Below are 57,671 nucleotides of genomic sequence, written 5' to 3'. Positions count from 1 at the left end.
TGAAAGTACAATAATAAGCATCGGCGCTATCAAGATAAGTGAGTTTTCTATCTAAATTAGAGAGAAAATCATTCACTTTATCGTTATGACTTTCGGCTTTTAAGTACAAATATTCGGCTTCATAAGCCGTTTGACAAATAACAGCGCCACAAAGGAGCTTTTGAATACTTTGTTTAAACATTAACTTAACTCCCCTACTGTCTCTTTTTCAGGATCTTGTCCTGGCTCTTGCGGAGCAATGTTTGCGGCTTTATTACGCTGCGCTAATAATTCATCTAAACGAGATTGCGGAATGTCTGCGTGGTAAATTTTATTATCTTTCAATTTATAATGACGGTTATATAAGGATAAAATGTGACGATCAGTCGATGGTGAAGCAGATAACATACTGATATGGTTGTCATTAAACATTTTTAATAAAAGGTCTATATTTTCAGCTGCCAGTTCACCTAATTCATCTACCGGTAGAATTATTTGGCTAGCGTATTTACTGTCACCACGTAACATGGCTAACAAACCAGCAAATAAAGACAACATAGCTAAATAGGATAAGCCAGTTGAGCTTACCTTTTTAAGTTGTTTGGCATTACGCGCATGTTTTACTTGGCCTTTCTCGACAATAGTAAATTCTAAATCAAATAAATTATTGTGCGCTAAAACAAAACCTTCATTGGGTAAATAACTCGCCAACTTTTGCATAGCGAACACTAAATCATCGGGCACTTCGCCAAGGCCATCACGTAATTGATCTTTATACAGCTCAAAAACTTCGGCGAACTTTTGCAGTGGACCCCAATAATCTAGCTCTTCTTGCTTCATTACCGTAGTGACATTGATATCAGCTAAGGCCTCAAAATGAGCCAATGCTGTAACTTTAGTTGATAACAATTTACCAATGCGTTTTATATTACGACCAAAGTTTTCAATATGCTGATAAAACTCGTTGATCATGGTGGCATTGACCGTTACCAATTGATAAGTACTTTGCTGTTTTTGGTCAGCGCTATTTAATAACTCGCTAATTGGCTCTCGATATTTAAACAGTGCTGTTGCACCTGAGTAGTTATCGTTGTCATGTAATAGTTTTTGCCAGTTTTCGAAAAGCTCACTACCCGAGTGATCTTTTCTAAAGCGTTCACTAAAAGTATTTAGCTGACTCGCCAGTCGTTTTTCAATCGTTTTAAACTGCTGATAATAATCATGGAAAAAACTAACGGTTAAATCTGCTTGGTTTGCTGGCTCTTCTTCACAAAGTTCACTGTTAATCGCTGACATTTCAGATAAGCGTTTATTATCATTGAGTTGTACTAACAAATCATCAGTCGCTTGTTTTTCTTGATTATTCTTTCTAATTAACTGTTTTAGATCGTTAATTTTAGTCGTTAACTCAATACGACTATCTTCATAATTTGTTTCTATATTACGTTTGATAATTTTTCTGTTTTGATTTTCTTCAGCTAAGGCATCACGATGACAATAACGCTCATTCATAAAGCTGTTATAGTCGCGAGCCTTTTGGGCAAACACTGAACATTGCTGTAAGTCTTTCTCTAAGATCACGCGCTTGGCAATACGTTTATCTACTTCACCTTCAGGATCAAGTTTTTCAATATCAATGGCTTGTTGTTTCTTAAGATCCGTTAAACGTTGTTTGGTATTACTTATTAATGTTGATAGTTGCTCAGACAATAGTGTTAACTGATTGTCTCGGTCACTTTCAACCACCATACTTTTTTCTAACTTATCGTTAGTGAGTTCATGCAGTTGCTCAGTTTTATTTTCTTCAAAGCTGAGTTGCTTTTTCTCAAGCGCTTTTAATTGTTGAGTAAATGTTTGTAATTGCGTTTCTATCGTTTGGCGATGTGCTTTTATAGCAAGCTGTTTTTTTACCACTAAGCTTTCTTGCTGGGTTTTCAATTGCCCTAACGTTAGCTGTTGTTGATTCAAGCTTTGCGCTTGCTCTGATACGGTAACTTTTAGCTGACTAATTTCTTTGGCAATAAATTTTAACTGCTCATCAAGCTGAGAAATTTTATCTGTTTGTGTTTGTAATTTCGTTTCAATGACTTGGCGCTTTTCTCGCAATTGAGCTTCGTCTAAAAATAAAGAATCGTCACAAGGCAATTGTTGTAAATCTATCGACAAACCATAAAGACTAACCGGTACGTTGGTGTTGCTATTGTCTAACCACTGCGGATTTAAATCAGAGCGAGATAATTGTTCAGTGGTAAGCAAACGACCAATAGTGTCTTGCCAATTAGCCGCTTGAGGTTCATTAATAAGATAATGATGTAAAGAGTCAGCTTGAGGTAACAGCTGTAATTCAACCTGGTGGTAATCTTGTTTCAACTGTTCAAGATAACGGTTAACTTCACTACGCTGTGTAAGTTGTTGGTTTTGCTGTTTTTCTAATTGATATTGCTGTTTTTGTAATTCTGAGGCTTGTTGTACCAGCTGATTAGTATTTTGCTGAGCATGCGTTAACGCATGAACATTCGCTTCTATATCCGCTGTTAATTCTTGCGGTATTATTGGCTGAGCAAGTTGTTGGTTAGCCGACTCTAATTGATGTTGTATTTTTTGCTGATCTTTTTGCAGTTTAAGCTCTTCTTTATGCAATTGGGCATTAAGCGCGTGCTCTTGCTGATGAAATACTTCATTAATATGTGCTAATTGTTCATTAGATTGAGTAGCAATCAACGCTGATTTTTCTTTATTACTGTTGATACCTTTTAGCTTTTCTACTTCCATTTGCTGAATAAGCTTATCGAATTTTTGCCCAATTTTACTTATATTGCCTTCAAAGGCGTCAATAACAGCTATCACTTCATTAAGTTCAGCTTGAATTTGGGGAGCTTGCTCGGCTTTTATTTGATAACTACTGGCATCATCGTCATCAAAGTTAAACTTATCTTCGTCAAGTAAATCGATTTTACTTAAATCAGCTTCAATTTTAGCAATGAGATCGAATAAGGCTTTTTGATATTGCTCTGTAGTTTTTGCTAATTCACTCTCAAGTTTGCTACGTGTTTCAATGCTGCTTTTTTTAAGTTCATCTCTTTCTTGCTGTTTGATTTCAAGACGAGCTTGATGTCCTATCACTTCCGCGTGTAGATGTTGTAACTTATTGACTAAACTAGCAAAGGCGCTAAAATCGTTTTGCCAAACAGAAATTTTATCTGCTACTTTTTTAATAGCGCGACTGGCCTGAATATCTGCAAGCCAGTTAGTAATATCTGCTTTATTTAAACTGAGTTGTTCTTTTTCATCGTTAGTATCACGGGCAAGATGATCGCTGGCAATAGCAACTAACATACGTTTAACCGCTTCAAAATCTAGATTTTTTTCTATAGTACCGTTAATCACTTTATCTATATGTGGGCATGCTTGCTCACTAAACGAGAAACGATTTTGTAGTAATCTTATTTCTTTATGTTTACGACCACTGCGTAAATTTTGAATCACTTGACGGTATTTATCTATACCTAAAAACTTTGAGCTTTCTTTACCAATGTTACGATAATTTTTTTCTATTTCATTAATGGTAAAAGGTTTAGCTTTGCTACCTGCAGTACTGGCAATGAAATATTGACTGTCGTAAGCGGCATCAATGAATTTAAAGTGCACACCTCTACCATCACTGGTGGCTAATACTTGGCATTTTTGTCCGAAGGGTCTTGCGTATTCATACACTAAAATACTGGATTCGCGCGGTAAATAAAAGTCGGCAAAGTTTTTTGCTTGATCCACCTTGCTAACAATGTCGCTAGGTCTCATGCCATAAAAAAGTGGTAACAAACGCATTAACGAGGTTTTACCTGCGCCGTTTGTCCCTTCAAGTTGAGTGTGGCCCGTTAGGTCAAGTTCGTTTACTTGTCCTTGCCAAAAACTGTCGATAATAATAATGCGTAGCAGCGAATAGCCATGTTCTGCCATAGTGTGACCTTAGGAGAGTTTAGTGATGTTAATGAAGAGGATTTATTTTTAGTACAAGCGCAGGATCGATTTTTACATTGAACCAGTTAATACGCCAGTCTAAATGTGGTCCGGTCGCCCTGCCGCTTTTACCAACTGCTGCAACTACCTGTCCTTGTTTAACCTCATCACCTTGTTTTACATACGAATTGCTTAGATGTAAAAAGGTAGAGCTTACGCCTTGCCCATGGTCAATAATCATGGTTCCGCCTGAGTAAAACATATCGGGTACCCAAAGTAATACCGTTCCCGATGCAGGAGCTTTTACCGGATCGCCAGTTTTACCTGCGTAATCTAAACCAAAGTGTGGACGTTTTGGAACACCGTTATAAACACGCTGACTGCCATAAACACCTGTGATTGTACCTTCAATAGGTGCAACAAAACCGTGAGCAAAATAGTTAAGTGGACTCGAAACTTTACGTGCTGTTTTTATCTTTTTATTGTCTGCTTGTGATCTAGCTACCGCTTTAGGGTTGGGCTGCATTATGCTTTTTTTAATACCTTCAATACGCTGGATATTATAACTGCGTTTTTGAGGCGTTAATGTTTTCTCTACCCGATCACCATTAACTGACGTGACAGCTAATTGATAACTTTGTATGTCATCACGAGAAAAACCAAAGGTGAAATTACCGCTGTTAGAAACAGTAATTTCTTTACCATTTAAGGTGACGGTATTTTGTGGCAGAGTTTTACCTACCATTAATCCGCCTTGCTTAACTTCACCACTTAGCGCTATTTTTTCTTGTGCTGCTAAGACTTGAGCACTGGCAGCAAAACTTGTTACCAGCGCTAAAGCGATTAAGGTTTTACGTAAAGTATGAGACAACGTATTACGCATGAACAATTGCCCCTTTCGCGACACCTTCATAAGCAACAACTTTAACTACGTTATCGGTTAGTTCTGGATGTTCTGCTTTTACTTGTCTTAAAATAAAGTCAGCTAATAATTCTACCGTTGAATCACAATCAACAACATCAAGTACTTTACTGTCAACAGCAATATCAAAGCGACCTTGCGGTGCATGGTAACTAAAATACTGGTGATCGGGTGTTAAATTGTTTATTGCTTGAGCAGAAAGCTGAATGTCGTCGGCAGGAATTCTATCTGCTTCACTAGCAATGTAAATATCCTGCCAGCGCTTACACCAAGCAGCTTCTAATTTAGCGTCTCTTTTATCATCAACTAAAATTTGAATTTTAGATCTATGTCCATGGGCGATACGTTGGCAATTGCCATCATGTAACTTTAAGCCATGGGTATAATGATAAAAATCGGTTGGGATATTTTCAGGGCGCAACACTAGGGTCAAACCTTCTACATTATCAGGCAAATGCGACAAAATAATAGCCGTTAGGTGCTTAGTCACTGCAGGCACCGTGATTGTTAAACAATCGATTGAAGCAAAAGCACATGCGGGAGATTGTAAATAGTAACTGGCAATATCACTGATAAAATCGAGCGTTTGATGACCGTCATTATGCGGTGAGTTAGCCAGGCTTACCGCTTGCTCTTGAATCGGCAATAACAGTTTATGGTCAACGGCATCATCTATAATGGCTTTGATCTGCTTTTTTACCACGGCAAAATCAAGCACCATGCTCATTTCATTCAACGAACCGTCGAGTAATACGTCAACAATCCAGCTCTCACCGACAATACCGCGCTGTTTACACAGGTATGAGAAATCAATAACGGTAAGATCATCTACAAATAATTGCATTTTTTTACTTTTTCCTTAATTTAAACTTAGCTTTACGTTTGTCTTTGTTCTTTACAAATAAAGGTATAATTTATTTACTAACCAAGCTTTAGGTTTATTTTGAGTAAAATTAACGCTAAAGCTCAGAGACAGTAATAATTAACCTTCGACTTGCCACAAAATTTCTTCATTGGCACGAACAGGTACAACAACATCATCACCAAAGGTCATTGTTGCTGGTACTTGCCATGCTTTCTTAACTAACGTAATTTTATCAGTATTTACGGGTAATTGATAAAAGTTTGCTCCATTAAGGCTGGCAAAGGCTTCTAATTTATCAAGAGCGTTTTCTTGTTCAAACACTTCAGCATATAACTCAACAGCTGCATGCGCAGAATAAACACCAGCACAACCGCAAGCTGACTCTTTTGCTTGTTGGGCATGTGGTGCTGAATCAGTACCTAAGAAGAATTTTTTATCGCCACTGGTTGCTGCTTCTATTAACGCCTGTTGATGTGTATTGCGTTTTAAAATAGGTAAGCAGAAGTAATGCGGACGAATACCGCCAACTAACATGTCGTTACGGTTATACAATAAATGATGGACAGTAATTGTAGCGCCAACATTGTCACCCGCTGCTTTAACAAAATCTACTGCATTTTTAGTGGTGATATGTTCTAAAACAATTTTAAGATTCGGGTAGCTAGCAACTAACGGCTGTAAAATTGTATCGATGAATACTTGCTCTCTATCGAAAATATCAATATCAGCAGCAGTAACTTCACCGTGAATTAATAGTGGCATACCCACTGATTGCATTGCTGCAAATACGTCAGTTAAGTTGGCAACATCCGTTACACCCGATGATGAATTTGTTGTTGCACCGGCTGGATATAATTTTGCCGCATAAACTAAACCAGAATCTTTCGCTTCAATAATATCTTCTGCGCTAGTTTTATCTGTTAAATATAACACCATTAATGGCTTAAAATGCACACTTGGTGCTACTGCCATAATTCGCTCATAGTAACTTTTTGCTAAGGCAGCATTCGTTACTGGAGGTACTAAATTTGGCATAACAATGGCTCTACCAAAATAACGACTAATATCAGCTACCGTGTTTTTTAATACCGCGCCATCACGTAAATGTACGTGCCAATCATCAGGTCGAGCGATAGTAATTGTGTCATTTGAGATATTGCTTTCATTTGTCATGTTCGTCTTTCCAATTTTGTATGATTACAGCTAACTGACTATTTACTTAGTCTACGTCACTGTTTTAATTAACTTTAATCTTAGTTTTTTGAGTAATCAAAAAAGGTAACGCGATACTTTAAAGTAACGTGTTACCTAAATTATTGCTGGTATTATTACTCTTCAGGGCTTTTTTCATTATCAACGTTCTGACTATCGAGAAGCGCCATTAATTGTTCTTTCAAATTTGGTGGCACTTTATAGATAACTAACGAGTCATTATGAGGATTATAAACGACGTCTTCACCAAAATGGCTACGTTCGAAACTTAAGCTTATGCCATTACCATACCCTGAATATTTTGTGATTTTGTTAACCACTGCTTGCTCATGGGGAAATGATTCTTCAATAGGGTAAGATTGAGTTTGGCAAAACTGATAGAAGTCTTGTTCTGCCCCTGCACTTTCAATAACGTTACCCACTTCTTGCAGTGACACATCTTGAGAACTCGCTTTCTGCTCTTTGCAGTAGCTGAGTAAATCTTTACGTGTTTTTTGTTTTTCTGCAGGGTCTAGTTGATTAACTGAAACATAATCTTCAACCGCTTGTACTAACGTTTGTGTTTGCTCTTTCGAGTTTAAACCTTCTTCACAACCTAAAAAGTCTAAAAAGAAGTCTGACACTTTACGACCAGCTCTACCTTTTACAAAAGAGATATAACGATTGCCATGAGAGTTTTCTTTATAATCGAATAAATCAATACGTGCAGCAAGTTGCATTTTAGATGTATCTAAATGCTGAGCTGCTGAAATATTTAATTCTCCGTCAACACTGTAATGCTCTGATACCGGGATAACTGCGACGAATAAGTAGCGACCGCCCATGTATTCATAATGACATATAACAAAATAGCCTGTCTCTTCAATGTCATACTTTTCGATTTCATTTTTTAATACATTGCCCGCTTGCGTACTAAAATCATAAAAATTTTGTTGTTCTGTTAAATAGCTTTCCATTAAATCAACAAAGCGAGCTGAATCACCTTCACCTGGCATAGCTGAAAAACTGCCGTAGGCTTTATTACCCTTGGTATTATAAATGGCATGTAAACCATCAACAAAGTTAGTTGTTTTCGCATTTTCTTGTGCGAAGTCAGCATTTTCCGGTCCAAGGCGTAAAACAACTTCGCCGGTATCTTCTTTTTTAGACAAAAAATGTAGTGCAATGTTTTTAATTATTAAGCTCATATGACTCTTATGTTTTGTTGCTGATGTTAATTATGTAGCGCTACTTATATACTTTTTATATCAGGTATATATTAAAGTGTGCAGGCATTTGATAAACTAGAGAAATTAAATTTATCATTAACGAAAACTATTATTATGCCTATTGTATCTAAATATTCGAACGAACGTGTAGAAAAAATTATCCAAGACTTGTTAGATGTTCTTGTAAAAGAAGAAGTAACACCGGATTTAGCCTTAATGTGTTTAGGTAATGCTGTTACTAACATTATTGCGCAAGTACCTGAAAGTAAACGTGTTGCTGTTACAGAAAACTTCACTAAAGCATTAAAAAAATCGGTTTAAACTCTTAATTTAATTTTATCCGCAAAAAGAAGAATTATTATCAATGGTTTCATTTGATACAAAAAGTTACAGCAAAAAACTATTACATTTGATCAGTTGGAGCCATTGGTTCACATTTTTCAATATTTTAGCAGCAATTGCGCTCTCCTCTTACTATTTATTTAGCGAAGCGGCGCCAACAACACTCTTTGGCCAGGTTTACTTAGTCACTACCTGGGTGAGTCATATTGCTTTTCTAACCTTTATGAGTTTTGTTTTGGTGTTATTTCCATTAACACTGATCCTACCGCACACAAAGTTTATTAGAACGAGTGGCTCTATCATTTTTACCATTGGTTTATTACTACTGGTTTTAGACGGTTTTATCTATAGTCGTTTGGGTTATCACTTAAACGCTTCTTCTAGTGGACAAATTATAAGTTTGCTACAAGATATAGCTAAAGATAACAGTCTATTTTACACAATCAGTGGCTCACTGATTATTGTCATTTTAGGTTTTGAGTTCATTGTAAGTAATTATGCCTGGAAACACTTAAAGCAATTACAAAAAACAGTCTTTGCTCGTTTTGTTATTTTTGCTTTAGTTTTATCCTTCTTCTTTAGCCATGTAAGTCATATCTGGGCTGATGCTAACCTTGATTATGATATTTTGCGTCAAGACACCGCTTTACCTTTGTCTTATCCCGCAACAGCAAAAACACTTTTAACCAAATATGGTCTATTTAATATTGAAGATTATATAGAGCGTAAAAATAGCCCTCTTTCATTTAGTCATGCTATTCCTAATTACCCGACAATAGATTCAGGCATTTGCCCTGATGAATCAGCCGTTACCGCGCCGACAAACTCGACCTTTTTGATTCTAACCGAGCAACAAATATCAACGACTCAGCTTAATCAATTCATGCGTCGCGCTAGTGCAACTAGCTTACATTTAACCAACAATATTGATACTGGGCTTAATGATGATGCATGGTTTAACTTGCTTTATTCTTTACCGAGTATTTATCAACAAGATATTTTAAAGCAAGGTATTAAGCCGCTATTGTTTCAACGTGTAGACCAGCAGGCCCTTGCAACAAGCTTAACGGTTATCTCTGATGAGTTTTCAGTGACATCCCTACAAGATGATACGAGTGAAAATAATGTGGCTGTTGTTGAACCTCGCTGGTTCGAAGCGTTATTCAGTGAAAAAACTGAATTAGAGAATGTTTCAAGTTTATTATTTGCTAAGACCCTAAATAATAAAGCACCGGGTCTGCATATTATCTACTTTAAAAATAGCCATGCTATTGATGCAAATAAAGCAGTACAGAATAATAACCAATATCAATTTGAGTTATTTGTTGATGCTTTACTATTGGCTCAGAAACAAAAATCGGAAAAAGATATTATTTGGATTAGCTCTATTGGTAATCAAAGTAATGATACGCGATTAAATACTAAACCCGCGTTATTCATCTATCCTGAGCAAGCTAAGGCTACCCATAAGGATGTAACGTTTAATACCAGTAATATGGACTTGCAGCCAACGTTAATGCGTCAATGGCTAACATGTAACGTTACTACCTACAGTAATGGCAATGACTTACCAAGTTTGAATAAAGATAGGGTTATTGCCAATACCACAGATAAAGGCATTATTATCTTTGATAAAGATAAATCTGTTTTTGTCGATCAAAATGGTAATTTTCAAAGTTACTCGCGTCAATTTTCTTCGCCAATAACGGTTAATGCTGATTTCCCACTGATGATTGATGGTGTGCATTTCATTAAGCAGTTCACTCAACAAGAGAACAAGTGAACTCCGTTATTGATGTATTTGGGGTCATATCGAGTAATAGTTAGCCGTTTAATTCATCTAGGCTAACTATTCATCTGATTATCATTGCATTACCTCGATAAATCATTAAGATACAAGCGGTAAACTTATTTAGTTTACATTGTCGGGGTATAGCGCAGCTTGGTAGCGCGCGCGCCTGGGGGGCGTGAGGTCGACAGTTCGAATCTGTCTACTCCGACCATATTAAGTAAAACAAATCAGCCGCTTAGTGATAGTTCAACGAACTGTTTTAAGTGGCTTTTTTGTGTCTGTCTAACTCATAGCTAACCGGAATTATTTTACTTATCTTTTAGCCTGAGTTGTTAGCGAAAGATGGCATTCACCTATCAAAGCTTGCATATACTGTTTGGGTAAAACAAGCGGCTAAAGAAAGAATTAAGCTAAGTAAGCCATAAGATTTAGTTAATTGGATTAAGCATTGGTTTTTGACCAAACAACTTACCGTTTCTTGCCTCTGTTTCAACCGAATATGCTTCAGCGCTGCTGTCGACTAAAACATATTGATACTCTAAATGCTCATGAATGTATCGCTTGGTCAGTGTATCTAACTTTAATTGACCATTGGCAAATAAAGGTAAGTCGCCTTGCGTAAGCGTTGGTATAACCAGTCTATTGGCGACATAGACACAAAACTGATCACCACTTAAACGGCCTATAGCATGACTGTTCAGTGTTGTAACGAGTCCGTACTGTTTCTTGTGCTGGTTTTTCTCGATTTCACTCCCAGACATTCCGCAATAAAAAAGCTCATCATCATTCCAAATAGCATAAATACCTGCAGCCACACTCGGTATATCTTTGTTAGGCCAGTCAGAAAACTTAAAGTGTTTAGAAAATTTCATAATTCACCTGAAAATGGTTAACGCTATATTAAGCGACTAATATAAGTTGGTTATTATTGTGATTAACGAACAAAGACAACGATATATTGTCCGTTTGAATATCTTATTATAGCCATGAATATTATCTTTCGTGAGCTAAAGTTGATTAGTAGCAAATCACTTTAAAGGATTGAATAAATTGCCTCAACAACAACAACACCAACCACCAGCACGCATCGCTACTTTTCTCAACGTCATACACGATGAAATATGCCTAATGACACTGTTATCGAGCGTTCGCATATACTTTGTTATTATTTTGGCTTGATTGAATTAGCTTATGTGTATGTTGAGCAACATGGGTTTAACCAAAAGAAAGCATCTTGAGGCAATTAGTTTGAAGTTATCAGCAATGCAATGCTATACACAGATCACTCAATTGAAGAATAAAATCTTGTGGGTAGGTGTATTGTCAGTAGTTGTTCTGGAATGAAAATACATATTAAACGCCGAGCAATAGCAATTAAAGTCAGCTTCAACTCATCTGTAGCTATTACTTGGCTTTCATTATCAATTTAAGCTTCATACAAAAGGCGTAGGTAACGCCTTAAATTCAATTTAACAAGATTCTAGTTCCGCAATACGCTTATCGTAAGCTTCTGCTTCACTTTTATATTGCTCATAATCTTCTTTATTTTCCTGGGCAACACGGGCTTTTTCAGAATACTCGGCACTTTTCTTTTTATAATAGTCGATCATAACTTTCCTTTGTCTTTGCCTGATAGTAGGTCAATAAACCTACAGAGTGTTGAAAGTTATTTCAATCTATTTATACTTTTATATAGGTTGTTTCTCTAAGTAAATGAAGTGAATTAATTATGCAGGTAGCCAAATTATGTTTTACTGAAGTTAACTGCATAAAAAATACCAGCATATAGCTGGTATTTAATTAAAGCGTTTTAAATGGATATCCTTTAAGAGCACAGCCCCCAATTAGTACCATCGATACCACACTCATAGACAGTTGTACCGTCATCTTGCTTAGTTTCTTTGCGCCATTTACCTTCATTATTTTTGTGGATTACTACATCGCCTGTGGCCTTACTTTTACGCCAGTAACTCACATCAATAGCAACTTCATCATCAAACCGATAAGGCATAACATCAAAAGCAGTAAACAACTCTTCAGGGTTTAAGTCTGCTGCTTTGCCTTTTACGTCTATCCAATTAGATAATGTTTGAAAGTCTGCGTTCATATCTCTAAAGTTAAATTCAGCACCATACTCATAATCAGTTTCAGCGTAACGTAAGCTAAAACTTCGCTCATCAGGATTCTCTAAACTGGTATTGATGCATTCATTAAGCGTTGGAAAGTTAACAGTAGGTATGGTATTGCCAAGTTCATAATGAATACCATCTTTTTCAAAACTCACGCGCTCAATATTGCCACAGCGGTAGGTATGGTCTTCATTGATATATACATCTTCACGAATGCTCAACCAACCTTTTAGTGACTGATCTCCCCATGTCTCACCCAACTCATGCAGTTTAGTTAAAACGACGTCAACTTTGTTTAATGAACCGGTATCTGTAAGTTTGACAAACTCGATAAAGTCTTCAGTACCCATAAAGATAATTTCATCGCGATACCAAGCATCATTAAAGCTGTATTCTTCATCTTTAACCTTATCTTGATAGATGACTACTCGAATTTCAGCGGCGTTTGGATATTCAATCTCCAACGCTTTTTTATGTTTATAAGCCGCTTTCAAGCCAGTAACAATAGACTGAGCTTTGTCATAAGCAGCACTGTCATTATTAGCAATAAAATCTGAATAGATTTGATCTGCCGATAAATTGTAATGAGCAACCAGATTTAGCATTACGTCTTCTATGTCACCTTTAAGCTCAAGACGTAACTCAGTATCCGCCTTAAGTTCAGCACAACTTAAGTTCCCTTTACCACTACCTTGGAGTTGACGTCGTAATTGCCCCCACATCACAGAAGTTAAAGGTGATATGTTACGAATCTCGTCATCTGACAAAGGCTCTATTGATGGCGGAAATGACATTTGGTACGCTTCTGTCACCACACCTAAGTCTTCATCTATTGCACCAACAGGCACATCAACGTACATGGTAGAGTATGGGACGCAAGACGCTTGCTCTTCAGTAAATTCAAAAATATAGTCACCAGACTCAGTAGAAACTACTGACGGCTCAGTTTGCTTATCAAATTTATTATCGCCATCTAAATCCAACCAAACGGTAGCACCAGAGACATAACCATCAATAACTTTACCCGTAAGTGATACCGTTTCGGCAACTATTGGAGTCGGTGTTGTCAAAACAGGATCGATTACCTCTGGTTCTTCGGGAGATGAACTTCCCCCACAACCAGCAAGAGTAGCTACCATAGCCACACAAAGGCTTAGTTTACTTTTTTTAACGAACATACAAGTTTCCCTTTTTGTATTTTAAATTTAATTCCGTAAATCACGGGTTATAAAGTGACTATATAGATGAGCAGTTCATTCCGCTTGCAGAAATTACTCACATTAATCACAGGGTGTCATATTTATCCCTTTAGTAAAACTATTTAGTTCTCCTATACATCGTATTAAGTTATGGTAAATCAATACGGTAGTTTCTAAATTTGAGAGCAAAGAAGTGAGATATACTTTTATTTGTCTTTTGGTTATAAGTTTTAATCTAAACGCACAAACTGCATATGAATTAAAAGCGGTAGCTTCATCTCACAAGATGTTTCAATATTTTGAAGATGGACAAGTTAAAGGTCCTTCTGCTGAAATATTTAACATGTTAATGGAAGAAACTAGTCTGAAACCGACCGTAGCGTTTTATCCTTGGGCAAGAGCTCTTAATAAAGTATTAACTCAGCCAAATACACTTATATTGAGCTTAACTCGAACAAAGCAAAGAGAAGATAACTTTATTTGGCTCATTAAAGTAAACGAATCAAGAAGAGCCTTCATTTCACTAAAATCTAAACCTGAGCACTTTGTTACTACACTTGTTCAAGCAAAAGGTAAGTTAGTTGCTGTAACAAGAGATAGTTATAGTTATAAATCACTTATAGATAAAGGCTTTACCGAAAGTAAAAATCTATATATCGTTTCAAACATCGATGATGCCATGATTTTATTTAAAAAAGGAAAGGTCGATCTTATCTATACAGACCCAAAGGCCATTAAGAATCATTATAATGATATGGGTAAAAACAGTAACAAAATAGTAAATATAACCCTGGTACCAGAAGCACAAAGAGATATATTTATTGCTATAAATAAGAAGACCGATAAACATTTAGTCGATAGATTACAACTAGCTGCAAAAACCGTCTCACAATCATCAAGTTATTCTGAAGTATTAATTAAAATTAAAAACAATACCGATACGTCCAAATTCTCTATTTTATCGCAGTAGAGTTCAGTAAACGTATCGTTACTAATATCCGGCATTGTCACCTGAGAATAGCGACTACCTTAAGTAGTATACATAGAAAAACACCATTGTTAGTCAGCATCTAATGATTCAGCAACTCAGCATTCGTTGGGTAACTTTCGAGTAATTCAACAAGTTTTCTAGCGCCATCAACAGGTTTTAGACTAGTAAGCCCTCTTCTTATTAAGCGTACATTGTCGATTTCTTTTGAATTAAGAAGAAGCTCTTCACGGCGGGTGCTACTTTTAGCAATATCAAACGCAGGAAAAATACGTCGTTCGGCCGCCTCACGTGATAAAACGATTTCCATATTACCTGTACCTTTGAATTCTTCAAATATCACTTGATCCATTCGGCTTCCGGTATCAACAAGTATGGTCGCTAGGATGGTAATAGATCCGCCATTTTCTATGTTTCTAGCGGTGCCAAACAGTTTTCGTGGTATTTCCATGGCTCTAGCGTCAATTCCCCCTGACATGGTACGACCGCTGCTCTTTTGATTGGCGTTATATACTCGTGTCAATCTTGTCAGAGAATCAATAACAATCATTACATTGTGACCTTCGCCAGCTTCTTTACGGGCGATTTTAAGCAGATCATTGGTTACACGTAGATGATGATCGTAATTTTCATCTGTGGATGAGGCGAATACTTGCGCGGGCACGCTACGCTTAAAATCGGTTACTTCTTCCGGACGCTCATCAATGAGTAACGCATAAAGTTTTATCTCGGGATAAGCTTCCCCAACAGCTTGGCAAATATGTTTTAAAATGGTCGTTTTGCCAGAACCTGGCGGAGCAACAATCAAACCTCTCTGCCCCATTCCTATTGGCGTTAACAAATCCATAGCTCGCATGGAGTGTTGTTTAGAGCCTAATTCAAGTTGAATACGTTGATCAGGATTGATAGCTACGCCATTCATAAAACGCTTTTGTGGATCTTCATGAACTACGGCCTTAACCACTTCTTCTACCGGTTTTGGCACTACTTTTCTTTTCACGTTCAATGTTAATATTTTTCTTGTCATGATATTGGTTTATAACTCTAGAGGGTTAAGTGATTATTGACGTTGACCGTGCAAGGTTAGCAAGCTTGTAAGGATATATTTTATAAGAAAGAGATAATAACGTATTCGAAAAAGTATTGATAAATATTTAGACTAAAAACAATAAATGCATTTTTTAAATGATGAATAATTAACTTATTTTGATTAACACACACTCAACCAAACCAATACTAACGTAACGCGGAACCGCATAAGGCATTGTTCTTGTTAACTTAGTCAAAATACCTTTATTCAATACAAATAAAAAACATTTCAATATTGTAAACACATTAGGTAACGGTTATTTGCTCAAAAAAAGACTAAAAACATTAATTGGGTGCTTAAATAGTAAATGGTTAACGTAATTAATGGAAAGATAATCACGCATGCCATAACGTATTAATTGTCAGTTTTGAATAAAAGTAGTCGACATAAAAAACCCGTTGCTTGTGATAAACGACGGGATTTTTATGTGATTTTATTGATAAGATTTTCTAGCGTTAATCATCATTAACCATGGTTATTTTATTAGAATACGTTTGCAAAAAATAATGAATACGATTAGAACGCCTTTTCGATAACATCACCCTAATATTTCCCGCAAGCAATGCATCGCTGCGTTTAACCTTAATTAAAGGCACAAAAGGTTTGTTATCAATACTGATAGTAGTCATGTGATGACATATGGCTTTTATTCTTGCTTGTTCGATATCCAATGCTCAAATCCTAAGAGAAGTTATTTATGCGTATGATAACTACCACAAAATTTATAACTGCTCTAAGTTGTACTAAAACTGTGTTTAATTGTTTCCAGACAAAAATTAAATCATAGTGACAACAAAGAGATAACAAGTTATTTACACCAAACTTTACCACCAATCATTTTAAAGGCCGGTGTACCTCTAATTAAGCAATCTCGCGCAAATACCTTATGACATTTTGGGCAAGTACAAGGGGTTTCTGTAAAGTCTTGACTGATTCGCTCTTTAAAACATTTGAGTAAAGCGCCCTTGCCCCCTTTACGGTATTTGAACAGTAAGAAATTACAGCCTTTACAATAAATATCAACAGTTTTACTTGGGCCTTTTTTATTGGGTTTTGACATGGCTACTTCTTAGTAATACCTAAAGCACCTAAATTATTTGCCATATCTTGAGCGGCAGATTTTGGTGTAATATCATCATCAATTTTAATTATCTTACCTTGCTTCGATATATAAAAAGTGACCCGACTAGCAACTCTAAACATATTCAATACTTGATACGCTTTTGCTGCTGCTTTTGTTGGATCACTTAACATCGGAAAATCAGCCCCGGTTTTTTCTGCAAAATCACGATTGTCATCAAGTGGGTCAACACTGGCCATAACATAACTAACATCATATTCTCTTATCAGATGTCCCTGCTCTGTTAATGACTTACATTCAATAGTACAACCACGCGTGTTTGCCATCGGATACCAAGCTAATACCACGGCTTGTTTACCTTTATAGTCACTCAGCTGGTAATAATCACCTGTGGTTGCTTGTAATTTGAAATTTGGTGCGTCATCTCCTACTTTAAGATCCGTGGCAAAAGCGGAGAAACCAACAATGCTAACCAGACTACAAACAATTTTTATCGATTTTTTTAAGCTGCTTTTAAGCTTAGGGGTGATGTTAATTTTCATATAGGTCTCTTTATTTAAATTAGATGATACGAGATATAGATACAGTGTATGGTGTTCGTTAGTTGATTTAAAGTTATTAACTAACGTTCTTAAAACGATCACGGTAATAAAAGCCTTGTACAAAATCACAGGTAAGCTGTTTTGCTAAGGTTAAATCTTCATACGTTTCTACACCTTCGAGGATCACTTTTTTATCAGTACTGTGCGCATAATCAATAATAGATTTAACCAGCAGCATAAAATTACGATTGCTTTTATTTTTTATCACAAACTTATCAAGCTTGATGTAATTAACTAACTGTATAACAGAGGTAGAAATCATTGATTGAGGATTACATACATCGTCTATTGCAGTTTGGATATTGCTTTTAGCTAGATTATCAATCATGGCAAGACTCATTATGGCATCGTTTATTTCTGAGTTTTCAATGAGCTCAACCACAACATTCGACTTTGAATGTGATTTAAACAATTTTAAGAAAGGATTGCTTTGATCAATAACACCACTCGCAAAGTAAGAGTCTTGGTCTAAGTTAACAAAAATATCATGATCATTAACGGCATAAGATAACTGTAATTGCTTTTGTTGGTATTCAACTTGAAACAAAGTTAACGGGCTATTATGCAATGACTCATAAACTAAGTCCGGTCGGATGAGTTCGTTATCGATAGAATAGAATCTAGCCAAGGATTCATAGGCAAAAATCTCTTGGCTGTTAGTGCTAATTATGGGCTGATATTCAACACCAAAACGCTTGTTTTCGATGAGATCGATTAAACATTTAGGGCTGAGTAATTTCTTATCTTTCATTGACTTCAGCCGACAATTTCTTAGCCGACCGTTCCTAATACATAGATGGAACGCCAAATGTAAACAAGAATGATTATCATGTAAAGTATTGTTTCGTTAATTACGGTTGATTGCCATTAATTTACGCGTTATTGCGGGTATATCACTGATACTCTCACCTTGATTGATAAAACTAAGCTCGTCATCAATGTATACCGGCTCAGATGGCTCTAACGATTGTTTAACCAACTCGCTCTCTTCGTCAATGACAATTGATGGTTTAACAGACTTTGTTGCATCACTACTGATACCAGATCCTATTATCAGTATTTCTATTTCTGAAGACAAATTAGGATCAAGACTTACACCCGGTACAATAAGTACAGAGCGATTAGTGACCTTGGTGCGGATATGATCAATTAAGCCATTGTAAGTCGATAATTTTGGTTCAGATTTACAAAACAATTGAAAGATAATACCTTTGGCTGTATCGATGTTAGCGATGGAAACCAGTGGGTTATTTAGCGCTTGGTCGAGAGCGTCGAACGCTCCTTCTTCAGAGTCTGCTTTGCCAACACCTAAAATAGACTCACCTTCAAATGATAGAATGGTTGAGAAATCATTTTTATCGACATTGACATAACCTGTTTCATTAAGCATCTGCACTAGAGCAATCAAGAGATTTTTAAGTACTTCATTACTTTGATTAAAGGCCGAGAATAATCCAACGCTTTCACCTAAGCCGGCAAGTAACAGATCGTTTGAAAGCGTAATATAAGCATGTATTGGCTCTTTAATATCATCTATACCCTGTAGGGCATAATCCATTCGCATTTGCCCTTCTGACTCAAACGGTAAGGTCACGATGGCTAAACAGTTGATATTGAGTTCACGTGCTATTTTAGCAACTAAAGGGCTTGCACCTGTTCCTGTGCCACCACCAAAACCTGCGGTGATGATTACAATGTCACTGTCCATTATGGCACTACGAAGTAACTCTTCGCTTTCTTGGGCTGCTTGATAACCAATAATAGGATCGGCACCTGCACCATATCCATTTGTTAAGTTTTCACCTATTAGAATTTTGTTTTCTACATTAATGCTATTTAAAGCAGCAAGATCTGTATTGACCGCAACAAGGTTAACTTGCCCAGATAAATTATTTTCATGAAGCATGTTAACTGTATTACAACCACATCCACCTATGCCTACAACGGTAATCAATAATTCCGGGTTTCCGTTAAGAAGTTCTTTCATAGTATTCCTTATTCAATCAATAAAACAATAGCCTGATATGCTCCCTAGTTGTCACATAACCTTGGGAGGAATAGCCAAAAAGTTTATGGCTAGTATTAGGTCGTATTTCTGACGAATTCCACTGTGTTTTCTTATTTATTATAGAGATCTAATTCTTGATGATCCACACCAAAATATAACTCTGGCCACATAATTAAATGATCACCAAGTGAAAAAAGAAATGACTTCTAAAGCAACTTAATTATAATAGCAATTTTTCTGTCTCACTACTTTTATCTGCCGCCTTTAAATCCTCTAAGTAATAGTAAACGTTTACCTACACAACGATACAAGGGTTGCTGGAGTTACCGTGGTGCGGTGACTATAGGGTTGCTGGGGTTATTTATGGGCAATGCAAGGAGTTATTAGGGTTATGTGATTGTTGCTATTTCGAGTTATTGGAGTTACCATAACTAAATAGGGTTTTAGTGATGTTAGGAGTTAAAAATGAAGTACGCTGTAGTGTTTACTCAAGGCGAAAAAAACAGTGATTATCAAGTGTCAGTACCTGATCTTCCTGGTTGTGCAATTAGCGCAAAAACAATTGATATTGGTATGGAGGAAGTCACTAAAGCCATAAAATCACATCTCGCAATTTTGGCAGAATATGGTGAAAAAGTACCTAATGCAAAGGGACTAGATAGCCATAGAAAAAACTATATATTAGAAAACCCACATACCTTTTCGCAAGCTTTTTGGGCGATAATAAGCATTGATATTACGCCCTACTTAGGCAAGAGCCATAAAATAAACGTAACTTTACCCGAGTTACTTATTGCACAAATTGATGATAAAGTGAGTAAATCTTCAGATTACAAAACGCGCTCAGGATTTATCGCAAGCGCTTGCTTTGCTGAATTAGAAAAGTAGTTTTATTTTTATAATAGCATTCAATTAAACTTCAGCCATGGATGCTAATTTATCTTATAGCTGTACTTTAAATTTTGGTGAAGCGTGATTATATCAATACAGATAAAATAATTTTGTTTGCCGCTATATTAATTTTTTCTGAAAAAGAAACGTCGTTGCCCTCTTCATCTACATCAGCAATAAAATCAAACTGTGCAATTTTAGGTATCGGCAAAAGTTGTTCTAGCTCAGTAATATTTTCAGACAAGTTATCCATAGAATCACTCGATGCACAATTTGCAATCCAAGCAATACACTCTAGTCCATCGGCTTTAATTGTTTCATACGTTAACAACGCATGATTTAAACAACCTAACTTCATATTGACGATTAAAATAACTTCGAGGTTTGTAGTTTTAACAAAGTCGGATAGAAATTGATAAGTCGTTTTTTTGTTATCGATGCCAGTTACTGTTGATTCAATGGTTACAGGACCTAATGGTAAGCGCCATCCACCCGCACCCTCCACTACAGTAATATCCGCGTTAAGTGATTTCACTTGTTGATAATGAAAATTTATATCTGCAACCGTAATGTGCTGGTTTAGTTTTTTTGCTGCTATGTGTGGTGCAATGGGTTGTTTAAAGGCAATTGGGTTGATATGAGCAATGCTTTGAGCACAGTTAGCAAATTCACTGAGTAATTTTGCGTCCTCATTAATAAGCTGACCATCAACTAATTCACAACCTGCTGCAATGGGCTTAAACGCTGCAACTTTTAACGCCGGCTTTATCGAAGTATTATTGCGTTGTGTGAACGCATGAATTAAAGCGCAACTGACAAACGTTTTACCAGCGTCGGTATCTGTAGCCGTAATAAAAAATTGTTTCATATTTATTTCTTAATTAATGAGTTATTTAAGCAAGGCTTAGTAAAAAGATTACCTGGAATAATAGTTGGAAAATCACATTGCGGAGAATAAAGGCCTTAGTTATTTATCATAAAAACTAAGGCTAATAAAAATAGAGTATGCGGTGCAGTTTCACTTATGTAATTGGTATTAGTTGTAACATAAGTGACTAGTTATTTAACTTAACCACTAAACCAGAAAACAAACGATAAGTTGCTGGGTAAATACCACTAGGCTCTAGAAAATCTTGGTAATGCTCTGTCATTTTGAACCACTTATCTTTTCCTGACAGGCCTCTATTTTGCTTCTGTGCCAAATGATTAGCACCCAAGCCTTTTAACTCGCGCGCTAAATGGATTACGTTTTGATATTCCAAGACAATATCTTGGCACTTTTGTTCGATCAACTTACCATTTTCATTATTGAATAAGGTATTGAGCTCAGTAACGCTTTTAAAATCTATCACATGTTGATCATCATCTACTTGTTTCCAAGAAGATTTCAACTCGTTTAATGTTCCATCAACTAAGGTGGTAAATATAAGTAAGCCACCCGGTTTTAACACTCTTAACATTTCAGCTATCGCATCACCGAGTGGGTCAAACCATTGAATCACTAAATTGGAATAAATAAAGTCAATACTGTTATCTTGCAGTGGTATTTTATGGGCATCGCCTTCTAGCCATAATATTTTTTCATTTCGGTGCTCTTTAGCAAAGTGAAGCATTTCATGCGAAATATCTAAACCTATAACTTGGTTATAAGTGCCTGCTAATAAGTCGGTGAAAAAACCCGTGCCAGAGCCCAAATCCAAAACGGTTAGATCGTTACGGTTCGGTAACCAAGGCATTAAATGTTTACCTGAAAAACGTTGTAACCTTGCTGATACGTCATAAGAAGTAGTGGCCGAACCAAAACTTTTAGCAATATTTACTCGGTTTGTCTTTTCTTGTTCTGTTTGAACCATTAAGCTATAGCCTTATTGATACATTCTGCTAAGTATTTAATATCTTTAGTATTATGGTTTGCGCAAATGGTAACGCGTAATCTTGAGCTGTTAGTGGCAACCGTTGGCGGCCTTATTGCTGTTAACCAAATACCTTGTTTTTTGAGTTCGTCACTGATGTTAAGTGCTTTTTTCTCATCGCCAATGATTATGGCATGAATTGAAGATTGAGTGATAACTAACTCGATTTCTGGGTTGAGTAACTCACTAAATAATGCACTTAATTCACTGATTTTTTCTCGGCGCCAATGTTCTTTTTGAATAAGCGCGATGCTTTTTCTGGTGGCCCAAGCGATTGCAGGAGATATGGCGGTAGAGTAAATGTAATGACGAGAAAAGTTGACCAAGTATTCATGTAGGTCTTCATCACATGTCAAAAATGCGCCACTGGTACCAATGGCTTTACCCATTGTTGCCATAGTAATATCTATCTCTGCAAAGTAATTACTACCCTGTCCTTCATTACCAATAACACCAATACTGTGTGCATCATCTAAATAAAGCCAGGCCTGATGGGATTTTGCCACTTGCGCTAACTCTAGCACTTTAGCTTGGCAACCATCCATACTAAATACACCTTCAGAAGCAATTAACTTACTTGGAGGTTTACTTGGAGAGTCAGTTGCGCCCTCATCAGAATTGTTAAGTAATTTTGTTAAGTGGTCAATATTATTATGGTTAAAACGTTTAACTCTTGCTTTGCTATGATAAGCGCCATCAATCATTGACGCATGACTCAACTTATCTAGGTAAAAATGACTTTCTTCATTCTTACCTAGCGCTTGAAATAATGCTAAGTTAGCAGCGAAACCACTCGAGAAAAGTAAACATTTTGGTTTGTTTAACCACTGACAAATGTCATCTTCCAAAGCTTGATGAGCATAATGGTAGCCGGTAACCAAACTAGAGCTACTGGCACAAACACCAAACTTGTCTGCACCTTCTTGTAATGCTTTATTTATTTCAACATGATTATTTAAGCCTAAATAATCATTTGAAGAAAAATTAAGGTAGGATTTTCCATTGACAACGATTTCTTTACCTTGGCTAGCGGTACTATTACACACTAATTGACGGTATCGAGACTTAGCTTTTTGTTCTTTGACATCATGTCGAATAAAATCAAAGTTCATAAGTGAAGTTATACCTTAACCTTTAATGTCAAAAAAGCGACTAGCGGTTTAAACCGCTAGCTAGCAAGTTTGAATTTATAATGATTTACGCTGATGCGTTGTAAAATAAATCACTGTGTTGCTGGTCAGCAATAGCTGTTTTTACTATATTGTCTGAGCGTTCAGTATCGCCAGCAACGGTTTCAGTATTTATACCCAACTTTTCAAACAAAGCAATATCTTGATTGGTTTCAGGGTTTTCAGCGGTAAGTAGTTTACAACCATAGAATATTGAGTTTGCGCCAGCAAGGAAACACATAGCTTGCATCTGCTCGTTCATCGCAGTACGACCTGCTGATAATCTCACATGACTATGTGGCATCATAATACGGGCTACAGCAATACAGCGGATAAAGTCAAAACTTTCTAAATCATCAATATTCGCTAAAGGGGTACCTTCAACTTTAACTAACATGTTAATTGGCACACTTTCAGGTTGTGGGTTTAAATTAGCAAGTTGTATTAATAGTGATGCGCGATCAACGGCTTTCTCACCTAAACCAACGATACCACCACTACAAACTTTCATGCCAGAGCTGCGAACATTGGTCAAGGTATCAAGTCTATCTTGAAAGGTACGCGTCGTAATGATTTGATTATAATGCTCAGGAGAGGTATCTAGGTTATGGTTATAATAATCTAAGCCAGCACCATTTAATCTGTCCGCTTGCTCTTCCGATAACATACCTAAGGTCATGCATGTTTCCATACCAAGTGCTTTAACACTTTTCACCATATCAAGAACATAAGGCATATCGCGTTCTTTAGGATTACGCCAAGCAGCGCCCATACAAAAACGGGTTGAACCCATTTCTTTGGCTCTTTGCGCCGCTTCAAGTACTTTTTCAACCGCTAATAAACTTTCTTTTTCTAAGTCAGTTTTATTTCGTGCACTTTGAGAACAGTATTTGCAATCTTCTGGGCAAGCACCGGTTTTAATCGATAATAAGGTACTGACTTGTACTTCATTAGGATTAAAGTTTTCTCTATGTATTGTTTGTGCTTTAAACATTAGATCACTAAAAGGCATAGCAAATAGTGCATTTACTTCCTTCAAATTCCAATTGTGACGAAGGATAGAATTTAACGATTGTGCCTGTGACTGCTCGGCTGCGGTACTACTTAAATCTGACATAAAACCCAATTGCATCTAGTTAACTTAACGGGTAGTCTAGCCAGACTAAGCATGATGTCAACGATTAATGAGCACTTTAGTTAACAAATGAACGATAAACATACAACCATGACCCCATCTGAACAAAATTCACTCCTTCGTTTTGATAAAGAAAACGTTTGGCATCCTTATACCTCAATGTCAGATCCTCTACCAAGCTATTTAGTTGACAGTGCCCAAGGGGTAACAATCAATTTAGCCAGCGGTGAACAGCTCATTGATGGTATGTCTTCATGGTGGTCTGTTTTACATGGCTATAATCACCCTAAGTTAAATGCTGCACTGCAAGCGCAAGCATTAAAAATGTCCCATGTGATGTTTGGCGGCTTAACCCATCAAAGTGCAATTACCTTATGTGAAAAACTGGTTCGTTTAACACCTGAAGGTTTAGATAAAGTATTTTTGTCTGATTCTGGCTCTGTCAGTGTCGAAGTAGCAATGAAAATGGCATTGCAGTATCAGCATGCTGTTGCTGAAAAAAACAAGGTCACGCTAACCAAAACTAAGCTTCTTACCGTTAAAAATGGTTATCACGGTGATACTTTCGCTGCGATGTCGGTTTGCGATCCTGTTACGGGTATGCATCAAATATTTGAACAAGTATTAATGCAGCACTTCTTTGCTCCTGCGCCGACAATTAAGTTTGGTGAAACATGGTCAAGTAATGATGTTACCGAGCTATCTGCTTTATTTGCAGCGCATCATAATGAAATTGCTGCGTTTATTATTGAGCCTATAGTACAAGGTACTGGTGGTATGCGCTTTTATCACCCTGAGTATTTAAAAGCTTGTCGGTTACTCTGTGATAAATATGATGTATTACTGATAGTTGATGAAATTGCGACAGGTTTTGGACGTACTGGTAAACTCTTCGCCTGCGAATGGGCTGGTATTAATCCCGACATAATGTGTTTAGGTAAAACCCTAACAGGTGGTTATATCACGCTAGCGGCAACCTTATGTACCACACACATTGCACAAACTATTAGTGAAGGCGCCGCCGGGTGTTTTATGCATGGGCCAACATTTATGGGAAATGCCCTCGCCTGCGCTGTAGCAAATGCGAGCATTGATTTATTATTTGAAAATGATTGGCAAAGCCAAGTACAAGGCATTGAGAGCACTCTTAATACGCTACTTAAACCTTTAACAATACATACCAGGGTTAAAGATGCACGTGTGCTGGGTAGCATTGGTGCAATTGAGTGTAAAGAAAGTGTCAACGTCGCGCAGATACAAAAACGTTTCGTTGAATTAGGTGTTTGGATCAGACCCTTTGGCCAGTTAATCTATATCATTCCACCACTGATCATTAATACTAAGCAATTAACCACCTTAGTAAATGCGATTGCAACAGTATTAGATGAAGATGAGTGCTTTAGCTAATCGACTTGCTAAATACGTTGGTTGATTGTGTGATAGCTGCTCTAATATAACTTACGGTCATGGATCTAAATGTCGCTTATTGTGCCTTGACTAGTATATACACTAGCCAAAACAGATTAACGCCCAATAAGAACATCAAATTAAAGTGGGGATTATCATTACGGCGGCGACTGCGGTATTTGTCTGTAATGAGAGCTAAATAACTGCCCAATGCACTTAGCCATAACAGAATATAGAGATACCCAGTTAATGGGGTTAACCAAAATTGGCGAATTTCAACGTCATAATACCGTAACACCCCATAATCTTTATCAGGCGCAGCATAATAAGACATCACTAGCGCGATTAAAAAAAGCAACCAACTCGTTACAGCCAGTGATGTTTGAATATAACGCCAAACATCACTAGTTTTTCTCCGCTCGACTCTTCGCTGTCCCTTATTATGTTGTTCACTCTGTTGTGTCATTACCGTCGTTTTCATCCATTTCAAGGTTATTTATTGCTATTGGACGCTATTTGTCATTTTTCAGTGCAATTAAGCATTGCATTTACGCCTTGTCACGGTAACATATCATCCATTTTTAGCATATTAGTGGTGAGATTAAATTTATCTGCACGTTTTACGTGAATGGGATCGAATTTTTCACTGGCTATAAAGCAATTTTCAATCAATTTCATAAGAATAAGAGGTCATTAAATGTCGGTTATATCAATTACTGATGTTATTGATTAGTTAGTACCTAACATAAATGATGCTAATTCATTATTCACACTATTTCCTGTAAGCTAAAAACTCTATTTCTATACCCCATTGTATTGTCCTAGTACCTCCCCTACAAGTTAAAATACTGCAATACCATCGCTAAGTACTGGGTATTTCAAGCTTATATTCAATCTAATTATGTGAGCTTCTATGGGGTCTACATTTCATGGGGTGAAGATACCTGAGCTAGATTGATAAAAACAAAGCTGCTAATTAGCTAAGAGAATGAACTCCACTAGAGTAGCTCAAACCTCTTCCCTTGAACGAACATTCCTGATCAACAAATTATTACAAAACCTTACTAATCATTACCAAAACACCATAGATTAATACCGTACATCGTACGATAATAGTCTCATTGAAATTCAGGGGGTTATCTTGAGCATTGAGAAAAACAAGGGAGCTACAACTTTAAGCCTAGATGGTAGCGAGTTTATCCAGTTATCTGATTTCAGTAAGACGGACTTGTTTCAAGCCGCGCAGATAAAAATCAGAAAGGGCATACGATTCTCATCATCCACTAGGATACAAAGAATCGTCAAGGTCTATTCAGAAAAAATTTCGTACGTCTAGATATCGTACATCGTACATAAAATTTAATTAATTAGGAAATATCCCAATGAACTTTAGAAAATCAATCGTAGCATTAACTGTATTAGCTTCTTTAAACGTAGCGGCAGAAGATGGAATACCTACTCCAATCCTTGAACCAGGTGAGCGTCTTAAGTTCTCTACTGACGTTAAAGTATCGGCTTTTAACAAAGCAATGGAAAATAATGGCAGTAATTCATTCAGAAAGACCCTATGTCTGGTGAATGGACATTATATCAAGAAGGTACAGCTCCAGTTGAGTTAAATGAAGGCAACCAAAAGCAATTTAAAGATGCACTAGGTAAAGCTATCAATGATAACCGCGAACACAGCGTTAACCCTATTGATCCAGGCTTTGGTATTGACCCTATCGACCCTGGCTTTGGTATTGACCCAATTCTTGGGGAAGATGGAATACCTACTCCAATCCTTGAACCAGGTGAGCGTCTTAAGTTCTCTACTGACGTTAAAGTATCGGCTTTTAACAAAGCAATGGAAAATAATGGCAGTAATTCATTCATTCAGAAAGACCCTATGTCTGGTGAATGGACATTATATCAAGAAGGTACAGCTCCAGTTGAGTTAAATGAAGGCAACCAAAAGCAATTTAAAGATGCACTAGGTAAAGCTATCAATGATAACCGTGAACACAGCGTTAACCCTATCGACCCAGGCTTTGGTATTGACCCAATTGATGTGATTGTTAAGCCAGTTCCAGATGCAACTAATGATCAGAAAGCAGCAGCTTTTAATTCATTCATGGCACGCCAAGGTAAAGATGCTGAAATATACGAGAATGCTAACGGTGATTACATCATTACATTTAAAGATGGCCAAGGTAATGAGCATGCACGTCAACTAACTGAGTCTGAGGTTAATGAACGTAAAGCGAATATAGCGAATCAAATAAAGTCTAAACTACCTAACGTTAGTCCTATCGACCCAGGCTTTGGTATTGACCCAATTGAGGTGGTATTACCACCTGCGGAACCAGCTCCTGAAGTTCCTACTCGTGGTCAATGGGTAGCTGAAAAGAAAGCAGAAATAAAAGAGAAATTAGGTAATAAATTACCTACTCCTCCTACTGGTGGTTTACCTCCTGTTGTTGGCGCTCCTGACTGGATTGCTGAAAAGAAAGCTGAAATACGTGACAAGTTCGCAAGCAACATCCCAACTGAACCACGTCATGATAACGGTGATACAGCTAAAGAACGTATGGCTGAGTTCAAAAACCAAGGCTCAGCTAAGTTAGCTGCACGTATTGAAGAAGCTAAAAACAGTAACCAGAAAGATACTAACCCAGTAATTCCTGCTCCTGAGTTTAACTTCAACGACCAGTACCAAGATATGCTAACTGCTGAGATTGAAGAGTTAGACACTAAAATGGACTCTGTAATGGCTTCTACACATGCTATTAACAATGCTCGTCCATTCTTATCAGGTGCTGGTAAAACGTCTATTGGTTTAGGTATGGGTTACGCTGGTGATGAAGGCGCTGTAGCTGTAGGTATTGCACACGCCTTTACTGAAAGCTGGTCAGCATCAATGACAATGAACGTAACTACTGGTGATCACTCTGAAGTATCTTCAGGTGCTGGTGTTCAGTTCCAGTTCTAAGTAAAAGTAAAAGTAAAAGTAAAAAGGTGGTGGACATTCGTTCACCACCGACACATTTTAAATACCTAGAAAAACTTAAGGAAGTCTCATGCTTATCTTAACTAGAAAAGTAGGCGAAACATTAATGATTGGTGATGATGTCACCATTACTGTGTTAGGTGTAAAAGGTAGCCAAGTTCGTATAGGTATAAACGCACCTAACGATATAGCTGTCCATCGTGAAGAGATATTTAATAAAATTCAGACAGAGCTTAATAAATCAAGTGATAATGTTGAGGGTGATGGCTAATTTAGCGCTGCAATAGTCGCACTCAGTATTTATCCCTTCTTCCAATCTCTAGTATTTCTACACTCCTTCACTTTACTAACAAGCTCATCATTCATATTCTTGCAGAATAAGTATCAAATAAACTCCGTTAAATTCATTAGCTATTACACTCGCCATTATCTTGCCAAATAGTTAATAGCATATTGCGTAAACACAAACACTTTCGGATAAACATCAACTAATTATATATCTTGCTTTAGCACTACAAGTTGGTCATGTAAATTGTATTTGAACAGTTTTTTAATATCTGTGTTTCAAATTGTCAACGCTTAAACTTATGCTAACAATATGCTGTTATAGTGCTATGTTACATAAAGAGCTTAAGTGCTTTTTAGTATTGTTTTTAAAATTTTTTCTTGTTTTTAAGGTTCATTAAAATTGTGTATAATAGGCTTCAACAGGAGTATAAATGCCAAGAATTACAAATAAAGAATATGAGGAACGAAGAGAAGTATTGAACGATATAATACTTCAAATGTTTTTTGATAAAGGCTGGGACTATTTGACTTACGGTACTATAGCGGAGGCATCAGGTTTTAGACGTTCAACTATACAAGGTTACTTCAAGACAAGTAATGATTTTTCTAAAGCACTGGCTGGCAAAGTATTTCCGTACATACTAAGCAAGTTGTCGTTAGATAGTAGAGCAGAGTTCGTTAAGTCATGGGATACATCGATAGATGATGATAAATTCAGGTACATAATAACAATGTTAATACGAACAGCTACCGATGATACTAAAGTAAGCCCTTTAGCCGTAGCAGGACTTAATAGGTTAATTGCTTTGATCACTTCTAAACTTGGTGATGATGCATACCAAGACTTAGAGATATTGCTAGGTAGAACTGTATTGAAACTAGCTAATAGATAGACTTTGTAGTTATTAAATATTTAGTTTCATAATACTGGCATGATGGGTCTTCTCATGAATAGTCGTCGTTAGCTTTGGCTATATCATGACGACATCAACTAACAGTTTTTTTGGATATATAACCGAATCGAATTCCACACTAGACATTCACCTATCCATTATATATATAGCGCTTCAAAGCTATATTATCTATTATATTTTACTTAAACTAATCATTGCTTGGTCTAATGATGTATATGCCGAATACGATGTATTCATATAGTTATAAGGCCTGAAGTAACTTTAATTCACAACCACTGCAGCAGCTTGTTCATTAATGTACCTGTATAGTGTTGCTACACCAACGCAAGCAGCCTTTTCAGCGGCTTCTTTTGACAAATCCTTATCGATATACTCAAGTGCCTTAATACACTTATCAATAGTCTTCTGGGACCGTACACGACCTTTATATTTACCTTCTGCTTTAGCTGTGGCTATACCAATTTGTTGCTTTTCTAACAGCTGCTCACGCTGCATCGTTGCAACGGCTGCTAGTGTTGTTAATATCATGTCAGCATCTTTATCAATCTTATAGAATTGCTGCTCTCCAAGTACCTGCCTGTAATGAAGTATTTTACTTATACTAGCCTCGTACCATCTTAAAGCCTTACTCGTGAATGGCTTTATCTTGCGCTTGTTTAATTCAGCTTCTATTTGTCCGAATGATGAACCAGTGGCTCTCAGATTGAACATTAGACGCACTGCTTCGACGTTATCTGGTACTAGTTCGAAGTTCATTCTATCTTTAGATAGCTTTAACCAAGCTGGCGATCTACCTGAGTATTTCTCGCCACCAGCAGCGACAACTTTCTTCTTTTGTAATGAAAAATTGATGCGTTCGCTTTTCTGTTGACTCTCCAAGTTACCAAGATAAAGACCAACCGCTACGATTAAAGAACCAGTGGAGTCATTTTCATCATCATGTTTTAGAATTATTCCGAAGCGAACTAAAGCAATATCAATACCGCATTCCATTATTCGATCAAATATTCTCTGACCTTTCTTGATACCTAACCTAGATAAGCGATCGGGACTCTCAATCACAAGTAATGACCCTTTAGGTATATCACCTCGCTCTGCCGCTTTAATAAAGCTCCCAAGTCCCGCATTTTCTTCTAAATTAGCACCGGAAAAACCACTTGCGGCATCTGTAAATACATCATTAGCAATGATGTATTCAGGGTAATTTTTTAAGAATGTCTTAGCATTGTCGATTTGCCGAGTAATCCCCTCACCTTGTTCTGACTGAGTTACGGTACTTACTCTCGAATAAAGATAGGCTTTTTTCATAAAGGGTACTTATTGGGAAATATAATAATACGAATATTGATGTTTAAAGCCTATATTCAGCTAATGCATCACGTAACCATTTAGGGGTGTTCGCAATTGACCATCCTTTTGTAAAATCATATCTACTAGCCATTAAGTCCCATAAGATACCATGAGGAACAAAGTAGATAGTTCCATCTGATTCAATCCAAGTGATGATCAATTCTTTACTATACTTTTGCTCACATGTGACCCTACTTTTAAGTTGAACTTGTAGCACTCCCTGAGAACCAACTGCAATGAAGTCAGCTCCTAAGTAGTCATTGTTTAACCAACTACACTCGAAACCAAAACCTACCAACCTAGCGTTAATTTGAGCGAAGTTGTAATTCTCTTTTTGCTTACTGTTCATGTCGCTGTAACTGACTTCATTAAACATTTGGACTTCCTATCGTTTATTACTTTCGGTAATACAATAACTTAATCAGATAAGATGCTATTAGTAAGAATAGTTAAGGCATCTTTTATTGTAGCTTCTGCTGAATTAAATCTACGCTGAATAATTGTTTTCTTAGCCACATGGTTGTACAACTCAACTTTAAAATCGGAATTGGTTTTACCTGAAAAAAACACGAGAGTATCATTCCCTAAGTCGACCCTGAAAACTACACCAAGCTCACTATGCTCAACATTAAACAAATTAACTATTCCATTGCTACCACTTCTAATAGAGAAGTGTTCTAACTCATCTAGTAACATAATTGATCTGGTCAACATATTAATTTCATGTATATCAAAATCTTCATTTACACTTTTTATAAGTGAATTTTGTATTGTAAGCGTATCAACATTAGATGATGTTCCAAATTGTAAGAACTATGTGTAAAGATGTTTTAAAAGGACAGCGTCAACAGTGTTAACACTGTAATAAATTTATGACTGTCCTGACTCCCATTTGAAAAACTCCGCGTCAGTAAACGAAAATATCTATTACCAACTTAGAATATAGTTTTATACTAATTTCCCCCCTCAAAATAGTTTTTACTATCTGTAAATACATCATAAGCAATGATATACTCCGAACAACTTTTTAAGAATGTCTTTACGTTTTCGATTTGTCGAGTAATCCCCTCGCTTTGTTCTGTCTGTATTACAGAACTACCCCTCGAATATAAATAGGCTTTTTCATAACTAACACCTTTGGAAAATATAAGAATATGACAACAAAAGATTTAGGTAGTAAGCCATCAATCACTGATGTATTAGCAGGTAACTTCCCTGTTAATGAGAGCATTACCATCCACGGTTGGATCAGAACACGTCGTGATTCGAAAGCTGGCATTTCATTTTTAGCATTACATGACGGTTCATGTTTTGATGCTATTCAAGCCATTGTGCCTAGTGAATTAGAAAATTATGAAAGCGATGTGCTTAAACTGACCACTGGCTGTTCAGTAAAAGTAACAGGTGTTTTAGTTGAATCTCCTGGTAAAGGTCAAGCATTTGAAGTGCAAGCAACTGAAGTAGAAGTTTTAGGCTTTGTTGAAGACCCTGATACTTACCCAATGGCTGCTAAGCGTCACAGTATAGAATTTTTACGCGAGCAAGCACATCTACGTCCACGTACCAATATTGGTGGTGCAGTAACTCGTGTTCGTAACTGTTTAGCGCAAGCAGTACACAGATTCCTACACAGTAAAGGTTATTTCTGGATCGCCACACCACTTATTACAGGTAGTGATTGTGAAGGCGCTGGCGAGATGTTCCGTGTTAGTACCTTAGATATGGAAAACTTACCACGTAACGATGAAGGCAAAGTTGATTACAACCAAGACTTCTTTGGTAAAGAGACCTTCCTAACCGTATCAGGCCAGTTAAACGTAGAGACTTATTGTAACGCGTTATCTAAAGTTTATACTTTCGGACCGACTTTTAGAGCAGAAAATTCTAATACTACTCGTCACTTAGCTGAATTTTGGATGGTAGAGCCTGAAATCGCTTTTGCTGACTTATCAGATGCAGCTGACTTAGCCGAAGAGATGCTTAAGTATGTCTTTAAAGCTGTTTTAGACGAACGTGCTGATGATATGGCTTTCTTCCAACAACGCGTAGATAAAACAGTAATCGACCGTTTGAACTCAGTAATTGAGACTGACTTCGTTCGCCTTGATTACACTGACGCTATTACAATTTTAGAAAACTGCGGCAAGAAATTTGAAAACCAAGTTTCTTGGGGTGTAGATTTAAACTCTGAGCATGAACGTTATTTAGCTGAAGAGCATTTTAACGGTCCAGTAGTTTTACAAAACTACCCTAAAGATATTAAGTCTTTCTACATGCGTTTAAATGACGACGGTAAAACTGTTGCAGCTATGGATATTTTAGCACCAGGTATTGGTGAGATTATTGGTGGTAGCCAACGTGAAGAACGTCTTGACGTATTAGACAGCCGCTTAGAAGAAATGGGCTTAGATATTGCAGATTACGGTTGGTATAGAGATTTACGTCGCTATGGCACAGTGCCTCATTCTGGTTTCGGTTTAGGTTTTGAACGTTTAGTAGCGTATGCAACAGGCATGCAAAACGTACGTGACGTAATACCATTCCCAAGAACTCCAAATAACGCAGCGTTCTAATTAAGCATGTATTGCTAAAAGGTTAGACACAAAAAAGGCGATGTTATATCGCCTTTTTTATTGCCTGTGATTTAACACTTACACCACGATATTATCATTTCCAATAAGTAACTTTATCTTGATAATCTTTCGCTGGTTTAATATTGATAACTTTCGTCGGCGTGCCTATATACAAAAACCCGGCGATATCATTACCCTCTCCGATACCCAAACCAAGTTTAACCGTTTCATTGTACGCCAAAGTACCCGTACGCCACATAGCGCCATAGCCTAATGAAAATGCAGCCATTTGCATTGCCTGTGCACAACAAGCTGCAGCAACAAGTTGTTCTTGCTGTGGTACTTTATTATGTTCAACATAATCGGATGAAATGACGATAATCATCGGCGCTCTAAATGGCATTTTAGCCACTTTAGCAATTTTTTCATTTAAGGCATGCTCATCTATACTCATACCTTCTATCAACCCAGCCATACTGGATAAATCCTCAGTAGTCGCCTCAACATACAGATCACTTAAACGCTGTAAGCCTTGTCCTGTGATAACATGGAAATGCCATGGTTTTAAACCGCCATGATCGGGAACTCGCATGCCTGCGGATAATAAAGTACTAAGGTCTTCAGTATTAGGCGCGGGATCAGTTAAAACTGGCGTTGACTGTCGTTGTAATAATAATTCAATAGCGTCCATAAAAGACTCCTAACAAGTGGTAATCACTAATTTTTAGCATTAAGGTAACTTTTGTACACGCTTATCTCAATATAATATTTAAAAAATTAAAATTTATTGTTAAGAGGATGTCTATAACTACTTGACTTCATTTTGATCAACCGCCAATATAAAACGTAACTAAACTGTACAATCTATTTATACAAAAACTATAAAGAACATATAAACAATGCAAAGCACCTTACTGACCATAATTAATATTCGAAACCTAAACACGGTAGTTAATAGCTATCAAGTTGTGGTCAATCGACTGTGGCTAGTTAAGCGCCTGATAAATTGGCCACCGTATGCGGAGCATTGAAAACAGTACAGTTAATCTAATGATTAATTAGTTAAATTCTAAAGCCGCAGAAATCACCTCTTGCGGCTTTTTTGTTCCCATTATTACCTGACAAAAAACTGCAACTATCTGCCTTACTTTAAAATGACTTTAAAACTGAAAATTACACATAAATTTTAAACGTAAACAAGGAGAGTAAAATGTCAGTGTCAATTGCCTATTTGGCGGTACTATTAATATGGTCTACCACCCCATTGGGTATAGTGTGGAGTAGCGAATCAATTAACCCGAGTTTAGCAGTATTACTTAGAATGCTTATTGCCCTAGTCTTGGGGGCACTCGTGATTAAACTACGAAAGATAAATATTCCATGGCACAAGCAGGCATTAACCTTGTACACCTATTCAGCATTAGGAATTTTTGGTGGCATGCTTTGCTCTTATCTCGCGGCGACATATTTGTCATCGGGTATTATTTCACTGGTATTTGGTTTATCACCGGTGATTTCAGCGCTGTTAGCAAAGCGAATATTAGCAGAGCCCAACATCAGCAGCATTCGTAAAGTTTCAATGGCTATATCACTGGTTGGTTTAGCCGTAGTCTGTTCTGATAATTTTAGCTTGGCGGATGATGGTATTTACGGGATAGTATTTATCTTGTTGGCGGTATTCTTCTTTAGCTTGAGCGGCGTATTGGTTAAAAGTATTTCATTAGCTATTCATCCGTTAGCGACAACAGTGGGTGCTTTAACCGTTGCGACACCTTTATTTTTAATGAGCTGGTTAATACTAGATGGCACTTTACCGGTTGATACGTGGCAAGCAAAGTCTCTTTGGGCAACACTCTATTTAGGTGTCTTTGGTTCTTTGATTGGTTTTTATGCCTACTTTACCGTATTGCAAAAATTATCAGCGAGCAATGTTACCTTGATTACTTTGATTACTCCGGTTATTGCCCTGACGTTGGGTGCGGTGTTAAATGGTGAGGTAATTAATGACAAACTGATAATAGGTGCGTTTATGGTGTTGCTAGGCTTGAGTATTTATCATTTTGGTCATTTACTTCCGCGATTAAAAAAGAAACATATGACAAATTAATAGTATTAAAAAAGCTGAACAGATTAAATTTCTGTTCAGCTTTTTAGTTGTTTAGTCTAAAAAAGATAATATAGAATTAACTAAATCGTTTCTTTACGATTAAAAATCGCCTTGCTATAAAATAGTCAACACTAGTAAATCGCCCTGCTCCAATAAAGAATAGCGCGAGTAACATAATAAAGTAGGTTGTTGAAAATTCTATACCGTTGTTTAACACCACAATATTACCCTTTTCATAAAGCCATTCGGTATCACCATTCTCTGCTAATATCTCGCGCATTTTTTCAAGTCGTATTGCAGTTGCTTTGCTGTTCTCTAAACTCGCTTGTGCACTATCAATACCTACCCAAGTAGCAACTTTAGCTGCGCTAATATCACTATTCGTTGGCGTGATCGCAAACCAGCCATTATCCGCGTGAACCGATGTAGCGGCAATGACCATAGTAAACATAAGTGGGATACTAATTAAGCGAGTAAGTGCGCCAACTAATAATAACCAACCGCCGAAGAATTCAACCAGAATAACTAAGTTAGCCAGTAATGCTGGAAATGGTAAACCTAAGCCCCAATCACTATTACCAAACCAAGCAATGATATTAGGATCCGCCATTATGGCACTAAAACCGGTAACGTCTTCATTGAGTAATTGGGTTTTACTAAAACCAGCCATAATAAATACTGGCGCAAGGTATAGTCTTAATAATAAGGCGGGAATTCCGTCATAGTTTTTAAGCTGTGCTAAAAAGCATTGGTAGTAATGCTGTAGTGTTTGCATAGTGGTTGTCTTATGAAATAAATAATACGATTAATAATAAGAACGTCTAAAGCTCAATATTATTTCAAAACATCATTAAAATAATAGTGAAAGTATTAGAGATTGTCTTAAAAAATCCTCCTGCCATAAATAGTTACAATCTAGCTAAGGCTGATGTTAAGTTTTGGTAAACATTAAGGTAGTATAGACCTGAGATTTTTTAATTAAACCTATTTAAGATAAAACTATGAATAATAATCCAGGCATTATAAAACGGTTCTTTTCCTCACTATGGCGTGTATTAAATTTTACCCGCTCATTAGTGGTAAACCTAGTATTTTTTATACTGTTATTCGCATTCATTGGCGTCTTATCAAGTAGTGAAGAGCAATTACAAGTTCCCGATAAAACAGCCTTAATATTAAACCTTGTTGGTGACGTTGTAGAACAAAAACGTGAAGTTGACCCTATGCAGGCTTTTTTATCAGAAGCGATGGAACAACGAGATGATAAGCCGGAAGTTTTACTTACCGAAATTGTTGATGTTATTGGAAAAGCCAAAAATGATGATCGGGTAGAAATATTAGTTCTACAACTACAAGGCTTGAATAAAACAGGCTTAACTAAGTTGCAAGATATTGCCGCTGCGATAGAAGACTTTAAAGCGTCGGGCAAACAAGTTATTGCCCTTGGTGACCAATTTTCCCAAGACCAATATTACTTAGCAAGTACAGCCAACAATATTTGGTTAAACCCACAAGGGTTTATGTTACTTGATGGTTATGGCCGTTATCAAATGTACTTCAAGTCAGCACTAGAAAAATTATCCATCAATCAGCATATTTTCCGTGTCGGTACATTTAAGTCTGCGGTTGAACCGTTTATTCGTGATGACATGTCTGATGCCGCTAAAGAAGCTAACGCACTTTGGTTAGCAGACTTATGGATGCAATATAAAGAAGACGTGGCTCAACGTCGCGGTTTTGGCGTAGAGAATTTTGATGAGAATATTGATGTGTTAGTGACTAAGTTTAGCGCAGCTGAGAGTAGCTTTGCTAAATATGCACTGAACAATAACTGGGTTGACCAATTAAAATCACGCCAAGAAATGCGTGCTGAATTGATTGATTTAGTAGGAAAGAATAAAAAAGGTAATAGCTATAGTCATATTGGTTACCAAGATTACATCGCTGCAACCAGCTCAGCTTTAGATGAAACGACTGAAATATCGAACAGCACTAGTGATAAAGTTGCCATTATTGTAGCTAAAGGTACTATTTTAGATGGTACGCAGAAGCCTGGTACTATTGGTGGTGACAGTACGGCTAATTTACTGCGTAAAGCACGAAATAATGATGATGTTAAAGCGGTAGTATTACGTGTTGATAGCCCTGGTGGCAGCGCCTACGCCTCAGAAATAATTCGTCAAGAAGTTGAATTACTGAAAAAAGCAGGTAAACCGGTTGTTGCTTCAATGGGCACTTATGCTGCGTCAGGTGGTTATTGGATTTCCGCCCCAGCAGATAAAATATACGCTGCACCATCTACCATCACAGGTTCAATCGGTATTTTTGGTATGATGATGACTTTTGAAGATTCATTAAGCAAAATGGGTGTATATACTGATGGTGTTGGTACGACCGATATTGCTGGTTTTGGTCCAACTCAAGCGCTTACCCCTGGTATGGCGAATCTGTTCCAATTATCGATAAACAGAGGTTACCAAGAGTTTATTCAATTAGTGGCTAGTAATCGTAATATGACCCTAGAGCAAGTTGATGCAATAGCTCAAGGACGTGTATGGTCAGGTAAAAAAGCAAAAGAGCTGGGTTTAGTTGATGAGCTAGGTAATTTAACGGATGCAGTAGTAGCCGCAGCAGAGTTAGCAAAACTAGATCACTACGACACTTTACTGATTGAAAAAGAGCAGTCTTCACGCAATAAAATAATGCAGCAATTACTTGGTAAGACATCGTCATTGGTAAGCTTATTCACCACTAGTCCAGAACATCTAGGTATTGATTTAGCCACTAATGCGGTAAATAACAAACCGTTATCACAGTTCCTTACCCTGATGAAAGCTGAATTAGATCAAATGAACCAGTTTAATGACCCTCAAGGCCGTTATACATTATGTGTTGCTTGCGGTAACTAACACCAACGTTAGGTTCAACTAAAAAGTACGACACTAAGTTCACTATTACATAGTGTTAATATAAAGGGGTAGTTAAGAAATTAACTGCCTCTTTTTTTATATAAAACATAACTATATTGTGATTCTTATTGCTCCTAGCCCTCACCTCAAATATTTATCACCGTTTAGCGAATTCATCCACTAGTGCTATAGCAACTTTCCTGCTTGCTGAGATATAATGCCGTTCATATATATTACCGAATACCTTTCGAAATAAATAAGTAGTTAAAGTTATGTTGAAAAAAAGAATTTACGTTGCTTACACTGGCGGTACCATTGGTATGATGCAAAGCACTCAAGGCTTTGTACCCGCTAAAGGCCACTTGACTGAATCTATCAATGCCCTACCTGAATTTCATCGTAGTGAAATGCCTGACTTCACCATCAGTGAGTATCAGCCTTTAATAGATTCATCAAACATGACACCCAGTGATTGGCAGCGCATCGCTGATGATATTAAAGCTAATTACGATGACTATGATGGCTTTGTCGTTTTGCATGGTACCGATACCATGGCGTATACCAGCTCAGCATTATCTTTTATGTTCGAAAATTTAAGTAAACCTGTCATTGTAACGGGTTCACAAATTCCCTTGAGTCAACTACGCTCTGATGGCCAAGTGAATGTACTCAACGCTTTATACATTGCAGCTAATTATCCAATAAGTGAAGTAAGTTTATTTTTCAATAACAAACTCTATCGTGGTAACCGTTGTATTAAAGCTTATGCCGATGGTTTTAATGCTTTTGACTCACCTAATATGCCGGTATTACTTGAAGCGGGTATCAATATTCAGTTAGTGGCAGGTACGCTCGCAAACTCAGAAGATGAGGTTGAACCGTTACAACTCTCAACTATTACTCCGCAGCCTGTTGGCGTGGTTCACCTATACCCAGGTATCAGCAGTGACGTTATTGAGAATGTCATCAAACAACCTGTAAAAGCACTTATTCTACGCAGCTATGGCGTTGGTAATGCGCCACAAGATGAGGCATTACTCTCTTGTTTACGAAAAGCAAAAGAACAAGGTATTGTGGTGGTCAACTGTAGTCAATGTATTAAAGGCACCGTTAACATGTCTGGTTATGCTACAGGCAATGCGTTAAGTGAAACGGGTGTGATCAGTGGCCATGATATGACCTTAGAAGCGGCATTAACAAAGCTACATTACTTGTTAAGTAAAAACTTGAGCTATGATGAAATGTGCCAACAAATGGATATAAGCTTACGTGGCGAACTTACCTAAGCATTCATTTGATTGTAGCTAAGTAAATAACAAAACGACGTATGAAAACAGCTGTTTACATACGTCGTTATATTTGAATTTACTTTCTAGTATTTAAAAGCGATTGATAGAGAAAAACCCTAGTCAGTGCTGTGCTCGTCGTGTAATTCAATATTAAGCTCTAACACGTTTAAGTCACCATCTTTCTTATCAAGATTTATCGAAAAACTTTCATCAGAGACTTTAATGTATTTACGCAATACCTGAAGAATATCTTCAGTAAGTTGCGGTAAATAATCAGGCTGTTTATTTCTACTGTTACGCTCATGGGCAACGATAATTTGCAGACGTTCTTTGGCCTTAGATGCCGTTGTTACTTGCTTTTCTTTTTTACGGGTAAAATAATCTAATAGTGCCATGTTATCCTCCAAACATACGACTGAAAATGCCTTTTTTCTCGGCAACTAAGAATCTAAAATCAACCGTTTCACCTAAAAGGCGGTCAACCACATCTTGGTAGGCTTTACCTGCATCACTTTCAGTATCTAAAATGACGGGTTCACCGGCATTAGATGCTTTAAGCACGGCTTGTGATTCAGGAATAACACCTAATAAAGGTATAGAAAGAATATCTTCAACATCTTCAACACTAAGCATTTCACCTTCTTCAACACGTTTAGGTGAATAACGGGTTAATAGTAAATGTTCTTTGATTGGATCTAGACCAAGTTCAGCTCTACGTGAGCGACTTGCTAACATACCTAAAATTCGATCAGAATCACGGACTGATGATACTTCTGGATTGGTCGTTACTATTGCTTCATCAGCGTAATAAAGAGCCATCATAGCGCCCGCTTCAATACCTGCAGGAGAATCACAAATAATATAGTCATAAAGTTTGCCAAGATCTTCTAGCACTTTACCTACATTCTCTTTATTTAACGCATCTTTATCACGTGTTTGAGAAGCGGGTAAAATAGATAAACTGCTAACACGTTTATCTTTAATGAGCGCTTGATTCAAGGTTGCTTCACCATTGATTACATTTACGAAATCGTAAACAACGCGTCGTTCACAACCCATGATTAAATCCAGATTACGTAGGCCTATATCAAAGTCAATTAAGACAACTTTATTACCCTTTAACGCCAAACCAAGACCAATCGCAGCACTTGATGTCGTTTTACCCACACCACCCTTGCCTGATGTAACCACTATTATCCGTGCCATAGACCGAATATCCTTTATATGTTAATAATTAAATGAGTTTTGATGACGTTAGTTCACTGTCAGTCAAATGAATATATACAGGTGAGCCCCAGTGTTGTTCCATTGACTCACTTAGCCAATAATTACCATTAATAGAGACCAATTCAGCCTCTAATTTTTGACAATATATTTGTGCTTTATGATGACCTTGTGCGCCTGCTATCGCTCTACCACGTAAAGAGCCATAGACATGAATATTTCCATCAGCAATGACTTCAGCACCTGCTGAAACTGAGCCGATTATCACTAGATTTTGATCTTTAGCATAAACTTGCTGACCAGAGCGAATTTGTCCTCGGTGGACTTTATCTGTGTATAAGGGACTTTGAGGTGCTTCGACTATTTTTTCAGTCTTTGCTGTTACGACCTCTTCTACTATGGCCGCTTTTTGTGAGGTATTAACTTTCGTTGTATTTACAAAAGAAAAACCGAGATCGCGAATAAGCTTGCGTTGTTCTTTAGTCACAGAGCCGGTAAAACCAACGAAGGTGAAATTAAGTTCTTCAATTAATGTCTTTATCGCTTGATAATCAATTGAGCAATCGAGTTTTTCAATATTAACCACGATAGGAACAAGGTAAAAAAAGTCGGGAGCTTGAGCTACTTTGTTTACTAGATCGGCACGGATATCTGCCAAGTCTGATGTTTTCAAATGTAAAACAGATAGGGTAAAGCTTGTACCTTTAAATTCAATGCTGGCATCAGCCATAATGAAGATTTTCCTAAATAAGACAACGCAATGTATCTAGCTATAATTTACCTAAAGATGATCTAGCTAAAAGCTGATCTACCTAAAAATAATCGACTGAAACATAATATACCTAAAAATAATGCACTTAGACATAAAATTTCCAGTATTACTCATATCTTATTAACGGACAATAATAATACTGAAAAAATAAATGCGTTTATATAACCACTCCAGCTGAATATTTACTCAGCAAGTGGAACGGCTATAAAACCAAACGAACAAATTTATTGTTCCGTATGGTATAAGGCGCTTTTTAATGTCGAAATTAAAGCATTTTGCCCGTGCTGAGAGTGCTTAAGTTTATTGTTTGCCATTAATAGTGAATAACTCAAATTAATTGATGCAACCAATAAAGCACGCTCACTGTTAACGGCACCTTTTTGTTTCTTAATGTCAGCACACATAACGGCGAGGCTGTTAGCTGCTTGATTTAAATCCTCTGCTTGTTCAGCTGAGCAAGAAAACTGATGTTGCTTGCCCATAATTTCAATGCTGATACCTTTAGAGTCTTCAGCAATCATTAATTAACCTCTTCTACACTTTGTAATTTGCCTAAAAGGCTGGTTAATACATTGTTCGTTTGTTTTTGCTTTTCTTCACCGTCAAGTGCTTCAAGTTGCAACGTTTCATTTTCATCAATAAGCAATGATTTTTGTTGCTCAAGTTCTACAACTTGACTTTTAAGCTGGTTATTTTTTGCAATGATATCTTCAATCAGTTGTTCGAGTTGAGGGAGAGTATTTTCTAACATAAGGCGCTCTTTTTAACTGTAGTAAATTTAAGGCGCAAATTTAATCTAAAGTGAGACAGAATGCTACTATTTAGTACGATTATCGTCGTAATTTATGTAACAATTAGCAACGACAGAAAGGATTTGACAATAAAGTTCAAAAAACGCACTTTTATGTTAAAAATTAACCAATTAAAATTAAACCTTATGAAAAAGATAAAATGGGCTAAATCTTTATGAAATACGGTATTGCTACTAAAATAACACCAACAATAAGTAAGATCGCTACGCTAGACATAAAATATGGGAATACAAAAAGTAAGAGCCCTATACAAAAAGGTACGATCGCTTTTTGTTTTCTTCCATAGACAAAATAGCCCATGCCTATACCACCAAATAAAACACTCCAAACCATTATTGATGCACTATCCATTTAGACATCCTCCTGTTTTAAGCTATTTCTTTTTAGGTACCGCAAAGTTCGCATAAATGGTTGTCACTACCCCTGCAATAAGAGACAGCATAGCAACACCAAACATGGCATTATTTTGAGATTCAAACGCTAAAAGATAAATACCTAAGGCAACAAAGCTCAAACCACCAAGAACAAAGACTTTTGGATGTGATGTTATCAGCCCAGATGACTGAATACTCTTTACTGATTTAGATTTAACATGTGAAGAGGCTTTTCTTTTGTGCTTATTTGTCGGCATCACCAACTCCTTGATTATTTATATTTGTTATTTATACTCGTCACTATTGACCCTGTTATGAATTTCCACGCTGACAATTCCAGCATATTTCAAAAGATGCGTCATTTGTCTCTGAACAATTTTTGCATGTCCAATCCACCGCTTGAATAACTGCTTGAGATGATTTAACTATTTCTACTGCGTGATCAAAGTCTGAATCGTCGAAAACCCAAAGCTCAGGCCAGGAATCAAAAGCAGATATTTCTCCTATAGCTCCCTGTGCGAATTCATTTTTAATAAATACCTTTATGTCTTGTGCCTCAATGATATTTTTTACATTGTTGACAAGAAAGTGACTTTCGTTGCTATAAAACATCTTCATGATTGAGTACTCTTAACAACAAATTACCGATCACACTTAGTAATGTCTGTTCCATGATACTGTGGGATATTAACTATTGTTAATATCCCACAGTATCAAATAATTATAAACAATGAAATTGGTAATAATTGACTGGTCTGTCACTAGGTATGTTTGAACTTATTGTTTAGCTCATAAATGATAGGTAAGTCTTAATCCATAAGTTCGCGGTGAGCCAACGGTAACCGTGAGTTGTTGTGGCGCACCGTCTACTTCGTGAACGTGGTTTAGGTATAACTTTCGGATAAACATTTGAGTTAAGTACCTTAATATTCGACAGAAATATAGGGTACTCAGTTTATGTTGATTTCATTTATAATCCCTTCATCCAGAACTGGCTTAACTGTTCAGCGGAAATTCTTAAAACAGAGGGATGAGGCTCAGAATAGTCTCCAAAAATTCTCTTTGCTAACTGTCGTCCAGCAACTTGAGTCATCGAAGTTTTCACAATACGCTGATGATAAAAATCTGTAAGCATGTTATCTAACTCACCTTTTATTTCAAAATTTCGGACAAGATGCCAAGCATCTTCCAATGCTTGGCACGCTCCCTGCCCAGAAGTGGGTAAAGGTGCATGGGCTGCATCTCCAATAATTAAAACATTGCCTTGATGCCAATAGGGCAAAGGTTCAATATCATGTACAAAAATACGATTTAGCGACGATTTTTCATAACAATTAAGTACATTTTTTACTGGTGCTGGCCAGTTCATAAAACGCTGATGCATCTCGTTGTACCAGGCAGATAAGGGCCGCTCTTTATCAATACCACTACTCCATCCGCCAGCCCAAAAACATAATCCGTCCTTAATTGGCACAATGCCAAATCGCTCGCCTGAACTACGATAATCATGAATGGTACCCTCTAAAATATTTTCATTAAGCTGACTAATACCAAGAATATTTATGAAACCCTGATAACAAGGTTGCACCTTCTGTGGGTATAATGTCTGACGTACGACTGAGTTCATTCTTCCATCGGCACCTACCACCAGAATGCACTCTTGTTTTAATCCCTCAATATCTTGTTCTGTTATCGAACAATTAAAATGTATTTCAACACCCAGGTTGTATAACGCTCTAGCCAGTATGTTCATAAGATCACGACGTAATATTGTCACACTGGAGAAACCACTCAATGTATTAGCTTCTTCAATATTAAGCTCGCCTTGCTGAACACCATATTGATCAAATTGACGCATATCACTAGGCATCCCGCCCATATGTTTTATCTCTTTTTCCAAGCCCATCTGTTGCAGAACAAAAATGGCATTAGGCCATAGGGTTACACCTGCGCCAATAGACGAGATCTTACTATCACGCTCATATATACTCACCTGATAGCCCTTTTGTGTTGCAAGTATCGCCAGTGCTAATCCTGCAACGCCTGCACCGACAATCGCAATTCTATTGTTATTTTTCATCTAACCTACCTCGTTAATAAAATTATCTAGCCATTATTACAAATCCACAATTTAGGATAAATAAGCTATTATCACTTTATTAATCCCATTTTATGAGTGAATAAATGATTGAGAAAATTGAACTTCAGTGGTTACTTAGCTTTCAGTCCGTATATGAAAACTTGAGTTTTAAGCTGGCAGCAGAGCAGCTTCAATTGCCAACATCGAATATTAGTCGTCATGTCGCTTTATTGGAGCAACAACTTGATTTACGATTATTGGAACGCACTACGCGTAAGATGATTCCTACCGCATCAGGAAAAAAGTTATATCAGTCTATTTCACCACTGACACAAGCAGTGAATGATGCCCTTGAGGAAGTCACATTGTCTGGAAACTCACTGTCTGGACAGCTTAAAATTGTCTTGCCAGACCTCCCCTTCATGGCTGAAATAATCGCAAACTTTTGCTTCGAGCATCCTCGAATACAACTAAGTTGTGACACCCAATTAAATCCAAAAGAAGGCTTGTTAGATGGCTTTGATTTAGTATTGCGTTTTGGCCGTGGGGTATTAGAAGATTCAGGCTGGGTCGCTAAGGAAATCCTACGTTGGCCAAGCTCTGTAGTTGCCGCACCAGAACTGCTTAAAAAGCATCCATTGCCACGTTCATTAGATGAGATGAGTAAAGCCCCCTGTATCACCACTCTATCTGTACTCAAGGGGATACCTTGGCGATTTAAGGAAAACCAAACCATTCAACTGCAATCCAGCTATAAAGTTAATAGCGGTAACATTGCCAAGGCCGGTGCAATGAAAGGTCTCGGCTTTGCCATTTTGCCCACTCATGCATGCCAAGCAGAGATAGACAATGGCTCTCTTATTAACATTGATCTTAACTACGAACCTGAAGATCTTGTGTTATATGCGTTTTACTCAGGAAAGAAATACCCACTTGAGAAAGTAAAAGTATTTTTAGAACACTTAAGCTTAGGAGTTATTGGTCTGGAGGATATGTAACTAAAATCCCTATACTTTCATCAAAAGGAGCTTATTATAATTGCCAAATTCACCACTTTTCGGACATGAGATATTTTAACTAATGGGATAGTTTAATTACCATCGGATATTAATAATCCCATAGAACCTTAGTATAACAGGCGTTGATGTCACCAATATAATGTTAATGGCCGGATTATATGATGCTCTGCCCCTCTATATTTTTCTATCAACTCGAAATAGTGTGATCAATGACTAAGTTAGCAAGTTCTGTTTATTAATCAGCGGCATAGAGTTTCTGGAAATCTTTGATATTCCAGCCAATCATTAATTCAGTACCAATTTTAAGGGCTGGTACAGAGCTAACACCTATAGCGTCAAGCTCTTTTCTTCCGCGCTGCATTTTCGCATTTGTTAATCTGTATTTAATGCCATTATCATCCAAGTATTTTTTAGCTTCACGGCAATGGGGGCATTTATCTGAAATATATAAAACAACGCGTTTCATCACTAACCTTTACATAATTGTTAAAGACTAACTATTTTACTGAACTCTCAGAGAAAAACAAAGATGAATTAACTGAACTTTCGATTATATACAAATAAAAGTAAGTTACTCTAGTAAATCAATGGGATCAAAGCATTGCTTGCTCTATAAAATGAACTTGCCGGTATCCTTTCAACAAATGAACAACCGTTAATTATAATAATCCAATCATTTTCCGTAGTCACATTCTAAGGTTTGATGGCGTTTGTCCTGTCCATTTTTTAAAAGCAGCTCTGAAGTTAGACGCATCATTAAATCCAATAGAGCAGCCAATATCTTCAATGGTCAATTGTGTCTCTGTTATTAATTTTTTAGCTGCACTACAGCGTAACTCTTTAACTATGTCTCTAAAGCTGGTGCCCTGCTCTGAAAGCTTTCTGCGCAGCGTTCTCGGTGTTAGGTATAAGTCGCTTGCTAAATTCTCAGCACAAAGCTCTTTATGCATATTTGCGGCTATCCATTGATTGATGGTGATCAAAAACTCGTTTTTAGATCGTACTGAATCTAGTACTGAATCACATTGATTAAGCAATAACGGCATTGCGAAAGGATTACTTTTAGGCGTATTTAATGACCATTTATCGTCACTAAAAACAAATTCACTGTACTGATTACCATAACTAATTGGGCAACCAAAAAAGTCTTCATAATCTTGGTGATGTTTTGGTTTATCAAAACTAAACCGTAAAGCGTCAAAAGCGAAATCGTCTTTGTCTAAAAAATCTCTAACCAAAGATAAAACAATGACGCACTGTAGCTCTATATTAAATTCGGCTAAATCACTGGCAAACAATAGATCCTCAAAACGAAAGCACGATTGTTCAGATTCATCATCAAGATGCAGTGACATATTAACCGTTTTTGTGACCAAATTATGATATTGAAGAGAAAATTCCAGTAATGAACGTAAGTCTTTGCAGCATAATAACGTACAGCCATATAAGCCGTAATCTTTAGGCTTTATAGAGGCCCCCAACAGTAAACTCACACCAGGAATTTCTAAAGCTAAAATATTGCGGTAAAAGGTGACTATTTGTTCCTTATTAATTTTATATTCACGGTCATTTAATCCGTCGGACTCAATATCGGTGTCCTTTAACAAGCGTGATAAATCAATACCGCTGTTAGCTAAGGTAGTCGAAATAAAGTTAAGTTTATGCGCAAAAACTTGGCCGGTAAAATTAGCGGGTAAACTATTTTGTGGAACCATATCATGACTTCTCTTTTTATTATTTAGCACCAGTTAACCACAAATTGACCGCTTTTCACTTAAAGTTGACCGTTTATCACCTTATCTTCACTATCACTCGTCTTTATATTATTAAGGTTACCAAAAATTATAATTATAATAAGAGAGTCAGATAACATGAAAAACAAGGCAATAAAAAGCATATTCACCCTAAGTGCCTGTGCTTTTGCAATTAATGCTGCAATAGCACAAGAGCAAGCAACTTTAGAAGTAATTCAAGTAACGGCACAAAAAAGATCGGAAAATGCGCAAGAAACGCCGATATCAATGAACGTACTAAGTGCTGAAGACTTAAAAGAAAAAAGCATTGAAAAAATTGATGACTTACAATATTCCGTGCCTAACTTGCATATGACAGAAACAGGTATTAGTACTCAAATGTTTATCCGCGGTATAGGTACGGGTAATAACCAAGGTTTTGAGCAATCTGTTGGTCAGTATATCGATGGTGTACATTATGGTCGTCAACAGTTATTACGTATGCCATTTCTCGATTTAGAAAGAATTGAAGTCCTAAAAGGGCCGCAATCCATTATGTTTGGTAAAAACTCGGTTGCAGGTGCGTTAAACTTATCCTCAGCAAAACCAACACAAGATACTGAAATACATCTTGGCGTACAGTATCAACCTACCAATGGTGCTACTGAATTTACCGGTATGGTAACGGGTGCATTAACTGAGACTTTGTCAGCGAGATTAGCGGTTAGAGATTATTCAGAAGATGGCTATATTGAAAATACCTTTAAAAATCGTGATGAAACAATTCGTGAAGAAAGTGCCGTTCGTTTGAGTTTATTGTGGGAGCCAAGTGATACCATGAACTTCTTATTCAAAATCGAACAAGATGATTTTGATGGTACTGGTCGACAAATTGAAGTAATAAAAGATGAACCAGCGCTTGCCGGCTCTCCTATGCCTGGCGCAACATTTAGTCAGATATTAGGGGCTTTAGGGCATCCTAATGCAATTAGTGATAGTGTGTTAAATTATGAGCGCCAAGCTGACGCTGAAGAGAGTAATAGTAACAGCTTAAATAATGCCACGTTAACGGCTAACTTCAAATTTGGTGACTACACCCTTACTACTGTATCAGGTTTAGTTTCATACGACTTTGTTGAAACCTGTGATTGTGATTATACCGCAGCGCCTATTTTTTCAGTATTTATTGATGAAGAATACGAGCAGTTCAGTCAAGAGATTCGATTAGTTTCCCCCGTAGGCGAAAAATTTGATTGGTTAGGTGGCTTGTTTTACCAAACCAGCGAACTTGCCTTTGATGACAACATCATAATACCAACAAACAGTATTCTAGGTTTAGGTAAGCCTATGTTATTACCTATTCATGGACAAGCAGCAGGTCGTAACTACCAATTAGATACTGATATGTATTCAGCCTTTTTCCAAGGTCGTTATCACTTTACAGATGCGTTAACACTGACCTTAGGAGCACGTTATACCAGTGAAGACAAAACGTCATCACGTGTAATGAATATTACTGATATCAGTACAGGCGACATTACTACAAATCCATATGCACCGGCTATATTTGATCTTGCCTTTGGTATTCAAAGTGAACAGAGCCCCTACTCACCTGAAGGTCATAATCTTCAAGGTGAACGTAATGAAACCTCTTTTACGCCACTGATTAATGTAAGTTACAAGCTTGACCAAGATATTATGGTTTATGCTTCTGCTACCACAGGCTTTAAAGCGGGTGGTTTTGATGCGCGAGCAAATAACGTGAATTCATGGGAGTTTGAAGAAGAAGAAGCAACCGCTTATGAACTAGGAATAAAGTCTTTATTACTTGATGATACTTTAGAAGTAAACTTATCTTTTTATCGCACTGAATACGATAACTTACAGGTTAGCCAGTTTGATGGCATACTCGGTTTTAATGTGGGTAATGCCAAAGAAACGGTTGTTCAAGGTGTTGAAGTAGATGGCCGTTGGATAATACTCGATGGTTTATCAATGCAATATGGTATGGCTTATTTAGATCATGAATACAAAGATTTCACCAATGGTAACTGTCACAGCAGACAAGTTCCTGATGGTGATATGGGCGCTGATGGCAATCAACTATGTGACTACACGGGTAAATCTGGGCAATATACCCCGAAGTTTACCGCAAGTATTGGTTTTGATTACTTCACTGATATTTCATTTTTAGGTTTTGAATACTTCAGAACGACACTCGGTCTGTATCATTCAGCAAAACAAAATGTTGATGTTAACTTAAACCCGCTTTATGAAGAAGATGCTTACAACAAAGTTGATATGCGTATTGCCCTTGAAAGCGAAAATTGGAATATTGCGCTGTTTGGTAAAAACATGACTAATGAAGAAGTATTAACCTATGTGGGTAATAATCCATTATCGGGTAGTACTTTTGGTACCGATACTTTTTATGGTTTTGTCGACCGACCAGCGACTTATGGCATACAAGTAGATTATAACTTCTAGTTAGCTTAACTTATAACGTTGAAAAGTAGCGTTATAAGTTAACAGATGAAAAAAGGGATTAAGTTTTTGTATGCTAAGGCAATACAGCAACTTAATCCCTTCTTTAATCAATGTCGTTTCAGTTACTTTTGGTTTTATTAAAACGCTTCATCTTCACTGAAAACACTGACGGTAAGTTCACCCTCATCACTTTCAAACACTAAGAAATTTATTGGCTTACAACATACTTGGCAATCTTCAATATACTGCTGTGCGACGTCAGTTGAATCAATTAGCACCTTAATCGTTTCACCACAGTAAGGACAGTCTATAGACTTCTTAGTTAATTGATGCATTTTTTCTCTCGACTTTCCAAAACACATAACAACTCAAGAACTGAACATTGAATTGTTATGCTTTTAGTATTTTATAACGGATAAGTGACTTCTACTCTGCTTCAAGTGCCATGTCTGCCATTTTCATGGTGCTTTCAAATGATTCTGCGCCCGCAATAAACAAACCATTATGGCAAAACATTGCGTCATCAATACCCGTTACGTCTTTAAGCGCTTGATCAGATAAACCAGCCCAACCGTTAGGTAATGGTTTTCTGTCTTCAAATGAACCCGGTTCAACAGGTACTGTTTGAATTCGCCATTGGCCAGAATTTGATGGGTAAACCATGTACAAAGCTACTTCAGACAACGCGTGAACGGTTCTTTTCCATGGCGTATATTGTTCTAAAACGATCACTCGAGGATCTTTAGCATTGTCGATAGCTTTAGCCACGATATCTTTTGCACTAATGCCGCCGTTAGCAGAGGCAATAAAACGTGTTAAAACGCGTGATGCAAATTCAACCGCTTCATCAAAACAAGTATCAAAGTGACTATCTTCTTGCCACGTTGGGTTAAACATTGAAATGGTTTGGCTAAGGCTAATACCTTGTGAAACACCCTCGACATGACCGCAATCAATTGCATCAATGGTAGATACTAATCCAGTATCTACGGAATTTGCTACCTCTTGATTACCCTGACAGATTTCTAAACCATATTTCTGCCAAATTAAACCAAATGATGAATAAGGAATACCATTTTCACGCTCACCAGCACCACCACGTTGATGATGATCAAAACGACCGGCATCGGAATCATATTCACCACCTACATCGATGACAATATCGGCTTTTGCGATAAGCTCTAAATTACGTGTACGTATGAGTTCAATAGACGGAAAAATGTTTTTAAGTGCAGCGATACTGAATACATCATCTGCATGAAAGTTACCGTTGTGAGTTGCTATCGTTATATTAGTCATTTATTTTGGGTCATTTTAGAAAGGGATAAGAAGGTGTTACTAGTGTAAATTCACTGTTTTGACTTTTCTGTTTTTATTTTTCTATTTCAAAAATTTTACTCAGAAAATCTGTATAGCGGATTCTATACGAAGACAGCTAACTTTACTTTAAAAAATACAGTGCTTAGTAAAATCTTTAGCTTCTGTTGCAGTCCAGTCCCCTTTAGGTTTTTCTTTCATAACAGCACACCATTCTTCGCTCCCGATGGTAGGAGAGCAAGCGGTAAGAATGAAAACAGCGACACAAATACTCATAATTTTTTTCATTGAATTTCCTAATGTATAAATGATGTAATACAGCTAATAATGACAGTTTACTCGAATAAGCTACTGCTCAGATATTACTAGCGCTTTAATTTTTAACGCTTTTTCAAAGTGATCAAGTTTATGGGTGATGATCCACCACGTAGCAGCTTCCATTAATAAAACAGGGTCATCATTTTTGTTAGCAAAGAAGGCATAAAAAGATAAACCGACGTTAGCGCCCTTTTGAGCCACCTTTTTATCACATACTTCAATAATTTTATTTTGTAAACTCGTTCTCACCCGTGAAATTCCTTTTATGGTACGTTTGTCTTACGAAGCTTATTTAAATGAATAAAAAAGCCAGCAAGTATCACTTGCTGGCTTTTATTTTACGCTAAGTTAACCCGCTATTAAATAGCCATTAGCTTAACAACAAAGACTACTTGTTTTCGAAGTAGAACTTTTCACGTTTATTATCGTAGTTACCAATCTCATTCATAGTGTCGGCATTATACAAACGGCCGTTAACCATGGTATGAGTAACTTTATCACTTAAACGAATGTCCTTACTGATGTCACCATCAATAACAATCATATCCGCCAGTTTACCTACGGTGATTGAACCTAAGTCTTTATCTAAACCAAGTGATCTTGCTGGAGAAATAGTTGCGGTGCGGATAGCTTGCAGTGGCGTCATACCGCCTTGTGCCATCATCCACATTTCCCAGTGCATTGCTAAACCTTCACGTTGACCGTGACCTCCGGCGTTAACTTCAACACCTAAGTCTTGCATTTCTTTGGCAACTTTGGCGACGTTAAAGTGATTGTAATGATGAAGCGGCGCTTTTGGTCGACGCATCGAGCGTGGATCTAAAAACTCACTTGGTACATATTTACTTAAACGTGGGTGCTCCCAAACATTGGTTGTATCGTACCAATAGTTTTCGCCAGAAATACCGCCATAGGCAACACCCATAGTTGGTGTGTAAGCCATGTCAGATTGAGACCATAACTGTTTGATATCATCATAAATTTCAGCAGTAGAAATGGAGTGTTCAAGGGTAGTATGCCCATCAACAACCATGGTTAAGTTATGCTGTAATAATGATCCCCCTTCAGGTACCACCATCATTTCTAATTCACGCGCTGCTTGTATAAACTGCTGGCGTTGGTTACGACGTGGTTGGTTATAGCTTTTAACACTAAAGGCCCCTGCCGCTTTTAAACGTTCAACGTGAAACTTAGCATCATCTAGACTATCAACATGTGAAGTATATCCAGGGATAGTTGCACCATATAAAATAGTACCGGTTGAGAATAGACGTGCGGCCACTATTTTACCGGCTTTTTGCATTTCACTGGCGGCAAAAAATTCAGTGGTATCGTTTGAAGGATCATGAATAGTGGTAACACCTAGCGCTAAACCAGCATAATTTTTCCAGTTTTGCTGTGGAATAATTTCATTACTGCCTTGTGAGCCATGTGCATGAGCATCAATCAATCCTGGCATCACCGTCTTGCCAGTAATATCAATGATCGTTGCATCACTTGGGATGTTAACTTGCCCTTTAGTGCCAACTGCTTTGATTTTGTTACCTTCAACCAGCACAACGCCGTTTTCAATAACTTGTTCACCTTCCATAGTGATAACGTTACCGCCAACAAAAGCGACATGACCTGATGGAATATCAACTTTTTGCTGATAACTTAAGTTAGTCACTTTCGCTTTAGTAACCGACTTTTCAACTTTATCATCAGACTCTTCATCACTAGTTTTACCGGTGATATCAAATAAACCGTTTACAGAGGCTTGGTATAAATCAGCACCTAAGCTCCAATAAAGCTCGTTCGATTTACCATTCCAATTAACACCTTCACCAGCACGTACTGATAATTGTTCTACCGGTAAATTTTTAGCTTTAGGACCAATATCAATTACATCACCACGTTCAACAAAAGGTGTTACAAAGACTTTAAAGCGCTCGGCAAAAGCAAGGTATTGACCATCTGGCGATACACGATACTCAGAAGCAAACTTGCCTTGATATAATTTAGTATCATGCTGACCATCTAAATCAACGCGTGCAATGTTTGGAGTCTTTCCGTCACGGGTCAAATAAATACGGTCATTACGAGCGCCAAAGTGTGGTTGTACGCCACTTTCAGTAACCAATGTAGCTTGACCACCTTTTGATGATACAGCATAAACACCTGGGTTTAAGCCCCATGTCGGATCGGTAATATAACCGCCACTAACTTTACGATAAACAACAACTTTGCCATTAGGCGAAAAGCTTGGTTCTACGTATTTACCTTGTTCACGAGTTATTGTTTTACCTTTACCACCACGGCTAGATACAACACGAACTTGACCTAAACTTTTATCGTCCCAACTAACGTAAACAATCTTTTTACCATCACGTGAGAAACTTGGATTAAGCTCAAACTGACCTTTTTGTTTTGTTAAGCGTTTAGGTTTTCCGTTAGGTAAGCTTTTGGTATAAAGCAGTCCCATTGACTCAAACACCGCGACTTTACCATTAGGAGAGACTTTAACATCACGTAACATTTTGGTATCAAAGGTTTTTTGATCTAAGTCTTGGGTGAAACGTACAGCGGTTTGAATCTTCTTTTGTGTTTTAACATGAAAGTCGATCACCGTCGCTTTTTTAGATTCAAGTGATAATTTATTAATTTTACCCCCTGACCAGAAAACTAAACCATCACTATCTGGAGTCCAAGCCATGGTAGGATAAACACCATGGATAGCCCACGTTTCCTGCATGTCACGGTCTAAACCATCATAAACTTTAGTTTCTTCACCACTTTTAAGATTGTATAAATATAAATTGGATTGGAAATCATCACGGCTAATAAACGCTAAATACTTACCATCAGGGGAAAGTGTAGGTCTTATTGCACCACCTTTACCTGATACAACGACTTTAATTTCACCCGTTTCAAGCTCAAGGCGCTTAATTTTGTAAATGCCCTTCTCAGAGTCTTTTGAATAATGAAAACTTTTACCCGGCGTAGCATCTTGTGAAAAATAGACATATTTACCGTCATGAGAAAATGCAGGTTCGCCTAAATCTTTTTGTTCATTTGGCCGTTTAGTTAACATAACGCCATTGCCACCCGACTTATGGTACATCCACACTTCACCTGCACCTAAGGAGCGAGTTCCAGTGTAGTGCTTACGGCCAACAATATAATTACCATCAGGTGACCATGCAGGGCTATTTAATAAACGAAACGTTTCGCTAGTGACTGCTTTGGCATCACTACCATCGACTTTCATTACCCATAAATTATCACCACCATCTTCATCAGAAGTAAAGGCAATGTATTTACCGTCCGGGCTAAAACGTGGTTGCATTTGCCAGGCAATATCTGTCATTAATGCTTTGGCTTCACCGCCAGACGCTGGCATGGTGTAAATGTCACCCAATAAATCAAAGACAATGGTTTTACCATCGGGACTTAAATCTACATTCATCCAAGTACCTGAACGAACATCTATGTTTGCTGTGGTAAATTGTCCTTGAGGATCGTTTACAGACCATTTCGTAGCCGTTTCTTTTACACTTGCTTCGCTAGTCTTTGCAGGTGATTTGTTAGGTGCCTGTGCAAAAGTTGTTGGCAAAGCCAACAAAACACTAAGAGCAACACCTGAGAGTAGAAGTTTTTTAGACAACATTTTTTTCGATGGCATAAATGGGTACCTTATACGTTTGTATCGGTTGAATTTACTATCTTTTTAATTATCCATACTTAATCACATACGCAAAATAAATGTAAGTGAGTTACGGTGGTTAGTTCTAATTTTAAGATATATTACCACAGCAAAAAAGCGCAATATTGTACGCCTTTACTTCCACGACTGATAATGGGATGAACAGAATAGTGAAATAGTGAAATAACGGTGACATAGCGTTTGCAGCTAGGATTTATAGACTAAAACGTGGCTTGCCAATAACCAACATCTAACCAACGGTCAAACTTTAAGCCGACTTCTTTAAAGTGCGCAACTTTTTCCATGCCGAATTTCTCATGTAAAGCGACACTGGCAGCATTGGGTAAGGTAATACCACCAATAACACTATGGATTCCCAACACTTTTAATTTATCAAATAAGGCTTGGTATAACTGACTGCCTAGCCCTTTTCCGCCATGCTCTGCTGATAAGTACACAGTGACTTCTACTGAAAATCGATAAGAGAAACGTTCACGCCACTTGGTTGCATAAGCGTAACCTGCGACTTCTCCGGTATCGTCCTCAACAACTAACCAAGGTAGTTCAGCGTTGAGTACTTTTGTGATCCTACTTAACATCTCTACTGGGGTTATTGTTTGCTCTTCAAAGGTAATAATAGTGTTGGTAATGTAATGATTATAAATATCACAAATAGCCTCTGCGTCTTTTTCTTGAACTGTACGTATCATATCCTTGCTATTCCTTAAACCTTGGTTTAGTCAACATTAATTACTGTAGTGGCGGATAACTGAAATTTTACCTTGTTCAATCTCGAACACTTCTAATACGCTATTATCAATAAGAATTTCTTGACCATTATCTGGATGTATACCTTTCGCCTTAGTGCGAAACTCAATCATAATAACATTGTGACCAAAAGACTTATTGGTCAATTTGGCTTGGTACTGAGTATGTATACCTAGGTAATAATTCATGCCTTTACGCAGCATAACTTTACCATCGGGGGCACGACTATCATCATTTGAATACGGTAAATGCTGATAACCAATATCATCGGTTAAAAAGGTCAAATAATGTTCTAAGTCTTGCTTTGTTGCCTGGGGCTTTTGAACATTAGTCCAAGCGGCGAAGTACTCGTTAGTAAATTTTTCATAGTCAAAACTCTGCTCTTTCGCGTTGACCATAATTGGAAATACAAACAACAAACCAAGTAAACTTGATAACCAAAACTTCATAAAAACGTCCTTTTTTTTGGGATAACATAAGTAATAGTGTTTTATAAACAATATCGTTTTAAAACACTATTTTTTTAAATGCAGAGCTAATCATTGCGCTTGTTTATTAATTTCTTGATTAATCGCTTTGATTTCGGCCTTACACTTTGCATTGTCTTTAGATGAACCTTGCGAACAAGGTATAGATGAACTGCCGCCTAAATCGCGTTGTACACTATAGTACACACAGGATGAAAGTAATAAGCTACTAACTAAGATACAAAAAATTTTCATAAGGACCCCTTTAATAAAGTCGTATTACTAAGTTAAACAAGGCTATCCATAT

General features: G+C 37.2%; 59 protein-coding genes and 1 tRNA gene (1 of these 60 only partly in view). 16 read left to right on the top strand and 44 right to left on the bottom strand.

Annotated features, from left to right (window positions below; all coding sequences use genetic code 11):
- From CXF85_RS21715 to yejK, 6 genes are all read right to left on the bottom strand, one after another.
- Positions 1-181: the start of a hypothetical protein gene (locus CXF85_RS21715; RefSeq protein ID WP_101230739.1), read on the bottom strand. 443 nt of this gene lie to the left of the window's left edge; the window shows 181 of its 624 coding nt (coding positions 1-181); its start codon is at positions 179-181; the stop codon falls past the left edge of the window.
- The gene (locus CXF85_RS21710; RefSeq protein WP_101230738.1) at positions 181-3,936 is read right to left on the bottom strand and encodes an ATP-binding protein; all 3,756 of its coding nucleotides are present in this window, start codon (positions 3,934-3,936) and stop codon (positions 181-183) included. The genes CXF85_RS21715 and CXF85_RS21710 overlap by 1 nt, the downstream gene beginning before the upstream one ends.
- Positions 3,937-3,964: 28 nt before the next feature.
- The gene (locus CXF85_RS21705; RefSeq protein WP_101230737.1) at positions 3,965-4,819 is read right to left on the bottom strand and encodes a M23 family metallopeptidase; all 855 of its coding nucleotides are present in this window, start codon (positions 4,817-4,819) and stop codon (positions 3,965-3,967) included.
- A complete protein-coding gene (locus CXF85_RS21700) occupies positions 4,812-5,702 on the bottom strand; it encodes a 6-carboxytetrahydropterin synthase (RefSeq protein WP_101230736.1) in 891 nt (296 codons plus the stop codon). Before CXF85_RS21700 ends, CXF85_RS21705 begins: the two co-directional genes overlap by 8 nt.
- Positions 5,703-5,840: 138 nt before the next feature.
- Positions 5,841-6,896, bottom strand: a complete 1,056-nt coding sequence (gene pyrC / locus CXF85_RS21695) for a dihydroorotase (RefSeq protein WP_101230735.1) — start codon at positions 6,894-6,896, stop codon at positions 5,841-5,843.
- Between the two features lie 155 nt (positions 6,897-7,051).
- A complete protein-coding gene (gene yejK / locus CXF85_RS21690; protein ID WP_101230734.1) occupies positions 7,052-8,122 on the bottom strand; it encodes a nucleoid-associated protein YejK in 1,071 nt (356 codons plus the stop codon).
- 135 nt (positions 8,123-8,257) lie between these two features.
- Between yejK and CXF85_RS21685 the strand changes: the two genes are divergently transcribed.
- From CXF85_RS21685 to CXF85_RS21675, 3 genes are all read left to right on the top strand, one after another.
- The gene (locus tag CXF85_RS21685) at positions 8,258-8,464 is read left to right on the top strand and encodes a DUF1414 domain-containing protein (RefSeq protein ID WP_101230933.1); all 207 of its coding nucleotides are present in this window, start codon (positions 8,258-8,260) and stop codon (positions 8,462-8,464) included.
- Between the two features lie 43 nt (positions 8,465-8,507).
- Entirely contained in the window at positions 8,508-10,268 is a 1,761-nt protein-coding gene (locus tag CXF85_RS21680) for a DUF3413 domain-containing protein (RefSeq protein ID WP_101230733.1), read from the top strand.
- A gap of 143 nt (positions 10,269-10,411) precedes the next feature.
- Positions 10,412-10,488: transfer RNA gene (locus tag CXF85_RS21675), tRNA-Pro, on the top strand.
- 217 nt (positions 10,489-10,705) lie between these two features.
- On the opposite strand, the gene CXF85_RS21670 is transcribed toward CXF85_RS21675, so the two are convergent.
- The 3 genes from CXF85_RS21670 to CXF85_RS21665 all read right to left on the bottom strand — a co-directional run bounded on the left by CXF85_RS21670 (position 10,706) and on the right by CXF85_RS21665 (position 13,584).
- A complete protein-coding gene (locus tag CXF85_RS21670; protein WP_101230732.1) occupies positions 10,706-11,149 on the bottom strand; it encodes a hypothetical protein in 444 nt (147 codons plus the stop codon).
- A gap of 597 nt (positions 11,150-11,746) precedes the next feature.
- On the bottom strand, positions 11,747-11,887 hold the full coding sequence (locus CXF85_RS22885; protein WP_157829162.1) for a hypothetical protein: 141 nt from the start codon (positions 11,885-11,887) through the stop codon (positions 11,747-11,749).
- A gap of 215 nt (positions 11,888-12,102) precedes the next feature.
- Positions 12,103-13,584, bottom strand: coding sequence for a hypothetical protein (locus tag CXF85_RS21665; RefSeq protein WP_101230731.1), 1,482 nt, complete (start codon positions 13,582-13,584; stop codon positions 12,103-12,105).
- A gap of 214 nt (positions 13,585-13,798) precedes the next feature.
- Between CXF85_RS21665 and CXF85_RS21660 the strand changes: the two genes are divergently transcribed.
- Positions 13,799-14,575: a substrate-binding periplasmic protein gene (locus tag CXF85_RS21660; protein WP_157829161.1), complete on the top strand. Its 777-nt coding sequence runs from the start codon at positions 13,799-13,801 to the stop codon at positions 14,573-14,575.
- A gap of 100 nt (positions 14,576-14,675) precedes the next feature.
- Here CXF85_RS21660 and rho read toward each other — a convergent pair whose 3' ends face one another.
- The 6 genes from rho to CXF85_RS21630 form a co-directional block, all read right to left on the bottom strand.
- Positions 14,676-15,620 carry a transcription termination factor Rho gene (gene rho / locus CXF85_RS21655; protein ID WP_101230729.1) on the bottom strand — a complete coding sequence of 315 codons (945 nt, stop codon included), beginning with the start codon at positions 15,618-15,620 and terminating at the stop codon, positions 14,676-14,678.
- A gap of 518 nt (positions 15,621-16,138) precedes the next feature.
- Complete coding sequence (locus CXF85_RS21650; protein WP_101230728.1) at positions 16,139-16,354, bottom strand: hypothetical protein; 216 nt, start codon at positions 16,352-16,354, stop codon at positions 16,139-16,141.
- A gap of 137 nt (positions 16,355-16,491) precedes the next feature.
- Positions 16,492-16,743: a hypothetical protein gene (locus tag CXF85_RS21645; RefSeq protein ID WP_101230727.1), complete on the bottom strand. Its 252-nt coding sequence runs from the start codon at positions 16,741-16,743 to the stop codon at positions 16,492-16,494.
- Between the two features lie 2 nt (positions 16,744-16,745).
- A complete protein-coding gene (locus CXF85_RS21640; RefSeq protein ID WP_101230726.1) occupies positions 16,746-17,306 on the bottom strand; it encodes a peroxiredoxin family protein in 561 nt (186 codons plus the stop codon).
- A gap of 76 nt (positions 17,307-17,382) precedes the next feature.
- Entirely contained in the window at positions 17,383-18,117 is a 735-nt protein-coding gene (locus CXF85_RS21635; protein ID WP_101230725.1) for an EAL domain-containing protein, read from the bottom strand.
- A 96-nt stretch (positions 18,118-18,213) separates the two neighbouring features.
- Positions 18,214-19,353 (bottom strand): cell division protein FtsZ, encoded by a 1,140-nt coding sequence (locus CXF85_RS21630; RefSeq protein WP_101230724.1) that lies wholly within the window; start codon positions 19,351-19,353, stop codon positions 18,214-18,216.
- A 486-nt stretch (positions 19,354-19,839) separates the two neighbouring features.
- Here CXF85_RS21630 and CXF85_RS21625 point away from each other — a divergent pair, with 486 nt between their 5' ends.
- Positions 19,840-20,262 (top strand): type II toxin-antitoxin system HicB family antitoxin, encoded by a 423-nt coding sequence (locus CXF85_RS21625; RefSeq protein WP_101230723.1) that lies wholly within the window; start codon positions 19,840-19,842, stop codon positions 20,260-20,262.
- 88 nt (positions 20,263-20,350) lie between these two features.
- Here CXF85_RS21625 and bioD read toward each other — a convergent pair whose 3' ends face one another.
- The 4 genes from bioD to bioB all read right to left on the bottom strand — a co-directional run bounded on the left by bioD (position 20,351) and on the right by bioB (position 24,464).
- On the bottom strand, positions 20,351-21,133 hold the full coding sequence (gene bioD, locus CXF85_RS21620; protein ID WP_101230722.1) for a dethiobiotin synthase: 783 nt from the start codon (positions 21,131-21,133) through the stop codon (positions 20,351-20,353).
- Between the two features lie 187 nt (positions 21,134-21,320).
- Entirely contained in the window at positions 21,321-22,118 is a 798-nt protein-coding gene (gene bioC, locus CXF85_RS21615; protein WP_101230721.1) for a malonyl-ACP O-methyltransferase BioC, read from the bottom strand.
- Positions 22,118-23,290, bottom strand: a complete 1,173-nt coding sequence (locus tag CXF85_RS21610; RefSeq protein ID WP_101230720.1) for an aminotransferase class I/II-fold pyridoxal phosphate-dependent enzyme — start codon at positions 23,288-23,290, stop codon at positions 22,118-22,120. The genes bioC and CXF85_RS21610 overlap by 1 nt, the downstream gene beginning before the upstream one ends.
- Positions 23,291-23,375: 85 nt before the next feature.
- Positions 23,376-24,464 (bottom strand): biotin synthase BioB, encoded by a 1,089-nt coding sequence (gene bioB, locus CXF85_RS21605; RefSeq protein WP_101230932.1) that lies wholly within the window; start codon positions 24,462-24,464, stop codon positions 23,376-23,378.
- A gap of 87 nt (positions 24,465-24,551) precedes the next feature.
- Between bioB and bioA the strand changes: the two genes are divergently transcribed.
- Positions 24,552-25,889: an adenosylmethionine--8-amino-7-oxononanoate transaminase gene (gene bioA / locus CXF85_RS21600; RefSeq protein WP_101230719.1), complete on the top strand. Its 1,338-nt coding sequence runs from the start codon at positions 24,552-24,554 to the stop codon at positions 25,887-25,889.
- Between the two features lie 76 nt (positions 25,890-25,965).
- Here the strand turns inward: bioA and CXF85_RS21595 are convergent, their stop codons facing one another.
- The gene (locus CXF85_RS21595) at positions 25,966-26,370 is read right to left on the bottom strand and encodes a hypothetical protein (protein ID WP_232771312.1); all 405 of its coding nucleotides are present in this window, start codon (positions 26,368-26,370) and stop codon (positions 25,966-25,968) included.
- Between the two features lie 901 nt (positions 26,371-27,271).
- Here CXF85_RS21595 and CXF85_RS23020 point away from each other — a divergent pair.
- The 4 genes from CXF85_RS23020 to CXF85_RS21580 all read left to right on the top strand — a co-directional run bounded on the left by CXF85_RS23020 (position 27,272) and on the right by CXF85_RS21580 (position 30,059).
- Positions 27,272-27,508, top strand: coding sequence for a hypothetical protein (locus CXF85_RS23020; RefSeq protein WP_198555733.1), 237 nt, complete (start codon positions 27,272-27,274; stop codon positions 27,506-27,508).
- Positions 27,457-28,860, top strand: a complete 1,404-nt coding sequence (locus CXF85_RS23015; RefSeq protein WP_198555732.1) for a YadA C-terminal domain-containing protein — start codon at positions 27,457-27,459, stop codon at positions 28,858-28,860. Before CXF85_RS23020 ends, CXF85_RS23015 begins: the two co-directional genes overlap by 52 nt.
- 88 nt (positions 28,861-28,948) lie before the next feature.
- Positions 28,949-29,149, top strand: coding sequence for a carbon storage regulator CsrA (csrA, locus tag CXF85_RS21585; RefSeq protein ID WP_101230718.1), 201 nt, complete (start codon positions 28,949-28,951; stop codon positions 29,147-29,149).
- Positions 29,150-29,597: 448 nt separating this feature from the next.
- Positions 29,598-30,059 (top strand): hypothetical protein, encoded by a 462-nt coding sequence (locus CXF85_RS21580; RefSeq protein ID WP_101230717.1) that lies wholly within the window; start codon positions 29,598-29,600, stop codon positions 30,057-30,059.
- 282 nt (positions 30,060-30,341) lie between these two features.
- On the opposite strand, the gene CXF85_RS21575 is transcribed toward CXF85_RS21580, so the two are convergent.
- The 3 genes from CXF85_RS21575 to CXF85_RS21565 are packed head-to-tail and all read right to left on the bottom strand — an operon-like array spanning position 30,342 to position 32,144.
- Entirely contained in the window at positions 30,342-31,388 is a 1,047-nt protein-coding gene (locus CXF85_RS21575) for a recombinase family protein (RefSeq protein WP_101230716.1), read from the bottom strand.
- A 43-nt stretch (positions 31,389-31,431) separates the two neighbouring features.
- Positions 31,432-31,806: a hypothetical protein gene (locus tag CXF85_RS21570; protein ID WP_101230715.1), complete on the bottom strand. Its 375-nt coding sequence runs from the start codon at positions 31,804-31,806 to the stop codon at positions 31,432-31,434.
- 41 nt (positions 31,807-31,847) lie between these two features.
- A complete protein-coding gene (locus CXF85_RS21565) occupies positions 31,848-32,144 on the bottom strand; it encodes a hypothetical protein (RefSeq protein ID WP_101230714.1) in 297 nt (98 codons plus the stop codon).
- A gap of 440 nt (positions 32,145-32,584) precedes the next feature.
- Between CXF85_RS21565 and asnS the strand changes: the two genes are divergently transcribed.
- Positions 32,585-34,003: an asparagine--tRNA ligase gene (gene asnS / locus CXF85_RS21560; protein WP_101230713.1), complete on the top strand. Its 1,419-nt coding sequence runs from the start codon at positions 32,585-32,587 to the stop codon at positions 34,001-34,003.
- Positions 34,004-34,097: 94 nt separating this feature from the next.
- On the opposite strand, the gene CXF85_RS21555 is transcribed toward asnS, so the two are convergent.
- Entirely contained in the window at positions 34,098-34,694 is a 597-nt protein-coding gene (locus tag CXF85_RS21555; protein ID WP_101230712.1) for a nitroreductase family protein, read from the bottom strand.
- A 519-nt stretch (positions 34,695-35,213) separates the two neighbouring features.
- Here CXF85_RS21555 and CXF85_RS21550 point away from each other — a divergent pair.
- Positions 35,214-36,110: a DMT family transporter gene (locus CXF85_RS21550; RefSeq protein WP_101230711.1), complete on the top strand. Its 897-nt coding sequence runs from the start codon at positions 35,214-35,216 to the stop codon at positions 36,108-36,110.
- Positions 36,111-36,186: 76 nt separating this feature from the next.
- Here the strand turns inward: CXF85_RS21550 and CXF85_RS21545 are convergent, their stop codons facing one another.
- The gene (locus CXF85_RS21545) at positions 36,187-36,885 is read right to left on the bottom strand and encodes an HvfX family Cu-binding RiPP maturation protein (protein ID WP_101230710.1); all 699 of its coding nucleotides are present in this window, start codon (positions 36,883-36,885) and stop codon (positions 36,187-36,189) included.
- A gap of 226 nt (positions 36,886-37,111) precedes the next feature.
- Here CXF85_RS21545 and sppA point away from each other — a divergent pair, with 226 nt between their 5' ends.
- Together sppA and ansA are read left to right on the top strand one after the other, a co-directional pair.
- Positions 37,112-39,019 carry a signal peptide peptidase SppA gene (sppA, locus tag CXF85_RS21540; protein ID WP_101230709.1) on the top strand — a complete coding sequence of 636 codons (1,908 nt, stop codon included), beginning with the start codon at positions 37,112-37,114 and terminating at the stop codon, positions 39,017-39,019.
- A 272-nt stretch (positions 39,020-39,291) separates the two neighbouring features.
- Positions 39,292-40,305 (top strand): asparaginase, encoded by a 1,014-nt coding sequence (gene ansA / locus CXF85_RS21535; RefSeq protein ID WP_101230708.1) that lies wholly within the window; start codon positions 39,292-39,294, stop codon positions 40,303-40,305.
- Positions 40,306-40,424: 119 nt separating this feature from the next.
- On the opposite strand, the gene minE is transcribed toward ansA, so the two are convergent.
- The 9 genes from minE to CXF85_RS21490 form a co-directional block, all read right to left on the bottom strand.
- Positions 40,425-40,703 carry a cell division topological specificity factor MinE gene (minE, locus tag CXF85_RS21530; protein WP_101230707.1) on the bottom strand — a complete coding sequence of 93 codons (279 nt, stop codon included), beginning with the start codon at positions 40,701-40,703 and terminating at the stop codon, positions 40,425-40,427.
- A gap of 1 nt (position 40,704) precedes the next feature.
- Positions 40,705-41,514: a septum site-determining protein MinD gene (gene minD / locus CXF85_RS21525; protein WP_101230706.1), complete on the bottom strand. Its 810-nt coding sequence runs from the start codon at positions 41,512-41,514 to the stop codon at positions 40,705-40,707.
- A 28-nt stretch (positions 41,515-41,542) separates the two neighbouring features.
- Positions 41,543-42,262 (bottom strand): septum site-determining protein MinC, encoded by a 720-nt coding sequence (minC, locus tag CXF85_RS21520; RefSeq protein ID WP_101230705.1) that lies wholly within the window; start codon positions 42,260-42,262, stop codon positions 41,543-41,545.
- A gap of 266 nt (positions 42,263-42,528) precedes the next feature.
- A complete protein-coding gene (locus CXF85_RS21515; RefSeq protein WP_101230704.1) occupies positions 42,529-42,825 on the bottom strand; it encodes a cell division protein ZapA in 297 nt (98 codons plus the stop codon).
- A complete protein-coding gene (locus tag CXF85_RS21510) occupies positions 42,825-43,055 on the bottom strand; it encodes a DUF904 domain-containing protein (RefSeq protein WP_101230703.1) in 231 nt (76 codons plus the stop codon). Before CXF85_RS21510 ends, CXF85_RS21515 begins: the two co-directional genes overlap by 1 nt.
- Positions 43,056-43,260: 205 nt before the next feature.
- Positions 43,261-43,467: a hypothetical protein gene (locus CXF85_RS21505; RefSeq protein WP_101230702.1), complete on the bottom strand. Its 207-nt coding sequence runs from the start codon at positions 43,465-43,467 to the stop codon at positions 43,261-43,263.
- 22 nt (positions 43,468-43,489) lie between these two features.
- Positions 43,490-43,747: a hypothetical protein gene (locus tag CXF85_RS21500; protein WP_101230701.1), complete on the bottom strand. Its 258-nt coding sequence runs from the start codon at positions 43,745-43,747 to the stop codon at positions 43,490-43,492.
- 55 nt (positions 43,748-43,802) lie between these two features.
- Positions 43,803-44,108 (bottom strand): putative signal transducing protein, encoded by a 306-nt coding sequence (locus CXF85_RS21495; protein WP_101230700.1) that lies wholly within the window; start codon positions 44,106-44,108, stop codon positions 43,803-43,805.
- Positions 44,109-44,460: 352 nt separating this feature from the next.
- Entirely contained in the window at positions 44,461-45,570 is a 1,110-nt protein-coding gene (locus CXF85_RS21490) for an FAD-dependent monooxygenase (protein WP_101230699.1), read from the bottom strand.
- 104 nt (positions 45,571-45,674) lie between these two features.
- Here CXF85_RS21490 and CXF85_RS21485 point away from each other — a divergent pair, with 104 nt between their 5' ends.
- Positions 45,675-46,568, top strand: a complete 894-nt coding sequence (locus tag CXF85_RS21485; protein ID WP_101230698.1) for a LysR family transcriptional regulator — start codon at positions 45,675-45,677, stop codon at positions 46,566-46,568.
- Positions 46,569-46,824: 256 nt separating this feature from the next.
- Here CXF85_RS21485 and CXF85_RS21480 read toward each other — a convergent pair whose 3' ends face one another.
- Both CXF85_RS21480 and CXF85_RS21475 read right to left on the bottom strand, forming a co-directional pair.
- Entirely contained in the window at positions 46,825-47,055 is a 231-nt protein-coding gene (locus CXF85_RS21480; protein WP_101230697.1) for a glutaredoxin family protein, read from the bottom strand.
- A gap of 220 nt (positions 47,056-47,275) precedes the next feature.
- On the bottom strand, positions 47,276-48,304 hold the full coding sequence (locus CXF85_RS21475; protein ID WP_101230696.1) for an AraC family transcriptional regulator: 1,029 nt from the start codon (positions 48,302-48,304) through the stop codon (positions 47,276-47,278).
- 156 nt (positions 48,305-48,460) lie between these two features.
- Here CXF85_RS21475 and CXF85_RS21470 point away from each other — a divergent pair, with 156 nt between their 5' ends.
- Complete coding sequence (locus tag CXF85_RS21470; RefSeq protein WP_101230695.1) at positions 48,461-50,809, top strand: TonB-dependent receptor; 2,349 nt, start codon at positions 48,461-48,463, stop codon at positions 50,807-50,809.
- Between the two features lie 137 nt (positions 50,810-50,946).
- Here CXF85_RS21470 and CXF85_RS21465 read toward each other — a convergent pair whose 3' ends face one another.
- The 8 genes from CXF85_RS21465 to CXF85_RS21430 form a co-directional block, all read right to left on the bottom strand.
- The gene (locus CXF85_RS21465; protein WP_101230694.1) at positions 50,947-51,144 is read right to left on the bottom strand and encodes a CPXCG motif-containing cysteine-rich protein; all 198 of its coding nucleotides are present in this window, start codon (positions 51,142-51,144) and stop codon (positions 50,947-50,949) included.
- Positions 51,145-51,235: 91 nt separating this feature from the next.
- On the bottom strand, positions 51,236-52,108 hold the full coding sequence (locus CXF85_RS21460) for an MYG1 family protein (RefSeq protein ID WP_101230693.1): 873 nt from the start codon (positions 52,106-52,108) through the stop codon (positions 51,236-51,238).
- A 147-nt stretch (positions 52,109-52,255) separates the two neighbouring features.
- The gene (locus CXF85_RS21455; RefSeq protein WP_101230692.1) at positions 52,256-52,414 is read right to left on the bottom strand and encodes a DUF3012 domain-containing protein; all 159 of its coding nucleotides are present in this window, start codon (positions 52,412-52,414) and stop codon (positions 52,256-52,258) included.
- A gap of 60 nt (positions 52,415-52,474) precedes the next feature.
- On the bottom strand, positions 52,475-52,693 hold the full coding sequence (locus tag CXF85_RS21450; protein WP_101230691.1) for a DUF6500 family protein: 219 nt from the start codon (positions 52,691-52,693) through the stop codon (positions 52,475-52,477).
- A gap of 139 nt (positions 52,694-52,832) precedes the next feature.
- The gene (locus tag CXF85_RS21445; protein ID WP_232771299.1) at positions 52,833-56,108 is read right to left on the bottom strand and encodes an amidohydrolase family protein; all 3,276 of its coding nucleotides are present in this window, start codon (positions 56,106-56,108) and stop codon (positions 52,833-52,835) included.
- A 242-nt stretch (positions 56,109-56,350) separates the two neighbouring features.
- Positions 56,351-56,839: an arsinothricin resistance N-acetyltransferase ArsN1 family B gene (locus CXF85_RS21440; RefSeq protein WP_101230690.1), complete on the bottom strand. Its 489-nt coding sequence runs from the start codon at positions 56,837-56,839 to the stop codon at positions 56,351-56,353.
- Between the two features lie 36 nt (positions 56,840-56,875).
- Entirely contained in the window at positions 56,876-57,346 is a 471-nt protein-coding gene (locus tag CXF85_RS21435; RefSeq protein WP_101230689.1) for a hypothetical protein, read from the bottom strand.
- Positions 57,347-57,436: 90 nt separating this feature from the next.
- Complete coding sequence (locus tag CXF85_RS21430) at positions 57,437-57,619, bottom strand: hypothetical protein (RefSeq protein WP_101230688.1); 183 nt, start codon at positions 57,617-57,619, stop codon at positions 57,437-57,439.
- Positions 57,620-57,671 lie beyond the last annotated feature (52 nt).

The organism is Colwellia sp. 75C3 (assembly GCF_002836255.1).
Classification (GTDB): domain Bacteria; phylum Pseudomonadota; class Gammaproteobacteria; order Enterobacterales; family Alteromonadaceae; genus Colwellia.
Note: the sequence above shows the minus strand (reverse complement) of the source record. Positions and strands in the feature narration are given on the sequence as shown.

Excerpts from the sequence above, each read along its gene's own strand:
- CXF85_RS21710 (WP_101230738.1), bottom strand. The coding sequence starts at position 3,936 with ATGGCAGAACATGGCTATTCGCTGCTACGCATTATTATTATCGACAGT.
- CXF85_RS21705 (WP_101230737.1), bottom strand. The coding sequence starts at position 4,819 with ATGCGTAATACGTTGTCTCATACTTTACGTAAAACCTTAATCGCTTTA.
- CXF85_RS21700 (WP_101230736.1), bottom strand. The coding sequence starts at position 5,702 with ATGCAATTATTTGTAGATGATCTTACCGTTATTGATTTCTCATACCTG.
- pyrC (WP_101230735.1), bottom strand. The coding sequence starts at position 6,896 with ATGACAAATGAAAGCAATATCTCAAATGACACAATTACTATCGCTCGA.
- yejK (WP_101230734.1), bottom strand. The coding sequence starts at position 8,122 with ATGAGCTTAATAATTAAAAACATTGCACTACATTTTTTGTCTAAAAAA.
- CXF85_RS21685 (WP_101230933.1), top strand. The coding sequence starts at position 8,258 with ATGCCTATTGTATCTAAATATTCGAACGAACGTGTAGAAAAAATTATC.
- CXF85_RS21680 (WP_101230733.1), top strand. The coding sequence starts at position 8,508 with ATGGTTTCATTTGATACAAAAAGTTACAGCAAAAAACTATTACATTTG.
- CXF85_RS21670 (WP_101230732.1), bottom strand. The coding sequence starts at position 11,149 with ATGAAATTTTCTAAACACTTTAAGTTTTCTGACTGGCCTAACAAAGAT.
- CXF85_RS22885 (WP_157829162.1), bottom strand. The coding sequence starts at position 11,887 with ATGATCGACTATTATAAAAAGAAAAGTGCCGAGTATTCTGAAAAAGCC.
- CXF85_RS21665 (WP_101230731.1), bottom strand. The coding sequence starts at position 13,584 with ATGTTCGTTAAAAAAAGTAAACTAAGCCTTTGTGTGGCTATGGTAGCT.
- rho (WP_101230729.1), bottom strand. The coding sequence starts at position 15,620 with ATGACAAGAAAAATATTAACATTGAACGTGAAAAGAAAAGTAGTGCCA.
- CXF85_RS21645 (WP_101230727.1), bottom strand. The coding sequence starts at position 16,743 with ATGTCAAAACCCAATAAAAAAGGCCCAAGTAAAACTGTTGATATTTAT.
- CXF85_RS21640 (WP_101230726.1), bottom strand. The coding sequence starts at position 17,306 with ATGAAAATTAACATCACCCCTAAGCTTAAAAGCAGCTTAAAAAAATCG.
- CXF85_RS21635 (WP_101230725.1), bottom strand. The coding sequence starts at position 18,117 with ATGAAAGATAAGAAATTACTCAGCCCTAAATGTTTAATCGATCTCATC.
- CXF85_RS21630 (WP_101230724.1), bottom strand. The coding sequence starts at position 19,353 with ATGAAAGAACTTCTTAACGGAAACCCGGAATTATTGATTACCGTTGTA.
- CXF85_RS21625 (WP_101230723.1), top strand. The coding sequence starts at position 19,840 with ATGAAGTACGCTGTAGTGTTTACTCAAGGCGAAAAAAACAGTGATTAT.
- bioD (WP_101230722.1), bottom strand. The coding sequence starts at position 21,133 with ATGAAACAATTTTTTATTACGGCTACAGATACCGACGCTGGTAAAACG.
- bioC (WP_101230721.1), bottom strand. The coding sequence starts at position 22,118 with ATGGTTCAAACAGAACAAGAAAAGACAAACCGAGTAAATATTGCTAAA.
- CXF85_RS21610 (WP_101230720.1), bottom strand. The coding sequence starts at position 23,290 with ATGAACTTTGATTTTATTCGACATGATGTCAAAGAACAAAAAGCTAAG.
- bioB (WP_101230932.1), bottom strand. The coding sequence starts at position 24,464 with ATGTCAGATTTAAGTAGTACCGCAGCCGAGCAGTCACAGGCACAATCG.
- bioA (WP_101230719.1), top strand. The coding sequence starts at position 24,552 with ATGAACGATAAACATACAACCATGACCCCATCTGAACAAAATTCACTC.
- CXF85_RS21595 (WP_232771312.1), bottom strand. The coding sequence starts at position 26,370 with ATGAAAACGACGGTAATGACACAACAGAGTGAACAACATAATAAGGGA.
- CXF85_RS23020 (WP_198555733.1), top strand. The coding sequence starts at position 27,272 with ATGAACTTTAGAAAATCAATCGTAGCATTAACTGTATTAGCTTCTTTA.
- CXF85_RS23015 (WP_198555732.1), top strand. The coding sequence starts at position 27,457 with ATGTCTGGTGAATGGACATTATATCAAGAAGGTACAGCTCCAGTTGAG.
- csrA (WP_101230718.1), top strand. The coding sequence starts at position 28,949 with ATGCTTATCTTAACTAGAAAAGTAGGCGAAACATTAATGATTGGTGAT.
- CXF85_RS21580 (WP_101230717.1), top strand. The coding sequence starts at position 29,598 with ATGCCAAGAATTACAAATAAAGAATATGAGGAACGAAGAGAAGTATTG.
- CXF85_RS21575 (WP_101230716.1), bottom strand. The coding sequence starts at position 31,388 with ATGAAAAAAGCCTATCTTTATTCGAGAGTAAGTACCGTAACTCAGTCA.
- CXF85_RS21570 (WP_101230715.1), bottom strand. The coding sequence starts at position 31,806 with ATGTTTAATGAAGTCAGTTACAGCGACATGAACAGTAAGCAAAAAGAG.
- CXF85_RS21565 (WP_101230714.1), bottom strand. The coding sequence starts at position 32,144 with ATGTTGACCAGATCAATTATGTTACTAGATGAGTTAGAACACTTCTCT.
- asnS (WP_101230713.1), top strand. The coding sequence starts at position 32,585 with ATGACAACAAAAGATTTAGGTAGTAAGCCATCAATCACTGATGTATTA.
- CXF85_RS21555 (WP_101230712.1), bottom strand. The coding sequence starts at position 34,694 with ATGGACGCTATTGAATTATTATTACAACGACAGTCAACGCCAGTTTTA.
- CXF85_RS21550 (WP_101230711.1), top strand. The coding sequence starts at position 35,214 with ATGTCAGTGTCAATTGCCTATTTGGCGGTACTATTAATATGGTCTACC.
- CXF85_RS21545 (WP_101230710.1), bottom strand. The coding sequence starts at position 36,885 with ATGCAAACACTACAGCATTACTACCAATGCTTTTTAGCACAGCTTAAA.
- sppA (WP_101230709.1), top strand. The coding sequence starts at position 37,112 with ATGAATAATAATCCAGGCATTATAAAACGGTTCTTTTCCTCACTATGG.
- ansA (WP_101230708.1), top strand. The coding sequence starts at position 39,292 with ATGTTGAAAAAAAGAATTTACGTTGCTTACACTGGCGGTACCATTGGT.
- minE (WP_101230707.1), bottom strand. The coding sequence starts at position 40,703 with ATGGCACTATTAGATTATTTTACCCGTAAAAAAGAAAAGCAAGTAACA.
- minD (WP_101230706.1), bottom strand. The coding sequence starts at position 41,514 with ATGGCACGGATAATAGTGGTTACATCAGGCAAGGGTGGTGTGGGTAAA.
- minC (WP_101230705.1), bottom strand. The coding sequence starts at position 42,262 with ATGGCTGATGCCAGCATTGAATTTAAAGGTACAAGCTTTACCCTATCT.
- CXF85_RS21515 (WP_101230704.1), bottom strand. The coding sequence starts at position 42,825 with ATGATTGCTGAAGACTCTAAAGGTATCAGCATTGAAATTATGGGCAAG.
- CXF85_RS21510 (WP_101230703.1), bottom strand. The coding sequence starts at position 43,055 with ATGTTAGAAAATACTCTCCCTCAACTCGAACAACTGATTGAAGATATC.
- CXF85_RS21505 (WP_101230702.1), bottom strand. The coding sequence starts at position 43,467 with ATGGATAGTGCATCAATAATGGTTTGGAGTGTTTTATTTGGTGGTATA.
- CXF85_RS21500 (WP_101230701.1), bottom strand. The coding sequence starts at position 43,747 with ATGCCGACAAATAAGCACAAAAGAAAAGCCTCTTCACATGTTAAATCT.
- CXF85_RS21495 (WP_101230700.1), bottom strand. The coding sequence starts at position 44,108 with ATGAAGATGTTTTATAGCAACGAAAGTCACTTTCTTGTCAACAATGTA.
- CXF85_RS21490 (WP_101230699.1), bottom strand. The coding sequence starts at position 45,570 with ATGAAAAATAACAATAGAATTGCGATTGTCGGTGCAGGCGTTGCAGGA.
- CXF85_RS21485 (WP_101230698.1), top strand. The coding sequence starts at position 45,675 with ATGATTGAGAAAATTGAACTTCAGTGGTTACTTAGCTTTCAGTCCGTA.
- CXF85_RS21480 (WP_101230697.1), bottom strand. The coding sequence starts at position 47,055 with ATGAAACGCGTTGTTTTATATATTTCAGATAAATGCCCCCATTGCCGT.
- CXF85_RS21475 (WP_101230696.1), bottom strand. The coding sequence starts at position 48,304 with ATGGTTCCACAAAATAGTTTACCCGCTAATTTTACCGGCCAAGTTTTT.
- CXF85_RS21470 (WP_101230695.1), top strand. The coding sequence starts at position 48,461 with ATGAAAAACAAGGCAATAAAAAGCATATTCACCCTAAGTGCCTGTGCT.
- CXF85_RS21465 (WP_101230694.1), bottom strand. The coding sequence starts at position 51,144 with ATGCATCAATTAACTAAGAAGTCTATAGACTGTCCTTACTGTGGTGAA.
- CXF85_RS21460 (WP_101230693.1), bottom strand. The coding sequence starts at position 52,108 with ATGACTAATATAACGATAGCAACTCACAACGGTAACTTTCATGCAGAT.
- CXF85_RS21455 (WP_101230692.1), bottom strand. The coding sequence starts at position 52,414 with ATGAAAAAAATTATGAGTATTTGTGTCGCTGTTTTCATTCTTACCGCT.
- CXF85_RS21445 (WP_232771299.1), bottom strand. The coding sequence starts at position 56,108 with ATGCCATCGAAAAAAATGTTGTCTAAAAAACTTCTACTCTCAGGTGTT.
- CXF85_RS21440 (WP_101230690.1), bottom strand. The coding sequence starts at position 56,839 with ATGATACGTACAGTTCAAGAAAAAGACGCAGAGGCTATTTGTGATATT.
- CXF85_RS21435 (WP_101230689.1), bottom strand. The coding sequence starts at position 57,346 with ATGAAGTTTTGGTTATCAAGTTTACTTGGTTTGTTGTTTGTATTTCCA.
- CXF85_RS21430 (WP_101230688.1), bottom strand. The coding sequence starts at position 57,619 with ATGAAAATTTTTTGTATCTTAGTTAGTAGCTTATTACTTTCATCCTGT.